Annotated in this window: 47 protein-coding genes and 2 pseudogenes (1 of these 49 running past the window's edge); 26 read left to right on the top strand and 23 right to left on the bottom strand. The window is 53.4% G+C overall.

The window, feature by feature from the left end; genetic code table 11:
- The 9 genes from AC5JPW_RS17465 to pth all read right to left on the bottom strand — a co-directional run.
- Positions 1–854 (bottom strand): hypothetical protein (locus AC5JPW_RS17465; protein WP_494242396.1); only part of this gene is annotated, 854 nt, incomplete at its 3' end.
- Entirely contained in the window at positions 851–988 is a 138-nt protein-coding gene (locus tag AC5JPW_RS17470; protein ID WP_494242397.1) for a hypothetical protein, read from the bottom strand. The genes AC5JPW_RS17470 and AC5JPW_RS17465, both read right to left, overlap by 4 nt.
- Entirely contained in the window at positions 969–2,123 is a 1,155-nt protein-coding gene (locus AC5JPW_RS17475) for a hypothetical protein (RefSeq protein WP_494242398.1), read from the bottom strand. The genes AC5JPW_RS17470 and AC5JPW_RS17475 overlap by 20 nt, the downstream gene beginning before the upstream one ends.
- On the bottom strand, positions 2,044–2,421 hold the full coding sequence (locus tag AC5JPW_RS17480; RefSeq protein ID WP_494242399.1) for a P-loop NTPase family protein: 378 nt from the start codon (positions 2,419–2,421) through the stop codon (positions 2,044–2,046). The genes AC5JPW_RS17475 and AC5JPW_RS17480 overlap by 80 nt, the downstream gene beginning before the upstream one ends.
- A 343-nt stretch (positions 2,422–2,764) precedes the next feature.
- Positions 2,765–3,094: a dynamin family protein gene (locus AC5JPW_RS17485; RefSeq protein ID WP_494242400.1), complete on the bottom strand. Its 330-nt coding sequence runs from the start codon at positions 3,092–3,094 to the stop codon at positions 2,765–2,767.
- A gap of 13 nt (positions 3,095–3,107) precedes the next feature.
- The gene (locus AC5JPW_RS17490) at positions 3,108–4,793 is read right to left on the bottom strand and encodes a dynamin family protein (protein ID WP_494242401.1); all 1,686 of its coding nucleotides are present in this window, start codon (positions 4,791–4,793) and stop codon (positions 3,108–3,110) included.
- 682 nt (positions 4,794–5,475) lie between these two features.
- The gene (locus AC5JPW_RS17495; protein WP_494242402.1) at positions 5,476–6,669 is read right to left on the bottom strand and encodes a tyrosine-type recombinase/integrase; all 1,194 of its coding nucleotides are present in this window, start codon (positions 6,667–6,669) and stop codon (positions 5,476–5,478) included.
- Positions 6,670–6,873: 204 nt separating this feature from the next.
- A complete protein-coding gene (ychF, locus tag AC5JPW_RS17500; RefSeq protein WP_494242403.1) occupies positions 6,874–7,968 on the bottom strand; it encodes a redox-regulated ATPase YchF in 1,095 nt (364 codons plus the stop codon).
- Positions 7,969–8,093: 125 nt separating this feature from the next.
- Positions 8,094–8,678 (bottom strand): aminoacyl-tRNA hydrolase, encoded by a 585-nt coding sequence (gene pth, locus AC5JPW_RS17505; RefSeq protein ID WP_494242404.1) that lies wholly within the window; start codon positions 8,676–8,678, stop codon positions 8,094–8,096.
- A gap of 275 nt (positions 8,679–8,953) precedes the next feature.
- Here pth and ychH point away from each other — a divergent pair, with 275 nt between their 5' ends.
- Together ychH and AC5JPW_RS17515 are read left to right on the top strand one after the other, a co-directional pair.
- Positions 8,954–9,229, top strand: a complete 276-nt coding sequence (gene ychH, locus AC5JPW_RS17510; protein WP_458047036.1) for a stress-induced protein YchH — start codon at positions 8,954–8,956, stop codon at positions 9,227–9,229.
- 117 nt (positions 9,230–9,346) lie between these two features.
- On the top strand, positions 9,347–10,396 hold the full coding sequence (locus AC5JPW_RS17515) for a MerR family transcriptional regulator (protein ID WP_494242405.1): 1,050 nt from the start codon (positions 9,347–9,349) through the stop codon (positions 10,394–10,396).
- Here AC5JPW_RS17515 and dauA read toward each other — a convergent pair.
- From dauA to lolB, 4 genes are all read right to left on the bottom strand, one after another.
- Complete coding sequence (gene dauA / locus AC5JPW_RS17520; protein WP_494242406.1) at positions 10,391–12,070, bottom strand: C4-dicarboxylic acid transporter DauA; 1,680 nt, start codon at positions 12,068–12,070, stop codon at positions 10,391–10,393. The two genes, AC5JPW_RS17515 and dauA, sit on opposite strands and share 6 nt — an antisense overlap.
- A 122-nt stretch (positions 12,071–12,192) precedes the next feature.
- Positions 12,193–13,140: a ribose-phosphate diphosphokinase gene (gene prs, locus AC5JPW_RS17525; RefSeq protein ID WP_437890785.1), complete on the bottom strand. Its 948-nt coding sequence runs from the start codon at positions 13,138–13,140 to the stop codon at positions 12,193–12,195.
- 140 nt (positions 13,141–13,280) lie between these two features.
- Entirely contained in the window at positions 13,281–14,135 is an 855-nt protein-coding gene (gene ispE / locus AC5JPW_RS17530) for a 4-(cytidine 5'-diphospho)-2-C-methyl-D-erythritol kinase (RefSeq protein WP_494242407.1), read from the bottom strand.
- Complete coding sequence (gene lolB / locus AC5JPW_RS17535; RefSeq protein ID WP_494242408.1) at positions 14,135–14,758, bottom strand: lipoprotein insertase outer membrane protein LolB; 624 nt, start codon at positions 14,756–14,758, stop codon at positions 14,135–14,137. Before lolB ends, ispE begins: the two co-directional genes overlap by 1 nt.
- A 201-nt stretch (positions 14,759–14,959) precedes the next feature.
- On the opposite strand from lolB, the gene hemA reads away from it, so the two are divergent.
- From hemA to kdsA, 6 genes are read left to right on the top strand one after another with little or no spacing between them, the layout of a single operon-like run.
- The gene (gene hemA / locus AC5JPW_RS17540; RefSeq protein WP_494242409.1) at positions 14,960–16,216 is read left to right on the top strand and encodes a glutamyl-tRNA reductase; all 1,257 of its coding nucleotides are present in this window, start codon (positions 14,960–14,962) and stop codon (positions 16,214–16,216) included.
- Positions 16,217–16,252: 36 nt separating this feature from the next.
- Positions 16,253–17,335 carry a peptide chain release factor 1 gene (prfA, locus tag AC5JPW_RS17545; RefSeq protein WP_494242410.1) on the top strand — a complete coding sequence of 361 codons (1,083 nt, stop codon included), beginning with the start codon at positions 16,253–16,255 and terminating at the stop codon, positions 17,333–17,335.
- Positions 17,335–18,174 (top strand): peptide chain release factor N(5)-glutamine methyltransferase, encoded by an 840-nt coding sequence (gene prmC / locus AC5JPW_RS17550; protein ID WP_494242411.1) that lies wholly within the window; start codon positions 17,335–17,337, stop codon positions 18,172–18,174. Before prfA ends, prmC begins: the two co-directional genes overlap by 1 nt.
- Positions 18,175–18,181: 7 nt before the next feature.
- On the top strand, positions 18,182–18,574 hold the full coding sequence (gene sirB2, locus AC5JPW_RS17555; RefSeq protein ID WP_494242412.1) for an invasion regulator SirB2: 393 nt from the start codon (positions 18,182–18,184) through the stop codon (positions 18,572–18,574).
- A gap of 3 nt (positions 18,575–18,577) precedes the next feature.
- Positions 18,578–19,387, top strand: coding sequence for an invasion regulator SirB1 (gene sirB1, locus AC5JPW_RS17560; protein WP_494242413.1), 810 nt, complete (start codon positions 18,578–18,580; stop codon positions 19,385–19,387).
- A gap of 36 nt (positions 19,388–19,423) precedes the next feature.
- A complete protein-coding gene (kdsA, locus tag AC5JPW_RS17565; RefSeq protein ID WP_494242414.1) occupies positions 19,424–20,278 on the top strand; it encodes a 3-deoxy-8-phosphooctulonate synthase in 855 nt (284 codons plus the stop codon).
- 75 nt (positions 20,279–20,353) lie between these two features.
- Here the strand turns inward: kdsA and chaA are convergent, their stop codons facing one another.
- Positions 20,354–21,454 carry a sodium-potassium/proton antiporter ChaA gene (gene chaA, locus AC5JPW_RS17570; protein ID WP_494242415.1) on the bottom strand — a complete coding sequence of 367 codons (1,101 nt, stop codon included), beginning with the start codon at positions 21,452–21,454 and terminating at the stop codon, positions 20,354–20,356.
- A 270-nt stretch (positions 21,455–21,724) separates the two neighbouring features.
- On the opposite strand from chaA, the gene chaB reads away from it, so the two are divergent.
- Both chaB and AC5JPW_RS17580 read left to right on the top strand, forming a co-directional pair.
- Positions 21,725–21,955, top strand: coding sequence for a putative cation transport regulator ChaB (gene chaB, locus AC5JPW_RS17575; protein WP_494242416.1), 231 nt, complete (start codon positions 21,725–21,727; stop codon positions 21,953–21,955).
- Positions 21,956–22,133: 178 nt separating this feature from the next.
- On the top strand, positions 22,134–22,829 hold the full coding sequence (locus AC5JPW_RS17580) for a gamma-glutamylcyclotransferase (protein WP_494242417.1): 696 nt from the start codon (positions 22,134–22,136) through the stop codon (positions 22,827–22,829).
- A 7-nt stretch (positions 22,830–22,836) separates the two neighbouring features.
- Here AC5JPW_RS17580 and AC5JPW_RS17585 read toward each other — a convergent pair whose 3' ends face one another.
- The 3 genes and pseudogenes from AC5JPW_RS17585 to ychN all read right to left on the bottom strand — a co-directional run bounded on the left by AC5JPW_RS17585 (position 22,837) and on the right by ychN (position 25,547).
- Positions 22,837–23,082, bottom strand: coding sequence for a hypothetical protein (locus AC5JPW_RS17585; protein ID WP_494242418.1), 246 nt, complete (start codon positions 23,080–23,082; stop codon positions 22,837–22,839).
- A 213-nt stretch (positions 23,083–23,295) separates the two neighbouring features.
- Positions 23,296–25,086 (bottom strand): annotated as a pseudogene (locus tag AC5JPW_RS17590) (methyl-accepting chemotaxis protein).
- 107 nt (positions 25,087–25,193) lie between these two features.
- Positions 25,194–25,547, bottom strand: a complete 354-nt coding sequence (gene ychN / locus AC5JPW_RS17595) for a DsrE/F sulfur relay family protein YchN (protein ID WP_494242419.1) — start codon at positions 25,545–25,547, stop codon at positions 25,194–25,196.
- Between the two features lie 66 nt (positions 25,548–25,613).
- Here ychN and nasR point away from each other — a divergent pair, with 66 nt between their 5' ends.
- The 6 genes and pseudogenes from nasR (at position 25,614) to AC5JPW_RS17625 (ending at position 36,628) form a co-directional block, all read left to right on the top strand.
- On the top strand, positions 25,614–26,792 hold the full coding sequence (nasR, locus tag AC5JPW_RS17600; protein WP_494242420.1) for a nitrate regulatory protein NasR: 1,179 nt from the start codon (positions 25,614–25,616) through the stop codon (positions 26,790–26,792).
- 231 nt (positions 26,793–27,023) lie between these two features.
- Positions 27,024–28,283, top strand: coding sequence for a CmpA/NrtA family ABC transporter substrate-binding protein (locus AC5JPW_RS17605; protein ID WP_494242421.1), 1,260 nt, complete (start codon positions 27,024–27,026; stop codon positions 28,281–28,283).
- A gap of 1 nt (position 28,284) precedes the next feature.
- Positions 28,285–29,166 carry a nitrate ABC transporter permease gene (ntrB, locus tag AC5JPW_RS17610; RefSeq protein ID WP_494242422.1) on the top strand — a complete coding sequence of 294 codons (882 nt, stop codon included), beginning with the start codon at positions 28,285–28,287 and terminating at the stop codon, positions 29,164–29,166.
- Positions 29,167–29,174: 8 nt separating this feature from the next.
- Positions 29,175–29,963 carry an ABC transporter ATP-binding protein gene (locus AC5JPW_RS17615; RefSeq protein WP_494242488.1) on the top strand — a complete coding sequence of 263 codons (789 nt, stop codon included), beginning with the start codon at positions 29,175–29,177 and terminating at the stop codon, positions 29,961–29,963.
- A 9-nt stretch (positions 29,964–29,972) separates the two neighbouring features.
- Positions 29,973–34,052: pseudogene (nirB, locus tag AC5JPW_RS17620) on the top strand (nitrite reductase large subunit NirB).
- Positions 34,049–36,628, top strand: a complete 2,580-nt coding sequence (locus AC5JPW_RS17625) for a nitrate reductase (RefSeq protein ID WP_494242423.1) — start codon at positions 34,049–34,051, stop codon at positions 36,626–36,628. Before nirB ends, AC5JPW_RS17625 begins: the two are co-directional and overlap by 4 nt.
- Here the strand turns inward: AC5JPW_RS17625 and AC5JPW_RS17630 are convergent.
- A complete protein-coding gene (locus AC5JPW_RS17630; protein WP_494242424.1) occupies positions 36,605–37,156 on the bottom strand; it encodes a YbhB/YbcL family Raf kinase inhibitor-like protein in 552 nt (183 codons plus the stop codon). The two genes, AC5JPW_RS17625 and AC5JPW_RS17630, sit on opposite strands and share 24 nt — an antisense overlap.
- A 161-nt stretch (positions 37,157–37,317) precedes the next feature.
- Here AC5JPW_RS17630 and AC5JPW_RS17635 point away from each other — a divergent pair, with 161 nt between their 5' ends.
- On the top strand, positions 37,318–38,718 hold the full coding sequence (locus tag AC5JPW_RS17635) for a YchO/YchP family invasin (RefSeq protein ID WP_494242425.1): 1,401 nt from the start codon (positions 37,318–37,320) through the stop codon (positions 38,716–38,718).
- 290 nt (positions 38,719–39,008) lie between these two features.
- Here the strand turns inward: AC5JPW_RS17635 and narL are convergent, their stop codons facing one another.
- Together narL and narX are read right to left on the bottom strand one after the other, a co-directional pair.
- Positions 39,009–39,659, bottom strand: coding sequence for a two-component system response regulator NarL (gene narL, locus AC5JPW_RS17640; RefSeq protein ID WP_458047058.1), 651 nt, complete (start codon positions 39,657–39,659; stop codon positions 39,009–39,011).
- On the bottom strand, positions 39,652–41,448 hold the full coding sequence (gene narX / locus AC5JPW_RS17645; protein ID WP_494242426.1) for a nitrate/nitrite two-component system sensor histidine kinase NarX: 1,797 nt from the start codon (positions 41,446–41,448) through the stop codon (positions 39,652–39,654). Before narX ends, narL begins: the two co-directional genes overlap by 8 nt.
- Before the next feature lie 305 nt (positions 41,449–41,753).
- Between narX and AC5JPW_RS17650 the strand changes: the two genes are divergently transcribed.
- From AC5JPW_RS17650 to AC5JPW_RS17675, 6 genes are all read left to right on the top strand, one after another.
- A complete protein-coding gene (locus tag AC5JPW_RS17650; RefSeq protein ID WP_494242427.1) occupies positions 41,754–43,148 on the top strand; it encodes a NarK family nitrate/nitrite MFS transporter in 1,395 nt (464 codons plus the stop codon).
- A 380-nt stretch (positions 43,149–43,528) separates the two neighbouring features.
- Entirely contained in the window at positions 43,529–47,272 is a 3,744-nt protein-coding gene (locus AC5JPW_RS17655; RefSeq protein WP_494242428.1) for a nitrate reductase subunit alpha, read from the top strand.
- Positions 47,269–48,807 (top strand): nitrate reductase subunit beta, encoded by a 1,539-nt coding sequence (narH, locus tag AC5JPW_RS17660; protein ID WP_494242429.1) that lies wholly within the window; start codon positions 47,269–47,271, stop codon positions 48,805–48,807. Before AC5JPW_RS17655 ends, narH begins: the two co-directional genes overlap by 4 nt.
- Positions 48,804–49,514 (top strand): nitrate reductase molybdenum cofactor assembly chaperone, encoded by a 711-nt coding sequence (narJ, locus tag AC5JPW_RS17665; RefSeq protein WP_494242430.1) that lies wholly within the window; start codon positions 48,804–48,806, stop codon positions 49,512–49,514. The genes narH and narJ overlap by 4 nt, the downstream gene beginning before the upstream one ends.
- Entirely contained in the window at positions 49,514–50,191 is a 678-nt protein-coding gene (gene narI, locus AC5JPW_RS17670; protein WP_494242489.1) for a respiratory nitrate reductase subunit gamma, read from the top strand. The genes narJ and narI overlap by 1 nt, the downstream gene beginning before the upstream one ends.
- 269 nt (positions 50,192–50,460) lie before the next feature.
- On the top strand, positions 50,461–51,786 hold the full coding sequence (locus AC5JPW_RS17675; RefSeq protein ID WP_494242431.1) for an MFS transporter: 1,326 nt from the start codon (positions 50,461–50,463) through the stop codon (positions 51,784–51,786).
- A 252-nt stretch (positions 51,787–52,038) separates the two neighbouring features.
- On the opposite strand, the gene AC5JPW_RS17680 is transcribed toward AC5JPW_RS17675, so the two are convergent.
- Complete coding sequence (locus AC5JPW_RS17680; protein WP_494242432.1) at positions 52,039–52,524, bottom strand: GNAT family N-acetyltransferase; 486 nt, start codon at positions 52,522–52,524, stop codon at positions 52,039–52,041.
- Positions 52,525–52,784: 260 nt separating this feature from the next.
- Positions 52,785–53,030 (bottom strand): DinI-like family protein, encoded by a 246-nt coding sequence (locus AC5JPW_RS17685; RefSeq protein WP_494242433.1) that lies wholly within the window; start codon positions 53,028–53,030, stop codon positions 52,785–52,787.
- A 512-nt stretch (positions 53,031–53,542) separates the two neighbouring features.
- On the opposite strand from AC5JPW_RS17685, the gene AC5JPW_RS17690 reads away from it, so the two are divergent.
- From AC5JPW_RS17690 to AC5JPW_RS17700, 3 genes are all read left to right on the top strand, one after another.
- Entirely contained in the window at positions 53,543–53,818 is a 276-nt protein-coding gene (locus tag AC5JPW_RS17690) for a metal/formaldehyde-sensitive transcriptional repressor (RefSeq protein ID WP_494242434.1), read from the top strand.
- Between the two features lie 31 nt (positions 53,819–53,849).
- Positions 53,850–54,968: an S-(hydroxymethyl)glutathione dehydrogenase/class III alcohol dehydrogenase gene (locus tag AC5JPW_RS17695; protein WP_494242435.1), complete on the top strand. Its 1,119-nt coding sequence runs from the start codon at positions 53,850–53,852 to the stop codon at positions 54,966–54,968.
- Between the two features lie 148 nt (positions 54,969–55,116).
- Positions 55,117–56,814, top strand: a complete 1,698-nt coding sequence (locus tag AC5JPW_RS17700; protein ID WP_494242436.1) for a methyl-accepting chemotaxis protein — start codon at positions 55,117–55,119, stop codon at positions 56,812–56,814.
- Positions 56,815–56,877: 63 nt separating this feature from the next.
- Here AC5JPW_RS17700 and AC5JPW_RS17705 read toward each other — a convergent pair whose 3' ends face one another.
- On the bottom strand, positions 56,878–57,671 hold the end of the coding sequence (locus tag AC5JPW_RS17705) for a membrane-bound PQQ-dependent dehydrogenase, glucose/quinate/shikimate family (protein WP_494242437.1). The gene runs 1,588 nt beyond the window's last position; only the last 794 of its 2,382 coding nucleotides appear in the window; the start codon falls outside the window, past its right edge — the gene reads right to left on this strand; its stop codon occupies positions 56,878–56,880.

Here is a 57,671-nt window from a genome sequence, read left to right on the forward strand (position 1 = left end):
AGTACGGGGCGCAAACCACAAAGCTTGGGATCACCGTTACGGGGTTCATTCCGGTCGCTCAGCCTGATGCTGCTGTCTTTAATAAAGCTGTTTATAAACTCCGATTTCCCGCTGCTGAACCCCCCAGCCACCCCGATGAGGGTTTTGCCAGACGCCGGTGGGAAGGTATCGGCCTGTACGAGTTCGCTGGCGATTTTTTGCAGCGCCAGCAAGGCTCCCGCTTCATTGGCAAGCGATGACTCTTCTGCGGCGAATTCGGCGTAATTGTTGTTGAGCAGGTTGCGGAACGTATCAAGGCCAGGATTTTTGGCGGGGCTTGCCGCTAGAATGGATTGCACCAATGTGAAGCGTTCGTTCAGCGTCAGGTTATCCTGATGGAGCTGGGTATAATCCTGCTGTAGCTGCTGATGGGTGGTGTCCAGTTCGTGTTTTAACTCTTGCAAAACCTGAATATTGGCGCGGTTTTTTGAAAGCATTGCTTCCACTTCGATAACGCTTTCATTCAGCGAAGCAACCTGCTCTGTTAACTGCATATTGCGGCTGACATGCTCAATGCGCTGCGCCTCAAGGTCATCTATTTTGGCGGTTAAAAAGTGCTTTTGTGCGTCCTGTGCCAGCTGATGACGTTGCGTCAGGTCGGAAATCTGCTCGCTGTGCTCCGTTTCCAGTAATGTCAGCCTTTCTTGGTGGCCGAGTGTCAGGTCTGATATCTGCTCATTCACCTGCGCTTCAAAATCACTCAGCATCTGCGAAATGGCCGACGCCAGCGGTTTGCGCTTAAAGCACCAAAAATGGCTGAGGGTCTGAAGGTCGGTATAGATCGTCTGATTGATCTGAAGAGATTCTGTCATCATGCTTTCTCCTGCAATTGTGCGGAGAAACGCCTGAGGCGATCAATGGTCTGCGTACCGTTTTCGACCTGGTTGGTGATTTGCAGAATTTTTAAATCCAGTTCACTGACGAAAACATCAGATATTGGTATCGACATCGACTTTTTCGCCTTCTCGAAAAAAACGCTCAATACTTCCGTAAACCTCGACACGCGTAAATCTGGGCGAAAAATCATTGGCAAAATCGATATACTCTTCGGCAGGTGCACCTTTTAATTTCCCTCGCGGTTGTAATTCTGGGGGTATCGCAATTTCAGGGGAGAAAGAGGCCGGTTCGAGTTTTGAGAGAACAGTAAGCACCGTGTCTGCGATCATATTAGGGTCACATTCACCTTCCAGTGTTTTATCAACAAGCGGCGTGATTTCCGCACTGATTTTTTTATCTAAATCACTGGTTTGTTTTTGGTATGAATGCATTAATTTTTTGGCAAAATCATTCGTCACGCCTTGTAGCGCAGCATAGATCTGAGCGGTAAACACCACTTTACTGGTGCGGGTGATCGTTTCCGTACCACCGCCCCACAGCTTACGAGCCAGCCAGTTTCCTGCGCCAGATTTATCACGGGTCTCCTGCGTGGTTTCGCTGGATGTTTGCTCGTCGATTGAATTATTGGCCTGCGTAAAGAGTTTATCTGCCTCGTTATTTAATCCGGTAGTGATCCCGTGATAATACTGTTCTAAACAATTTCTGTAAGTGATATTGAGTTTTTTATCCAGCACGTTACGTTTTAACTGTAATTGTTTACGCTGTTTTGTCAGCGCGTCAAGGTCAGTGCTGTTGATGAGCGTAATACGCTGCTGAATTTGGTTTTGCAGTTCTGCCATAAACGCGTTAAACGTCTGTTCTTTACGTGTCAATAATGCCTGCATTTTCTGCGCGATAATTTCATCTTTTTTCCGCCGTACCGCATCAAGTCTTTTAAGGATATTGTCGGTGTTCGCCAGCGCTGCCAGGCTGTTACGTGTTAATTCATTATTATCGGCGCTGAAAAAATCAGCGTAATCATGCGTAAGATTATCCCAGGTGGTTTTTTCATTAGCATCCCAGCAAGCGGGATCCTCAAGCCGTTGTGAAAGCCCATGCGCGACTCCTGAGCAATGCATCAAATGCTGCTCGGGCGAGCGAATAATAGCATTAAAGACGGTGCCGATTTCAGGGTAGCTGCGCTTGAGGCTGCTCAGAGTGGTGGATGCCCGGCTGAGCGAGTAATTTTTTAATATTATCGAGTGCATCGCTGATTCGTGGGCGTTTTTCACTGCCGTAAAGTTGCGTGTCGACCTGGCTTGCCAGCAGCACCAGCTCCTGAACTCCCTCCTTAGCCGTAATTCTCCCCATCAGTTCCAGATCGTTTTCATTTAAAAACTGGCCGGTGGGGCTGATAATAAAGACCACGTCACAGGTTTTTAGCAGGTCAACCGTACGCGCTTCGCGGGACTGGACGGGGTCGTTCATCCCCGGTGTATCGATAACGCGAATATCCTTAAGCGAATCAAGCGGCATGGCAATATGCACTACTTTGGTAAAAGGCATATATTTTCCGCTTGCGCCTACATAATTGAGTAATTCTGCGGAGAGGGCTTCCCGGCTTTCTGGCTCAATAGCCCCGACATGTTGTAGATCACTATGGCTTAGTCCTGACTGCTGCATGCGTTCAGATTGATCAAAGGCAGCGCACAAGTCTGGCAGAGTATTCTGGATCTCAGCAAGAGCCTGTTTGTGAATGAGACTGACTATTTTCTCTTCGTCAAGTGGTTGCGATGTCGTCGCTCTTGCAGCAAAGTCTTCGTATTTCCGATCTTTTATTCTTTTCAGCTCATAGCGGTAGGTGTTCGCATTGAGTTCGATCTGCTTAATATCTTCCGGGGTAAAGAACTCAATGGTTGCGCTGAAATGTTTCGCCCCAGGATAGCGTTGTCAGTGCTGCTGTCATGGGGGTTGCCGCTTTCGGCAGAGTATTTTCCCCGTCGAAAAACAGGGCGTTCAATAGCGATGATTTTCCAGCCTTAACGCGTCCAACGACACCAATGTTCAGCTGGCGACCTTCTTTATTCAGATTCGTATACGCGGCTTCCAGTGACGTGGCGGTATCAAGAAGGTGCTTATTCTTTAGCTGCTGAATTTCCTGTCTCGCAAAAAGGTCATGTATATCAGGATACAGGGCTTCGAGGCTGCGTGCTTTAGAGATCAGAGAGTGATAGTCCATATTCTTGCCCTGTTTAACGGTATAAATAGGTTGTTGCTAACGCTTTTATTTCGACCAACAGCGCTTGGAGAGTTTCCAGTTGCTGGTTAATCACGTCCTGCTGCTGGGCCTGTTCGTGTTGATACCCTGCAATCAGTGTTTTTTGCTGGTTAATCTGGACTTCAAATTCGTTGCTGACATTGTTCAACAGAATGGTTAACTGCTCGTCTACAATGGTGGGTAGCGCCTTTCTCATCTCACTTTTTATGCCAGGGAAGACTGTGTTTAACAGATTAGCGCGTGCGCGCTCCTGGGCACTGGACGCAGAGAACAGTCGAAGAATATCGGGTAAAAAGACAATAACTAGTTCCAGTACCGGGTTAAGTAAATTTGTCGTTACGGCCAGAACGGTGGAGAGCAGGCGGTAATATTTTCCTGCATTTTCTTTCGCGGCAAAATTACTGCTCATGTTTTCCAGGAAACTGCTGACTGCTTTTAGTTTTCCTTCTGTTTTTTCAGCAATATTTGTCACCCAGTTTGGATCCAGTGTGACCATCATGGCGCTATTTTTCGCCAGGCTCAGCGACAGTTCATCGATCAACTCAGACGAGATTTGATCCATTTCACGTTTTATTTTTTCGGTTAAATTGCCACGAATGATATCGGATATCTCACGCTCCAGTGTGGGAGAGGCATTTTGCGTCGTAGAGATATGGGCAAGTCGGTCAACCTGATTAGTGAGATCATGTTCGATGGCGTTAATACAACGTGTCACGAGCGGGGCGGAGAAGCGATAATTCATTTCGCGCTCTGTTTTATCGCGCTGTGCAATCAACTCCGCTAATGCACCTTCAAGGGCGAGCAGGGCATCGGCATTACTGTTTTCGCTGTTTTTAACGATATTGCTGGCGAAATTAATCTGATTGATCAAATCGAAATTTTGATCCTTCAGACGGTCAATAAACAGATTATGGAAGAGACGCTCAGGATCAACCGCACCCAGTAAGTCGCTCAGTGCGTTCGCAGACTGGTTACCCAATGCAATAATCTGTTTTTCTGCCCCGAAGTAAAGCTGGAGCTGTTCATCGATATACGTCGATATTTCCTGTACCTGTTCCGGCGCGCGCAAATTGGTCTTGCTGAGAATAAATGAGAAATCACTTTCGTAGGTCTTAATATTATCGAGATTACGCAGCATAGACTGGGTGACGGTTCCATCTTCCACGCTTGTCACCACAATAAAATGCACCCCGCGCGGCAGATAATAAGACAGCGCTTTGTTATGGTTTTCTAATGACGAGCCATAGCCGGGCATATCCACTAGGATCAGGGGCGCAATGGCCTCCAGCGCCGGGCTATTGATATAAAGGCGTAAATGGGAATACTCAGCGGATTTTTTATTCACCTGCGGGAGGTCTTCGGGTGCCAGACGATCTTCGCTGCCGTCGTGACGGATAGCCTGCAACCACGACTCTTTGGCAAAATGTAGCTCTGTTGCCAGTTCTGTCTCCGGGGCAATACCCACAGGTAACACCGGCGCACCCATAAACATATTGAGAAGTGAGCTTTTCCCTGCACTAAACGCGCCAATAACCGGGAGAAGAAGTTGGGTATTTTCAACCTGAGCAAGTAAATTGCGATCCCAGGAAATCTGTGACTCTTGCAGAAGCGTGCCGAGCTTTTGCAAATATTCTGCAAATTGCTGCTGATTCTTTAGCATTACTGTCTTGTCCCTTACAGTTAATTCATCTGGAAATGGGTTTATCTTGTCAAATAATCAAGGTAATAACATGGGCAACGGCAATCAGTGTCCAGGCAGCAGGCGGTGAATCCACTCTTGAGTAAAGCTTAAAGGCTTCACTATCAGGTTCTCATTTTTACAGTGTGGACATGCATCAAAAAAATCGATGCCACGAATGAGTGCATCACTGCAAGGCGCAGTGACTTTATGCCATCTGCATTCAGGGCACTCAAATCTTTGTGGCGCTGGTCTTACGGGCATTCTAGCTCCTTATTTCACTGTTTCGGAGGAAAACGTGGTGCTCCTGTAAGGCGAGCCTCATGGCTTCGCCGTTCCGATAGTATTCATGACCGGCATACCATTTTATACTCTGTGACCTGCTCCCGTATATTAATTTCTGCAGGAATTTATGGATATTGCCCTTAGCAGACGTTTGTTAGGCTTAAATGCTGTACACAGAAAGCTTTTTTGAAGGGTTTGAAGTGGGAAAAATGCCTGCATGGCTTGTAAGAATCGAGCTATGCGCGATGAACAAAAATTCCGAAAGCTATAAGCATCTGGTATTCACTACCTACATATACAATAGGTTGAATTGTAGGTTTCAATGAAATATCACTAAATATCTATGTTAATCAATCATAAAACATCAATGCATCATCGTTTATGAAACATCAGCACTGCTGTCAGTGCTGCCTACCCATCCATCAAGTTTATCCGCCCATTCCTGCATCATCACTTTCCGCTCATCAAGGTAAGTGGCATGGTTGTACGTGCGGCGGACATTGTTGGTATCAGCGTGCGCGAGCTGAGCTTCAATAGCATCAGGTCGATAGCCCATCTCGTTTAAACGGGTACTTCCTGTTGTTCTGGTTGCATGTGGGCTATAAGTACCGCTCCAGCCGAGGCTTTTAAGTAGCTGGCGCAGAGAGTGCGATGTCATTGGACCTAGCGGATTATCCCTCCCCGGAAAAAGGTGCTGCCGATGCCCGGTTAAGCCCTGTAGTGTTCTGAGCATTTTGACGGCTTGAAAGGGTAGGGGAATAACGTGTTCTCTTCGGGCTTTCATTCGCGCTGCCGGAATGGTCCACAGGGCGTTATCGAGATCGAATTCTGTCCATTCTGCTTCGGTGGCTTCTGCAGGTCGCGCCAATGTCCACCACATCAGCCACATGCAATAGTTAACCTGGTACGAGCCACGACTATTGTCAAAACAGCTTAATAACTTCCCGATTTGCTGAGGATTCAGTGCCTGTTTGTGCTGTGTCTTGTTTGCCGGAAGGGCCTTGCGCACAGGCCATACAGGATCGCTATCTGCTCTAAGCGTCGCGACTGCCAACTCGAAAATTGATGAAACGGTGCGACGGGCTTCTGCGGCAACTGTCGGTGCTCCTCGTTTGGCAGTTTCTTGAAGAATTTTAAGGATATGGTGTGGGGAGATCTCTCTGACTGGGAGCTTACCTATTGCGGGAAAAACAACACGTTCAAGCATATCTAGTCGGCGTGTTTTGGTAATTTCGGCCCAGTCTTTCATCTGCAACCACTCTTTGGCAATCAGCTCAAAGGTGTTAGATGCGTCATTGACCTTGCGGATCTTATCTAACTGACGAGCCTGCGTCGGGCTAACTCCTTCTGCGACTTGCTTACGCGCTTGCTCGCATTTCTCGCGAGCTTCGGCAAGTTTGACCGTCGGATACTCACCCAGCGCAAACATGCTGGATTTACCGTTGAGTTTAAACCGATAGCGCCATGCCTTTTTGCCATTGGGTTTCACTTCGAGGTAGAGACCGTTGAAGTCATTGAGACGATAGAGTTTTTCTTTCGGCTTGGCTGTGCGGCATTGTGTATCAGTGAGCATAGTGGGCCCTTGTCTATTTCTTATACCGTTATTGTACTCACCTAAAATGATAATGGAAACGGATTGTACTCATCTGTGTACTCATTTTAGACTGTGCTTTCGTGAGACAATATAAAATGAAAAATCCACGCAATTGCGTGGATTTCAGAGGGTTTTGTGAGTTTCATGAGATGTTATGTCACCTCATGAGACAACAAAGCTTACTTAGACGTTGAACAGGAAGTTCATCACGTCGCCATCTTTTACGATGTACTCTTTGCCTTCTGCACGCATTTTTCCGGCTTCTTTCGCGCCTTGCTCACCTTTGTAGGTAATGAAGTCTTCATAGGCGATGGTCTGCGCGCGGATAAAGCCTTTTTCGAAGTCGGTGTGGATTTTACCGGCAGCCTGCGGTGCAGTTGCACCGACAGGGATGGTCCAGGCACGCACTTCTTTCACGCCAGCGGTGAAGTAGGTTTGCAGGCTCAGCAATTCGTAACCGGCGCGGATCACACGGTTCAGGCCCGGCTCTTCGATACCCAGCTCAGCCATGAACTCTTCACGGTCAGCATCGTCCAGTTCAGCGATATCAGATTCAACAGCGGCACACACGGCAACCACCACGGAACCTTCAGCTTCAGCGATTTCGCGGACTTTATCGAGGTATGGGTTGTTCTCAAAACCGTCTTCGTTGACGTTAGCGATATACATGGTCGGCTTGAGCGTCAGGAAGCTCAGGTATTTGATCGCCGCTTTGTCTTCTTCGGTCAGATTTTTCAGGGCACGCAGCATGCCCGCGTTTTCCAGCTGTGGCAGACATTTTTCCAGTGCAGCTTGTTCAGCTTTTGCGTCTTTATCGCCGCCTTTTGCTTTTTTCTGCACGCGGTGCAGGGCGCGCTCGCAGGTGTCCAGGTCGGACAACGCCAGTTCGGTGTTAATCACTTCGATGTCGTCAGCCGGATCGACTTTGTTATTCACATGGATGATGTTGTCGTTTTCAAAGCAACGAACAACGTGACCAATGGCTTCGGTTTCACGGATGTTGGTCAGGAACTGGTTGCCCAAACCTTCGCCTTTGGAAGCACCCTTAACCAGGCCTGCGATATCCACGAATTCCATGGTGGTTGGCAGAATACGCTGCGGCTTGACGATTTCAGCCAGTTTGTCCAGACGCGGATCGGGCATCGGTACGACACCGGTGTTCGGCTCAATGGTACAGAACGGGAAGTTTGCCGCTTCAATACCGGCTTTGGTGAGCGCGTTGAACAGGGTGGATTTACCTACGTTGGGCAGACCAACGATACCGCATTTGAATCCCATGATGTGATTACCTTAAGTTCTGAATAATCAATCTGTTATATAAAACAGATTGCATAAAAATGGATAACTTTGCCTATTATACACGTAACCGCTGTATCGCGCGGCAAAAATGCCACGCCAGGGGGTTATTGTGCCTTGAAGGCATGCAGGCGGTTTGTCGCTTTGGTCAGACCGTCTTTGAACCATAACTCGGTACAGCGCACCGCTTCGTCCACCGCTTCGTCAATCAGCTTCTGTTCGGAAACCGGCGGTTTACCCAGCACAAAACCGACAACTTTGCTTTTATCGCCCGGATGACCAATTCCGACGCGTAAACGATGGAAATTCGGGTTATTGCCCAGTTTGCTGATAATGTCTTTTAACCCGTTGTGACCGCCGTGCCCACCGCCAAGTTTGAATTTCGCCACACCGGGGGGGAGATCCAGTTCGTCATGTGCCACCAGAATTTCGTCTGGATTGATGCGATAAAACGTTGCCATCGCCGCGACAGACTTGCCGCTGAGGTTCATGAATGTGGTCGGGACCAGCAGTCGGACATCTTCGCCTGCAAGGTTAATGCGGGAAGAATAACCAAAAAACTTTGGCTCTTCGCGTAATGGTGCACGCAAGCGATCCGCCAGTAAGTCCACATACCAGGCACCTGCATTATGGCGCGTGGCAGCGTACTCCGCCCCCGGGTTTGCCAACCCGACAATCAGTTTAATCGTCACTTTTTATTCCTGACCAGGTCAATAACTGGCGCGTAGTTTACGTCGTGAGACGCCTGAAAACAAAGTTCTCAAGGCGAAACGGGAGAAGTGATAATGATTGCTCACATGAATCATTAGAATTTCATGTAGTTCAGAGGCTTATTTGTAAACTTTTGTTGCCTCAATATGAGTAATTGTGATCCTAACCGCAATCAGTAAAACGACCACTGTCTATACTTTACCCAACAATTGATTGGGGTTATTCCCGTTCAACCCATCGTTCCGGAGGTGACACTATGAAACGCAAAAACGCTTCGTTGCTCGGTAATGTACTGATGGTGCTGGGGCTTGTGGTAATGGTTGTGGGCGTGGGCTACTCCATTTTAAACCAACTTCCCCAACTTAACTTGCCGCAATATTTCGCGCACGGTGCCATATTGAGCATCTTCGTGGGGGCGGTACTCTGGCTTGCTGGCGCGCGCGTCAGTGGCCATGAACAGGTTTGCGACAAGTACTGGTGGGTGCGCCATTATGACAAGCGCTGTCGCCGTGACGGACACGGGCACCAGTAATATCTGACTAAAGCGAAAAGCGGTTTCCACTGGAAACCGTTTTTTTTGGCTTTTTTGTTGACCCTTACGTAACGTTAGGCCTGAAAGTCTGCATCAAGGGGAAGATAAGGAGCCATTATGTTAATTCAGGCTGGTGAGCTGGCGCGTCGCGCAGGCATCACCGTTCGCACATTGCATCATTACGAAACGATCGGACTGCTTATTCCTTCCACCCGAAGTGCTGCCGGCTATCGCTTATACAGTCTCGCTAACGTAAAACGCCTGCATATGATTCAGGTGCTGACGAAGGCGGGGATGGCACTGGCAGCAATCACGGACTATCTGGCCCGGGAAACCCGCCCGCTGGACGCCCTGCTCAATGACCAAATTACCTTACTCGATATGCAGATGCGCAAGATTCAGACACTGCGCGAGCAATTGGTCGCGTTGCGTAATGGGCTGTCCCGTGGTGAGGAACCGGATCTGGAGTCCTGGCTACAGACGCTGGAGTTAATGAAAATGTACGATCGCTGGTTTAGTGCTCAGGAGTTGCAGGAATTGCCGTTCGCCACTTACGATGAACAACGTAACAAGATCTGGCAGGACATGGTCGACGAGGCCCATCACCTCATGCAGAAAAAATGTCCGGTTAATGATCCCCGGGCGATGGATCTGGCAACAAGGTGGATGACGCGGCTGGAAGAAGACACCGCGGGCAGGCCGGATTTTCTCACCCGGTTGAACGAGATGCATCTGGTGGAGCCGCAAATGCGTGAACAGACGGGGATTGATGAGTCGGTCATTCACTACATCACCCACGGTTTTGCGGAAAGCAAGTTTGCTATCTGGCAGCGTTATTTGTCGGAGCAGGAGATGGCCTTCACCCGGGCGCATTATTTTGATCGAATGATGGAGTGGCCACCGCTGGTTGCGCGCTTGCATGAAGCATCCCGTCACGCTCTGGACCCCAACTCGGATGAGGGGCAGGCACTGGCGCAAAACTGGCTGACATTGTTCCAGTCGTACGCCGGTACTTCGCCGCAAACGCAGCAGAAATTCCGTCTCGCTATGCAGGAAGAGCCCCACCTGATGAAAGGCACATGGATGACGCCTGACGTGCTGCACTGGCTGCAGGGGGCGATTGAAGTGATGATGCGGAAGGTTTATTCCGCATCATCAGGATCATAAGTCAGCTAAAGCTGCGTCACGGTTTGGCCAGAAGGACAGGCGCCCAGGTATGGGCTGAATACCCGCCCGCGCCATCGTGCGAAGTGGTTGAAATTCCAGATTACTGACGCGCAGTTCAGTGCCTTCCGGCAGACGTTTCACGAAACGCTGGAAGGCATCAAGCCCGCCCGCATCCAGCAGCGGAACTGCATCCCATTTCAGTACTACGATGCGTTTCCCTTCAATACGCGATTCGAGATCGGTAAACAGGCCGTCGGCTGCCGCGAAGAACAGCGGCCCAATGACGCGCAGGACCAGCACATCTGCTGCAACCTCAACATTGACCGGAGCCAGACGCGTCATTTGCGCAATACGGCGCATAAACAGCAGCGAAGCCAGCACGATCCCAACACTGATGGCGATAACCATATCGAACAGTACCGTCAGCGACATGCACATCAGCATGACGATAATGTCGTCTTTTGGCCCGCGACGCAGCAAATTCACGACTTTGTGCGCTTCGCTCATATTCCACGCCACCATCAGCAGCAGGGCTGCCATCGCAGAGAGCGGTAGCCATGAAAGCAGCGGCGCCAGCACCAGCAGGGCCATAATGACCAGCACCGAATGGATAATTGCTGAGACTGGTGATGTTGCGCCAGCCCGTACGTTGGCCGCGGAACGGGCAATGGCTGCCGTGGCGGTAATGCCGCCGAAGAAGGGGGCGACGATGTTACCCAACCCCTGACCAATCAGTTCGCTGTTGGCTTTGTGCCGCGTGCTGGTCATACCGTCGAGCACCACAGCACACAGCAGAGATTCAATCGCGCCCAACATCGCCATTGAAAAGGCGGCAGGTAAGAGTGCCTGTAAAGACGCCCAGCTCAGCGTGAAGGTGGAATTGGGTAAATTCCACGGTAAAACCAACTGCGGTAACAACTGCGGGATGCCATTGCCTTGTGTGCCATCCGCAAGTACATAGTGGAATTGTGAACCGATGGTGGCGACATGGCCTCCTGCAAGATTAACGATCCCCATTACGGCGCAGCCTGCCAGCAGCGCGGGCAAATGACCAGGTAGACGCAGGCGTAAACGCGGCCAGAGAATGAGCGTGCCGAGGGTCACGATGCCAATGGCGGCATCGCCGGGGTTAAATGTCGGGAGAGCCATGCCCAGCGCACCGACCTTTTGTAGATAGTGTTCGGGCATATGGGCAACCTGTAGCCCTAAAAAGTCCTTGATCTGCATGGTCCCGATAGTAATACCGATACCGGACGTGAAACCGAGGGTCACGGAAACAGGGATATATTCAATCAACCGGCCAAACCGGGCCAGACCAAACAAAATAAGGAACACGCCGGACATCAGCGTTGCGACTAACAACCCGCCCAGCCCAAACTGCTGGGAAACAGGGTAGAGGATCACCACGAAAGCGGCCGTCGGTCCGGAAACGCTGTAACGCGAGCCGCCGGACAGCGCAATCACAATCCCAGCGACCGCAGCAGTATAAAGTCCATATTGCGGAGCCACACCGCTGCCAATGGCCAGTGCCATCGCCAATGGAATGGCAATAATGCCGACGGTCACACCGGCAATCAAATCACGCGTAAAGCGGGCGATGCTGTATTTTTCTTTCCAGCAGGCCTCAATCACGGCGCTAAAGGGCATGATATGTGAGGAAAAAAGTTTATTCATAGTGATGTTCTTCCCTGAGTAAACATCAGTTAGACAAAACAGACACTTGGCTTAAATAAATCATACAAATAAATTGCAGCAATAAAAAAACCCGCCGCAGCGGGTTTCTGTGCCGATTTCTATCAATGTTCGAACATTGCAGAAATAGATTCTTCGTTGCTGATGCGACGAATCGCTTCGGCCAGCATGCCAGACAGTGTCAGCGTGCGGACTTTTTCCAGAGCTTTGATTTCAGGCGTCAGCGGAATGGTATCGCAGACGATGAATTCATCAATCACGGAATTTTTGATGTTCTGAATCGCGTTGCCGGAGAAGATCGGGTGAGTGGCGTAAGCAAATACGCGTTTTGCACCACGTTCTTTCAGCGCTTCAGCAGCTTTACACAGCGTACCGCCGGTATCGATCATGTCATCAACCATCACGCAGTCACGGTCAGCAACATCACCGATGATATGCATCACCTGAGAGACGTTAGCACGTGGACGACGTTTGTCGATGATAGCCATATCGGTATCATTGAGCAGTTTAGCAATTGCGCGAGCACGAACGACACCACCGATATCCGGAGAAACCACGATTGGGTTGTCGAGATTCTTCTGCAGCATATCTTCGAGCAGGATAGGGCTGCCGAATACGTTGTCTACCGGAACATCAAAGAAGCCCTGAATCTGTTCAGCATGCAGGTCAACGGTGAGGACGCGGTCAACGCCAACGCTGGAGAGGAAATCAGCAACAACTTTTGCAGTGATGGGTACACGAGCAGAACGCACACGGCGATCCTGACGAGCATAACCAAAGTAAGGGATAACAGCGGTGATACGGCCTGCGGAAGCACGGCGCAGGGCATCAACCATGACAACCAATTCCATCAGGTTATCGTTAGTTGGAGCACAAGTGGACTGGATGATGAAAATATCACCACCGCGTACATTTTCATTGATTTGTACGCTGACTTCGCCGTCGCTAAAGCGACCTACAGCGGCGTCGCCGAGAGAAGTGTACAGGCGGTTGGCAATACGTTGTGCTAGTTCCGGGGTGGCGTTACCAGCAAAAAGCTTCATATCAGGCACGAGAAGAACCTCAGGCATGCGTCCATTGGTGAATAGAATATGCCAAAAACTGTGCGGGCCAGGCAACATTCTATTCAGGCGGTGTATTAAAGAGCGCGATGCAACGTCTGGAACGAGGTGACGTTGTCACCGAAACTCAGCTACCCGGCAAGCTTTCTGGCAAGTGGCGAGAGATTAACGCCCTGCGCCACAAAACCCTGTTGTCCTGCCGGGACTTGCTCTAGCACCTGACGAGCATCAAACTCTGTGTCAAATTCAGCAAAAACACAGGCCCCTGTGCCAGTCAGGCGCGACGGCGCGTATTCTAGCAGCCAGAGGAGCGCCTCATCAACCTTACGAAAACGTTTTCTTGCGATAACCTCGCAATCGTTGCTGAATTCACATTTTAGCAACGTTTCAATTGACCTTACGGGTGTATTTCTCGGCAGTTCCGGGTCTTTAAAAATCTCCGGAGTCGAAATATGCACGCCAGGGTGTACCACCAGGTACCATTTTTCAGCGGGGTAAACCGGTGTCAGTTTTTCGCCTATCCCTTCAGCAAACGCTGCATGACCACGTACAAAGACTGGGACATCTGCACCCAGTTTCAAGCCGAGTGCGGCCAGTTCGTCTTCACTTAGGCCACATTGCCAGAGATGGTTGAGTGCCACGAGTGTGGTAGCAGCGTTAGAAGAACCGCCTCCCAGTCCACCACCCATCGGTAACCGTTTATCGATGCCAATGTCGGCACCGCTGCCATCGGGTAAGCGTCCTGTTTCCCCGGCGCGCGCCATCAACAAGCGGGCGGCACGCACAATGAGGTTATCTTCATCCGCCACACCGTCGACCGGATTCAACAGCCGAATGGTGCCATCAGTACGGGGCTCGATGTGAAGTGTGTCGCCATAGTCAAGGAACTGAAACAGCGTTTGCAGGTTGTGATAACCGTCTGAACGCTGACCGGTAATGTACAAAAAAAGATTAAGCTTTGCCGGAGAGGGCCAATGGGTCATCATTATTTGGCGATCCAGTTGTCCATTTTGAGCTTAATACGTTGTCCGCCATCGCTGAGTTCCAGATTCGAAGGGAGCGCAGGTTGTGTTTTTGTGTCATAACCACTGTACACCACTTTCCAGTTTTTACCGTTCTGGCTGTAGTTCACTTCGCTCAGGCGATATTGCGCATCGAGTTTGTAGTCCGTCGCATCGCCGGGCAGGCCAACAATCCACTGACGCAGGCTGTTGAGCGGGATAGGCATCCCGGTCAGCTTGCCTATCATCTCTTCAGCATCGTCGGCTTTGTAATGCTGGCCTTTGTTATCCACCAGTTCAACGGCACCTGGTGCAGCATTCAGTTCAAGTTCAGTGCTGCCTAACGGGTTGGTCAGCAACAGACGATAGCGATCCTGACCGGTTTGCTGCCAGAAGAAGCGGGCGTAGACTTTTTGCTGTTCAGAGATAAACGCAAAGGCACCGCGCGTCTGGAACTGTTGTAACGCACGCACCTCTTGTTGATGCTGACGCCACTGCGGAGAGTCCGGGCTTTGCCCCGGTCCTTTTGGCGCATTTAAGGTACATGCAGTGAGAACAAGGCTTGCCAGCGGCAGGAGGCGAAGAAGACGGGAGGTCGGCAAAGTCATAATGATGACAAGTCCTTAAGATAGATTACGGTCAATGTGCTTAATGCTAGCGCCGGGCATGGAGAGCGTCTACGTTCAAGTTGTCTTAAATCATTAAATTACCAATTACTCCAAAAGGGGGCACTCTCTTTTATTGACCCCACTCATCCTGTATGATGCGCACAGTCTAACCTTATCAACGTTGGTACTACTCCCGCGCTCATGACCCTTTTAGCACTAGGCATTAACCACAAAACGGCCCCCGTTTCGTTGCGAGAACGCATTACGTTTTCGCCGGATACGCTTGATCAGGCTCTGGAAAGCCTGCTGGCGCAGCCAATGGTGCAGGGTGGGGTGGTGCTGTCGACGTGCAACCGTACTGAGCTTTATCTGAGCGTAGAAGAGCGGGACAACCTTCATGAATCTCTTGTTCGCTGGCTGTGTGATTACCACCAGATCAGTGAAGAAGAGTTACGCAGCAGTCTCTACTGGCACCAGGATAACGACGCCGTCAGCCATTTAATGCGTGTGGCGAGTGGGCTGGATTCTCTGGTGCTCGGTGAACCGCAAATTCTGGGGCAGGTGAAGAAAGCCTTTGCCGACTCGAATCGCGGTCACCTGAACGTCAGTGAACTTGAGCGTATGTTCCAGAAATCTTTTTCCGTCGCCAAACGCGTGCGCACGGAGACAGATATCGGCGCCAGCGCGGTTTCGGTTGCTTTTGCGGCCTGTACACTGGCCCGACAAATCTTCGAATCCCTCTCTTCTGTTACCGTTTTGCTGGTGGGGGCGGGCGAAACTATCGAGCTTGTGGCTCGCCATTTGCGTGAACACAAAGTACAGAAGATGATTATTGCCAACCGGACCCGCGAACGTGCGCAGGTTCTGGCTAACGAAGTGGGTGCGGAAGTCATCTCGTTAAGTGATATCGATTCCCGCCTGAAAGATGCTGATATTGTGATCAGTTCGACTGCCAGCCCGTTGCCAATCATCGGCAAAGGCATGGTGGAACGCGCTATGAAAGCACGCCGTAACCAACCCGTACTGCTGGTGGATATCGCGGTCCCACGCGATGTTGAACCGGAAGTGGGCAAGGTGGCAAACGCCTATCTCTACAGCGTTGACGATCTGCAAAGTATTATTCAACACAACCTTGCGCAGCGAAAAGCGGCAGCCGTTCAGGCCGAAACCATCGTTGCACAGGAAACCAGTGAATTTATGGCCTGGCTGCGCGCACAAAGTGCCAGCGAGACCATCCGCGATTACCGTAGCCAGTCTGAGCTCGTGCGTGATGAACTTACCACGAAAGCGCTGGCAGCCCTTGAACAGGGCGGTGATGCGCAGGCCATCATGCAGGATCTGGCCTGGAAACTGACCAATCGCCTGATCCACGCACCAACCAAATCTCTTCAGCAGGCTGCCCGTGACGGGGACGATGAACGCCTGCATATTCTGCGCAACAGCCTCGGGCTGGAGTAGCACAACAATCTCTTATAACAAGGTGCATTTACGCCTATGAAGCCTTCTATCGTTGCCAAACTGGAAGCCCTACACGAGCGTCATGAAGAAGTTCAGGCGCTGTTGGGTGACGCGCAAACTATCGCCGATCAGGAGCGATTCCGCGCCTTATCCCGTGAATACGCGCAATTAAGCGACGTCTCCCGCTGCTTTACTGACTGGCAACAGATTCAGGACGATATCGAAACCGCGCAGATGATGCTTGACGATCCGGAAATGCGCGAAATGGCGCAGGAAGAGCTGCGCGAAGCGAAAGAAAAAAGCGAGCAACTTGAACAGCATCTGCAGATCCTCTTGCTCCCCAAAGATCCCGATGATGAGCGCAGTGCGTTTGTGGAAGTCCGCGCCGGTACCGGCGGTGACGAAGCGGCACTTTTTGCCGGTGACCTGTTCCGCATGTACAGCCGTTATGCTGAATCTCGCCGCTGGCGAGTAGAAATCATGAGCGCCAACGAAGGTGAACATGGTGGCTATAAAGAAGTGATTGCCAAAATCAGTGGTGATGGTGTCTATGGTCGCCTGAAATTCGAATCCGGTGGCCATCGCGTGCAGCGTGTACCAGCAACCGAATCTCAGGGGCGCATCCATACGTCTGCCTGCACCGTGGCGGTGATGCCTGAGCTGCCGGAAGCTGAACTGCCGGACATTAACCCGGCGGATCTGCGTATAGATACCTTCCGCTCTTCAGGCGCGGGCGGTCAGCACGTTAACACCACTGACTCTGCTATCCGTATTACCCACTTGCCAACCGGCATCGTGGTGGAGTGTCAGGACGAACGCTCTCAGCACAAAAACAAAGCCAAGGCGTTGTCTGTGTTGGGTGCACGTATTCATGCCGCAGAAATGGCGAAACGCCAGCAGGCTGAAGCGTCAACCCGCCGTAACCTGTTGGGCAGTGGCGACCGTTCCGACCGTAACCGCACCTATAACTTTCCGCAGGGACGTGTGACCGATCACCGCATTAACCTGACCATCTACCGTCTTGACGAAGTGATGGAAGGTAAACTGGATGCACTGATCGAGCCTATTGTTCAGGAATACCAGGCAGATCAGCTGGCAGCGCTTGCCGGACAGGACTAATGGATTTTCAGCACTGGCTTCATGACGCGATAAATCGCTTGTCACAAAGCGAAAGCCCGCGTCGTGACGCTGAGATCCTGCTGGGGTTTGTGACGGGGCGTGCACGCACCTTCATTCTTGCATTTGGTGAAACGCCACTCAGCGTCGATGAACAGCAACAGCTTGAGCATTTGCTTGCACGCCGTGAACGCGGCGAGCCGGTGGCCCATCTTGTGGGTGTGCGGGAATTCTGGTCGCTGCCATTGTTTGTCTCGGCGGCCACGCTAATCCCACGCCCTGATACCGAATGCCTGGTTGAACAGGCGCTCAGTCGTCTGCCTGAAAATCCGGCACGCATTCTCGATCTCGGTACAGGCACCGGCGCCATTGCGCTGGCGCTGGCGAGTGAAAGAGCGGACTGCCAGGTTACGGCGGTGGATGTCATTCCTGACGCGGTAGCGCTGGCGACACGCAACGCACAGCATCTGGGCATCAACAATGTGACGGTGCTTGCCAGCCACTGGTTCAGTGCGCTGGAGGGGGAAACGTTTGACATGATTGTCAGCAATCCACCATACATTGACGAGCAGGACCCACACCTTGCCATGGGAGACGTGCGTTTCGAGCCGCGTTCTGCACTGGTAGCGGCAAAAGAAGGGCTTGCAGACATTGCGTGGATAATCGCACAATCGAAGCGCTTTTTACGCCCCGGCGGCTGGCTACTGATTGAACATGGCTGGCGGCAGGGTGACGCTGTCCGCGCACTCTTTTGCGCTGACGGTTATGAGCAGGTGGAAACCTGCCGGGACTATGGCGACAACGATCGTTTATCTCTCGCTCGCCTGCCGTTACAGGAGTAACCGCACAATGGGCACATATAACGTTTTGATTAATGTACATTTGACGTCGGTTGCCTTGACCATTAGCCTGTTTGTCCTGCGCTACTGGTGGCAGTTCACGCAAAACCCTCGTGCTAATGCACGTTGGACACGCGTGGTACCCCACGTCATTGACTCTGTCTTACTGCTTAGCGGCGTGGGCTTAATCATTGTGACACGTTATATGCCATTTACTGTGAATGGGACATGGCTGACGGAGAAGCTGTTTGGCGTTATCATCTACATCGTTTTGGGTTTCATTGCGCTTGGGCGAGGTCGTCCGCGCAGCCAGCAAACAGGCTTTATCACGTTTTTGCTGGGGCTGGTGGTGCTGTACATCATCATAAAACTCGCCGCCACAAAGATACCGATACTGGGGTAAGACATGCGGTCGTTAGCCGATTTCGAATTTAACAAAGCGCCATTATGTGATGGGATGATCCTGATTTCTGAAGGGGTTCGTGATGACTTTCCGTCGCAGTTTGTCCATGACGAACTGGAACGACTGTTGAGTCTGGCGCGTGAGGAGATCTCAGAGCTTGAGCCGCAGGATGGGCAGCTGGAAAAACTGCTCGAGCTGTTTTATGGCGAATGGGGCTTTAAAGATACCCGCGGCGTGTATCGCTTGTCGGACGCGTTGTGGCTGGACAAAGTGCTTAAAAACCGTCAGGGCAGTGCCGTCTCCCTGGGGGCGATTTTATTATGGATTGCCGGGCATCTGGATATTCCATTGATGCCGGTCATTTTCCCGACCCAACTGATCCTTCGTGCGGAGTGGATGGACGGCGAAATGTGGCTTATCAATCCGTTTAACGGCGATACGCTCGACGAGCATACGCTGGAAGTGTGGCTGAAAGGCAATATCAGCCCGGTGGCAGAGCTGTTTAACGAAGATCTCGACGAAGCGGACAACGCGGAAGTTATTCGCAAGCTGTTGGACACGCTCAAATCTGCGCTGATGGAAGAGCAGCAGATGGAACTGGCTTTACGGACCAGCGAAGCACTTCTGCAGTTTAATCCGGAAGATCCGTATGAGATCCGCGACCGGGGATTGATTTATGCGCAACTCGAGTGCGATCACGTTGCGTTGAATGACCTGAGTTACTTTGTTGAGCAGTGTCCTGAGGACCCGATCAGCGAAATGATTCGTGCGCAAATCAATACCATTTCGCACAAACAAATTACACTGCATTAAACCAGAATTTATCGACTCACTCTGTAAGGGAATTATATGACCCAAAAAGTGGTTAGCATTGGCGATATCAAGGTTGCCAACGATCTGCCGTTTGTTCTGTTCGGCGGTATGAACGTGCTGGAATCTCGCGATCTGGCGATGCGCATCTGCGAACACTACGTGACCGTGACCCAGAAGCTGGGCATTCCTTACGTGTTCAAAGCCTCTTTTGATAAAGCCAACCGTTCCTCGATCAAATCTTATCGAGGTCCAGGCCTGGAAGAAGGGATGAAGATTTTCCAGGAGCTGAAACAGGCGTTTGGCGTGAAAATCATCACCGACGTCCATGAAGCCAGCCAGGCACAGCCGGTGGCCGATGTCGTGGATGTGATTCAGCTGCCTGCCTTCCTCGCACGTCAGACCGATCTGGTTGAAGCGATGGCGAAGACCGGTGCTGTCATTAACGTGAAGAAACCGCAGTTTGTGAGCCCGGGCCAGATGGGTAACATCGTTGATAAATTCGCTGAAGGCGGCAACGACAAAGTTATTCTGTGCGACCGCGGTAGCAACTTCGGTTACGACAACCTGGTGGTCGACATGCTGGGCTTCAGCGTGATGAAAAACGTCTCCGGTAATTCCCCGGTTATCTTCGACGTCACCCATGCCCTGCAGTGCCGCGACCCGTTTGGTGCTGCATCGGGTGGCCGTCGTGCCCAGGTAGCAGAGCTGGCTCGTGCTGGCATGGCAACCGGTCTTGCTGGTCTGTTTATCGAAGCCCACCCGGATCCAGCCAACGCCAAATGCGATGGCCCGTCCGCACTGCCGCTGGATAAACTGGAGCCGTTCCTGAAACAGATCAAAGCAATTGACGATCTGGTTAAGAACTTCGACGAGCTGGATACCAGCAACTAAGTTCGCATGATGATAAAAAACCCGCTTAGCTAAGCGGGTTTTTTATTACGTACCTGTCAGGTTATGGCAAGGGTGTCAGGCAAAAATCGTCATCAGATACGCGGCAAACAGTGCCAGATGCGCCGCACCGTTCAGCACGTTGGTTTTCCCCGTAGAGAACGAAATCTGGCACAACACCAGCGCCGTCAGCATCACCACCAGTTCTGGTTTACCCAGACCAAAGACCAGCTCGTTCCCCGTCATCCAGGCAATTAACGTCACCACCGGCACGGTCAGTGAGATGGTGGCCAGCACCGACCCGAAGAAGAGGTTCATCGCACGCTGTACCTGGTTGTTGAGGACAGCTTTCAATGCCCCCAGGCCTTCCGGGGAGAGGATCAGCAGTGCCACCAGGAAGCCAGTAAAGGCCACCGGGGCGTCCATTTCGGTGAGGAGATGTTCCAGCGGGTTGGCGTTCATTTTGGTGACGGCAATAACCGCAACCAGATGCACCAGTAACCAGACCGTGTGCCACACGCTGCTGTGTGCCGAGGGTTTACCGTGGTGTGGGTCATCATCGTCGCCGTCATCTTCATGCTCATAGACAAACAGGCTCTGGTGCGTTTTGGTTTGAATAAGCAGAAACACGCCGTACATCGCGGCTGAAATCAACGCAACCAACAGCGCTTGACCAGTGGTGAAGTTGCCCCCAGGCAAGGCAACCGGGAAGACCAGCACAATCACCGCCAGCGGGAAGAGGGCGATAAGATACTGTTTGATACCGAATAGGTTAACGTACTGAGTGGCAAATTTACGTCCGCCCAGCAGAAGTGAAAAGCCTACCAGTCCGCCGGTCACGATCATAATGATGGAATAGAGCGTGTCGCGCATCAGCGTTGGTGCTGCATCACCGGTCGCCATTAATGCTGAAATCAGACTCACTTCCAGGATAACGACGGAAAGGCTCAAAATCAGGGAACCGAAAGGTTCACCCAGGCGATGTGCCAGCACGTCGGCATGACGAACGACACTAAATGCGCTGGATAAAATGCCCACCAACGCAAGGATATTTATCCCAATAACCACTGACAGCGACTGGCTGTTACCCCAAAAAACCAGCACCGCCAGTGCCAGCGCCGGGAAAATCAGGCTGGTCTCCTTATGGCGGGTCTTAACCGCCTCATGTGTTGTTGTCATTTTTATCTCCATCCAGAGCAGGTGTTTGTAATTATAGAAAGAAAAATCAGCAGCTAAAATAGCAGACAAAAGCACCTTGCAAGGCATTTTTTACTTTTATTTACTACATGAGTTGATTCTTAATTGAATAATCTATTAGTGGATGTTATTGGAAAAAATCATTTAATTTACATGGTGATATTATTTTTAATATCACAATAATTCGTCGTTTTGTGGCGAAGAGAGCGTATAGCGTCCAGACTTACCTTTCAATCCAAAAAGGAGCGAATCATGCCGTATAAAAGCAAATCTGAACTCCCCGATAGCGTGCAGCATGTGCTTCCAGCGCATGCTCAGGACATCTACAAAGAAGCCTTTAACAGTGCGTGGCAGCAATATAAGGATAAAGAGGATCGCCGTGATGATGCTTCGCGCGAAGAAACCGCACACCGTGTGGCCTGGGCGGCAGTAAAACATGATTATGAAAAGGGTGATGACGATAAATGGCACAAAAAGAAATAATTACGTGAATATCACGAGCGCTTTTTATTTTCTCCGCATAAGTATTAACTCAACCTTGTTATAACGCCGCCTCGTGTCCACTTGAAAACGGTCCGTGAATTGCATATCGTCATTGAAAAGCGCCATGAAGGCAGCAGTATAGTCGTCGCACGGAAGCCTGCAGTGGCGGAGGTAGAAAGTGATAACACGTGATTTTTTGATGAAGGCTGACTGTAAAACAGCATTCGGGGATATTGAAGCCTCGCTGTTATGGTCAGCGGAACAGCGAGCTGCGTCCCTGGCTGCTACGCTTGCCTGTCGGCCTGATGACGGCCCGGTGTGGATTTTCGGTTACGGCTCTCTGATGTGGAACCCGGCGTTAGAATTTATCGAATCCTGTACGGGGACACTGGTGGGATGGCATCGTGCCTTCTGTTTGCGCCTGACCGCAGGCCGCGGGACAGCCTGTCATCCTGGGCGCATGCTTGCACTGAAAGAGGGCGGACGCACGACGGGCGTCGCTTATCGTTTACCGGATATGGATCTCAATGAAGAGCTAATGCTGCTCTGGAAACGTGAGATGATCACGGGGTGCTACCTGCCGAGCTGGCGCAAGCTGGAACTTGATGACGGCCGTACGGTTAATGCGCTGGTGTTTATCATGGACCCTCGCCATCCGCTTTATGAATCAGACACGCGTGCGCAGGTAATTGCGCCTTTAATCGCCTCAGCGACCGGCCCTCTGGGCACGAATGCGCAGTATCTTTTCTCCCTTGAGCAGGAACTTATCAAACTGGGTATGCAGGACGACTGCCTGAATGAACTGGTGGGGCGGGTGCGGGTGCTGCTGGAGGGAGAAAAACCAGGCCCGGAACTGAAGCCTGGTTTTGCCTGATAAGGCGTTATGCCGGAACGTAGCTGATTGAGTGCTCCAGCGTTTGGCTGTGGCTGTCGATCAGCACATTCCAGATACCGCTGTAAGGCACCGCCAGATACGCGCTGGCGCGATTCTGGACGCTCAGAACATCGCGTTGAGCGGCGGAGGTATTACTCTTCTCGCTCATCAGATGAATATGACAATTTTCAGAACAACGTACGACTACCGTATCCCCACCAAATAACTTCAAACTTGCTTTTACCAACGCCATTTTCAAACCCCGTCGTTATAAACAACGCACTCCCTGCGGGAAAGTCCCGTGCGTGATGTCGTTCACAAATCACTCATGGCATAACACCAAACGAGAGAGGGTCAGATGCTGATTTTGATCAACTAATGTCGTAACGATTAAACAAAAATGACAATATTCGGCGGGGAAATGCGTCGGCGCATTAAATCGTGGAAAAAATGCGCCGACAGAAGATTAAATGCGGAAATGTCCTGCGGTTTCAGCGAGCTCACCCGCTTGAGACTGCAATGCTCCTGCGGCAGCGGCAGACTGAATCACCAGTTCGGCATTCTGCTGCACCATGCGGTCGAGGTCGATAACCGCATGATTAATTTCCTGAATACCTTTCATCTGCTCGTTGGTCGCCACGGTGATTTCACGCATGATGACTGACACGCTGTCGATGCTGGAGACGATATCACCCATGCTTTCACCAGCCAGACGGACAAAGCGAGAGCCGGTTGCCACACTTTCTGTTGTCGATTCAATCAGCGTTTTAATCTCTTTCGCTGCCTGCGCACTGCGGCTGGCAAGGTTACGCACTTCACCGGCCACCACCGCGAAGCCACGACCCTGTTCACCCGCTCGAGCTGCTTCTACCGAGCCGCGTTCAGTGCCAGAATATTGGTCTGGAAAGCGATACCGTCGATGACGCTGGTAATGTCCCCAATCCTTGGCTGAGGCTACTTCGATGGTTTGCATCGTGCTGATGGCCTGCGAAACGACCTTGACCGCCGCGAGACGCAGCTTCAGAGGCGGTATGTGCCTGCGTATTCGCTTGTGCTGCCGAGTCCGTTGACTGGGCAACGGAAGCGGTGATTTGCTCGACAGCACTGGCGGTTTCACGCAGGCTGGAAGCGGCCTGTTCGGTACGCCCTGAAAGATCGTGGTTTCCGGCGGCAATTTCCTGCGCTGCCTGTTTCACGGAGGTACTGGAATCACGCAGTTTCACCATCACTACTGACAGCTTATCGCTGAAGGCGTTAAAGGCATGGGCAATTTGCGCCACCTCGTCATTGCCCTGTTCGGGCAGACGCTGGGAGAGATCGTCCGTCCCGCTGCTGATGGCGTTCATTGCATCACGGATGGTAACCAGACGCTGCAGCATTGTGGCGACAATCCAGTGCATTAACGCGCCGGCGAGCAGTACCAGGACAATCAGCGAAATGGCGGATGCCTTAAGCTGAGCACGCAGACCGGTGGTCGAGTCTGCGCTGTCAAGGGCAACAAGCAACTGCCAGTTAGTCCCCTTCACTTTGGTGGCGAGAAACTCTTTATCGGTCATCGGCAAGCGTCCCGTGAACCGATTTACCCGAAAGCAAATCGTTTAGTGATACGCCAGCCAATGGCATCGGTAAAAGGCTTCAGCGTCAGTTTACCATCGTTAGCCGCAATGATCGTGCCGTCGCTGTCGAGCAGTAAACCGCTGCTGTTGGGCGTCGGATTAATGCCGTGCACGTTAGCCACCACGCTGTCCATCGAGACATCGCCCGAAACGACCGCTTTGACGGTGCCATTCTCTTTTACAGGGACAGAGAAGGTGACAACCAGTTTGCCGCTGCCGGCATCCACATAAGGTGCGGTCACAATCGGCGCGTCGGCCTTGAGAGCCTGCTGATACCACGGACGAATGGTGGGGTCATAATCTGCAGGAACGCCGTCCGGATTAGAGAATTTTGCTGTCTTCGTCGCATAGCCAGCGTAGACGTTAATGAACCCCCCTGCCTGTGCCACCTGAGTGAAAACCGGAACAGGGTCATCAGTTAAGGCTACTTTTTGCAATGAAGAGATGGCCGTTATTTTGCTGTTCACCCAGTCGGTAATGGCGAGACTGTGACTGCCGCTGGTGCTGGAGAGAATATCTTGCTGGGCGTCCTGATTATGCTGGCTGGTGACCTGGTAATTAATGACTGTGTTAAGAAGCAGCGCAATGGCGAGACAGCCCGCCGTCGCTGCAATGATGCGAGCGCGAATGGATCTAAACATATTTATAGTACCTGCTGTGTTGTCTGTTATCCCTATCGGCAACTCAGCAGGCAAACTTGATGCCGGGCGGGCATCCATAAGAAAAAAATATTAAAGCATCGGGGTGATTAGAAGGTCAGGACTTTATCCGCAGCCAACGTCCACTGCGCCAGTTCCACGAGGGTTCCAATTTCCACACCATCAATCAATGGCAGGGTGGTGATGCCTCGACCATCCGTACAGGTTTTACATAATTTCACCGGTACGCCTTGTGCAGTAAGGATCTCCAGCATCTGTTGAATGTTATACCCCTCGGCAGGTTTCTGGCCACGCAGACCGGCAGTGACTGCGTCAGACATCAGGAACAGGCGCAGTTGCAGGTCACTCTCTTGCTCGCGCAGGGCGATAGCCAGGCGCAAACTGTTAAATAATGATTCGCTGCCGTAGGCGGCGCCATTAGCGACAATCACAATCTTTTGCATCTTCACTCCTTCGAGGGGGCACAGTTATTGCAACTCACCGTTAAGAGAATGAAACGGAGAGTCAGCATGAATGAACGGACCGACGCCAGAGACTGGTTTCGCTACGCGCGTCAAATCCAGAAAAATCAACTTCGTCAGCTGGCCCAGTTGGGTGTGCTGGCCGGGAAAATCAGTCATCTGACCCACATGCTACAGTGCGAGCGGGGGGCGTCAAATATCTGGCTCTGCTCCCGGGGGCGGCTTTACGGTCTGGAGTGCCGCGCCAGTAGTGCACTGGCAGACGAGCAAATAGCTGCGTTGATGCCCGTATTGGAGGGACTTAAGCCCCTGACCAGCAGCACATTATGCCACCGAATTGCTGCTGCTGTTGCGGGGCTGGAACAACTTCCTGCACTGCGAGTGCAAATAAAAGAGGGGAATATTGACGCTGAACAGGCGATGTCGCAGTTCAGTCGCACCATCGGTTATCTGCTCAACATTATCCCCCAGCTTAATGACAGCATCGACGATCCCACCATTGCTGCCAGACTGGTAGCGCTCTACAGCTTTATGCAGGGCAAAGAGCTGGTGGGCCAGGAACGTGCGCTGGGTGCGATGGGTTTTACCCACGGGCAGTTTAATGAGGGGCAGCGTCAGGCGCTGGTGGACCGCATTGACGGCCAGCAGCCCTGTTTCGATACCTTTCTTTCTCTCTCTGATCCCACCCTAACGGCGCTGTTCAGCAAAGAGTGTGGGGCGGGGCTGGAGATTGAACAGATGCGTCGCCTGGCCTGTACCCGTACACCACCGACAGATAAAGGTGATAATGCGTTACGCTGGTTTGCCCTGCAAACTCAGCGCCTGGAATTTCTACGCACGCTCGAAGAAACGCTCATCAATGCGCTTAACCGGGAAACCGATCGCCTGCTCAGTGAGGATGACGAGGTCATTGCACTGCATACGCAGCAGGCCCCCGTTGATGCGACACGTCTCTACCAGGATAAAACCCTGTTGCCACTGGTGCGTCAGCAGGCTCAGGAAATTGAACAACTCAGTCAGCAACTGGCCTCTCTGAAAGACACTCTCGAAGAACGTAAGGTCATCGATAAAGCCAAAAATGTACTGATGAACCACCAGAATATGAGCGAAGAACAGGCCTGGCAGTGCCTGCGCAAAATGGCGATGGACAAAAACCAGCGGATGGTCGAAATCGCCCGTGCACTGCTTACCGTCAGGGCCTTATGGGGTGTAACTCCAAAGGAGTAGTTGCACGGTCTATGGGCATTTGCTGCACAACGACCGTGCGACAGCAGGAACAAACAGGCGTAAAAGCAGCCAAATATGCAGGAATAATTCTGGCACATACGTTGCATTACCCATAAAGAGATTCAGACAACAGAAGCGGGTAACCAACGGCGGTTAATCAGCTTCGCGGATAAAGGCGTCCGTTGGTGCAAAAGCACCAACGGGCGCTTTTTTTTTGCTTTGGGAGTGCATATGGGTGATTCAACCGTTTCATTGACACGACGACGTTTTCTGCAGGCCGGGGCAGCACTGGGAGGGGCTATGCTGCTGCCAGGGCTGATGCAGTCCGCCTGGGCTGCGGGTTCAGATAAACCGGAACAGACGACGGTACGGGTTGGCTTTATTCCGCTGACCGACTGTGCACCGCTGGTTATCGCGGCACTGAAAGGCTTCGACAAAAAATACGGCATTACGCTGGTGCCGACCAAAGAGGCCAGCTGGGCCGCCGTTCGCGACAAACTGGTCTCCGGCGAACTGGATGCGGCACACATTCTTTACGGCTTGCTGTATGGGCTGGAGTTAGGGATTGCGGGTAAACCGCAGTCGATGGCAAACCTGATGACGCTGAACCAGAACGGACAGGGGATCACGCTCGCAAGCGATCTACAGGAAAAAGGCGTGACCAGCGTGGAGAGCCTGAAAACCCTGGTTGGGCAAAGCGAACCAGGTACTTATACCTTCGCCCATACCTTCCCGACGGGTACCCACGCCATGTGGCTCTATTACTGGCTGGCGAGCGGAGGCATCAATCCCTTCACCGATATTCGCACTGTGGTCGTTCCGCCTCCGCAAATGGTGATGAATATGCGCATCGGCAACATGGTCGGCTTTTGCGTCGGCGAACCCTGGAATGCCCGTGCCATTAACGACCGTATCGGTTTTACGGCGGCCACCAGTCAATCCATCTGGCCGGACCATCCGGAGAAGATCCTCGGTACCCGTAGCGCATGGGTGGAACAGAACCCGAACACCGCCCGTGCATTGGTGTGTGCGGTAATGGAAGCCGCACGCTGGATAGACGCGTCGCCGGACAACCGCCGGGAGACCGCCCGCATTCTCTCCCGCCGTGCCTGGCTCAACACTAAAGAACAGTACCTCACCGGGCGCATGCTGGGGGAGTACGACAACGGTGCGGGCCAACGCTGGCAGGATGCCCATGCTATCCGTTTCTTCAATGAGGGGCAGGTGAGTTACCCCTGGCTTTCCGACGGCATGTGGTTCTTAACCCAGTTCCGCCGCTGGGGATTACTGAAATCCACTCCGGACTACACGGCGATTGCCAGTCGCATCAACCGTACAGATGTATGGAAAGAGGCGGCGACCGCCCTCGGTGGCATATCGATACCGAACAACAGCCTGCGCACAAGCACGCTGATGGACGGCACGCGCTGGACCGGTGAATCGCCGGAGCAGTATGCAACAGGTTTTGCTATTCAACGCACAGGGGTCTGAGATGAAACACGCACATAAAATTCAGCACGTCGACACGACGCCTGCCACTGCCGAGGTGTTGGTGATGCCAGCCGTGCAGGTTCGCCGCACCGCACCTGCATGGTCGAGAAAGGCCCGCGCCGTCGCGGAACGTATTTTTCCTGGCCTGTTAGGTCTGGGACTGCTGCTGGTGGCCTGGCAATTGGCTGCCATTAACAGCAAAGGATTCCCCACGCCGCTCAGTACTCTGGACTCGGCCATGACGCTGTTCGCCGACCCGTTCTACCGCGACGGGCCGAATGACATGGGCATTGGCTGGAACGTACTGGCCTCACTGCAGCGTGTGGGTATCGGCTTTGGTCTGGCAGCACTGGTGGGCATTCCGCTGGGCTTTCTGATTGGCCGCTTTGTCTTTTTCGCCCGCATGTTTAACCCACTGATCGCACTGTTGCGCCCGGTTAGCCCCCTGGCCTGGCTGCCTATCGGCCTGTTGCTGTTCCAGAAAGCCGAACCGGCCTCAAGCTGGACCATTTTTATCTGCTCCATCTGGCCTATGGTGATTAACACCGCCGAAGGGGTTAGACGCATTCCGGAGGATTACCTGAACGTGGCCCGCGTGCTGCAACTCTCCGAGTGGACCGTGATGCGCCGCATTCTCTTTCCGGCGGTTTTACCTGCGGTACTGACCGGTGTGCGTCTGTCGATTGGCATTGCCTGGTTGGTGATCGTTGCCGCCGAAATGCTGACCGGAGGACTGGGTATCGGTTTCTGGATCTGGAACGAGTGGAACAACCTCAACGTAGAAAACATTCTAATTGCCATCGTCATTATCGGTGTTGTTGGCCTGCTGCTGGAGCAGGGGCTGATGCTGGTGGCGCGACGCTTTAGCTGGCAGGAGAAATAATCATGAGCATGAAACCCTTAATTCAGGTCCAGGCGGTCAGCCAGCGTTTCTCGACGGCCGGTGGTGATTTTGTGGCGCTGCAAAACGTCTCCTTCGACATTCATGAAGGGGAAACCGTGAGCCTCATTGGTCATTCTGGCTGCGGTAAATCGACCTTACTTAACCTCATTGCCGGGATCACGCTGCCTACCGAAGGCGGGTTGCTGTGTGATAACCGGGAAATCGCCGGGCCAGGCCCAGAGCGTGCAGTGGTATTCCAGAACCACTCCCTGCTGCCGTGGCTCACCTGTTTCGACAACGTCGCATTGGCCGTAGACCAGGTGTTTCGTCGCACCATGAACAAAGCTGAGCGCCGGGAGTGGATTGAGCATAACCTGGAGCGCGTACAGATGGGCCATGCGCTGCATAAACGGCCTGGTGAAATTTCTGGCGGTATGAAACAGCGCGTGGGCATTGCCCGTGCGTTGGCAATGAAACCCAAAGTCTTGCTGATGGATGAACCCTTCGGTGCGCTGGATGCCCTGACACGCGCCCATTTGCAGGACACGGTGATGCACATTCAGCAGTCGCTCAATACCACCATCGTGTTGATCACCCATGATGTGGACGAAGCTGTTCTGCTTTCTGACCGGGTGCTGATGATGACCAACGGTCCGGCGGCGACGGTCGGGGAAATTGTTGATGTCAATCTGCCGCGTCCGCGCAACCGGGTGCAACTGGCGGATGACAGTCGTTACCATCACCTGCGCCAGCAGATCCTGCAGTTCCTCTATGAAAAGCAGCCGAAAGCGGCTTAAGGCGCAATGATGACGACGCGACTGGTCATTATCGGCAACGGCATGGCGGCAACCCGCCTTGTTGAGACACTCACGGCGTCCAGCAACAGTCGCTTCGCTATTACTGTAGTCGGCGATGAACCAGTGCACGCCTACAACCGCATTCAGCTTTCCCCAGTACTTAGCGGAGAGAAGACCTTCACTGACACCGTGCTGCACACGGATCAGTGGTACGCAGATCGCAACGTCACGGTGTTGCGCGGGGAGCGTGTCAGCGACGTGGATCTGACCGCTCGCCAGCTCAGAACGGACAGGAATCTGCTGGAGTGGGATGAGCTGGTGTTTGCCACGGGTTCAGTGCCTTTTGTTCCTCCCGTGCCGGGTTACGATTTACCGCACGTTAAAACGTTCCGCACCCTCGATGACGTTGACGCAATTCTGGCGGGAAAGGGGCCTGTCGTCGTGCTTGGCGGAGGGGTGCTCGGTGTTGAGGTCGCTGCTGCCCTGCGTCGAAGAGGTGACAATGTCACGTTGATCAATCGCGCTGAATGGTTGATGGAACAGCAGCTTGATGCGCAGGCGGGTGCGCTGCTGGCGGGGCATCTGCAGGCTCGCGGTATTGAATGCGCGCTTTGCGCTGGCATCAGTGAAATCAATCCATCCAGCGTCACGTCTGACCACCGGGCAGGTTGTTGCGGCCAGCCGCGTCGTGATGGCAACCGGGGTGCGCCCGGCGGTAGCACTTGCCGAGACGTAGCGGCCTTCACTGTGAGCGCGGCATCGTGGTGGACGGGCAGTTGCGCACATCGTCGGGGGGCGTAAGTGCTATCGGCGAATGCTGTGAAATCAACGGACAGACCTGGGGGCTGGTTGCCCCCTGTCTGCAACAGGCGAACGTCCTGGCAGCGCGCCTGCTGGGTGCAGGCACAACGTGGACTTTGCCTGGCAGGACAGCGGGACGCGCCTCAAGGTAACCGGTATCGACCTGTTTAGCGCTGGCCGGGTCGCCGCGACACCTGAGGATGACGCCTGGACCACGTTTGACCCGTTGAGCGGTCACTATCGCCGCTTACTGGTACGAAACGGACAACTTGGAAGGCGTGCTGCTGATGGGCGATTGCGCCAGCGCCGCCGCGCTCACCGAACGACTCAACACGCCAGAGACGCCGCAGGCGGACTGGCTTATTCGACAACTTTTCAGCGCAGCCAACGGCTGCAGGAATTCCAATGATGACAAAACCTACGCTGGTTGTGGTCGGACATGGCATGGTCGGCCACCATTTTCTTGAGCAATGTGTCAGCCGTGATCTTCATCGTGAATATCACATTGTGGTGTTTGGTGCAGAGCAGTATGCCGCCTACGACCGTGTGCACCTGTCCGAGTATTTTGCCGGGCGCAGCGCAGATTCGCTCTCGATGGTGCAGGGCGATTTCTTTGCTGAACACGGCATTGAACTGCATCTCTCCCGCCAGGTGGTGGAGATAGACCGCGACCTGCAGAGTGGTGCGCGACGCCAAAGGCCATGAAACCCACTGGGATAAACTGGTGCTGGCAACCGGCTCGTACCCATTTGTGCCGCCGGTGCCAGGGCACGACAGCGAAGGCTGCTTTGTCTACCGCACGCTGGACGATCTGGATGAGATTGCCACGCCGGGCCAAAAATGCGACACGCGGAGTGGTGATCGGCGGCGGTCTGCTGGGGCTGGAGGCGGCGAATGCGCTGAAACAACTGGGCCTGGAAACCCACGTGGTGGAGTTTGCCCCGGCGCTGATGGCGGTGCAACTGGATGAACAGGGCGGTGCGATGCTGCGCCAGAAAATCACCGCACTGGGCGTGCAGGTTCACACCAGTAAATCGACACGTGACATTGTCACGTCAGCCTGAACGGGCTGACGCTGAACTTTGCCGACGGCGAGAGCCTGACCACCGACATGGTGGTCTTCTCGGCGGGCATTCGCCCGCAGGATGCGCTGGCGCGTAGCAGTGGTCTACAGTTGGGCGAGCGTGGCGGTATTCAGATTGACGACCAGTGCCGCACCTCGGACGAACAACATCTATGCCATCGGTGAATGTGCGGTATGGGAAGGCAAAGTCTATGGCCTGGTCGCACCGGGTTACCAGATGGCGCGTGTCGTGGCGGGCAGTCTCGGTGATGAAGCGCTGAAATTCAGCGGTGCAGACATGAGCACCAAGCTCAAGCTGCTGGGCGTAGATGTGGCGTCGTTTCGGTGATGCCCACGGACGCACACCGGGTTGCCTGAGCTACCAGTGGACCGACGGCCCGGCACAAATCTACAAAAAAATCGTGGTAAGCGAGGACGGCAAACGGCTGCTCGGCGGCGTGCTGGTGGGCGATGCCAGTGAATATGCCACTTTGCTGCAAATGATGCTTAACGACATGGCGCTGCCCGCCCAGCCGGAGAGCCTGATCCTGCCTGCACTGGCGGGCGGCGCGCCGAAAGCGCTGGGCGTTGCGGCGTTACCGGAGAGCGCCCAGTTGTGCTCCTGCCATAACGTCACCAAAGGTGATATCTGTGCGGCGGTGAGCGGCGGGGCGACCGATATGGGGGCCATCAAAAGCTGCACCAAAGCGGCAACCGGCTGTGGTGGCTGTAGCGCTCTGGTGAAACAGGTGATGGAGTACCAACTGGCGCAGCAGGGCGTCGAAGTCAAAAAAGATATCTGCGAACACTTCCCGTATTCACGCCAGGAACTGCACCATCTGATACGCGTTAACCACATTCGCACCTTTGCCCAGTTGCTCAATCGCTACGGCAGTGGTCACGGCTGTGAGGTCTGCAAACCGCTGGTCGGCTCTATTCTGGCCTCCTGCTGGAATGAGTATCTGCTCAAACCTGCACACCTGCCGTTGCAGGACACCAATGACCGTTACTTCGCTAACATCCAGAAGGACGGGACCTATTCCATTGTGCCGCGTATGCCTGCTGGCGAAGTAACGCCGGATGGACTGATTGCCATTGGGCAGATCGCCAAACGCTACCAGTTGTACAGCAAAGTGACCGGCGGACAGCGTATTGACCTGTTTGGTGCGCGACTCGAAGAGTTGCCTGCTATATGGTCTGAACTGGTGGCGGCCGGTTTTGAGACCGGGCACGCGTACGGGAAGTCGCTACGCACGGTGAAATCCTGCGTCGGTTCGACCTGGTGTCGTTACGGCGTACAGGACTCCACCGGACTGGCGGTCACCCTGGAGCACCGTTACAAAGGGCTACGCGCACCACACAAAATCAAAATGGCAGTGTCGGGCTGTACGCGCGAGTGCGCCGAAGCGCAGGGGAAAGACGTGGGGGTGATTGCCACCGATAAAGGCTGGAACCTCTACGTTTGCGGTAACGGCGGGATGAAACCTCGCCATGCCGACTTATTTGCCAGCGACCTCGATGAAGCGACGCTGATTCGCACCGTCGACCGTTTTTTGATGTTTTACATCCGCACTGCTGACCGCCTGCAGCGTACCAGCACCTGGCTCGATAACCTTGAAGGCGGGATCGACTATCTGCGTGAGGTGATCCTCAACGACAGTCTGGATATTGGCCTCGAACTGGAAGAGGAGATGGCGCGAGTCGTGGACAGCTACCAGTGCGAATGGCAGACCACCCTCAACGATCCGGATCGTGTCGCACTTTTCCGCTCTTATGTGAACAGCGATAAGCCTGATGAAGCCGTCTGGCGTGAAACCGTGCGTGAACAACCCCAGCTCGCCGCCGCGCCAGTATGGGATGAGGGAGCCGTCTCAACCCGCCCGTGGCAGGCAATTTGTACGCTTGAGGAGATCCCTGAGCAAGCGGGCATAGGTGCACGTCTGGGTGAGCGGCAAATTGCCTTATTCCGCTTCGGTGAGTCGGTTTATGCGCTGGATAACCATGAACCGGGGAGCCAGGCTTGGGTGCTCTCGCGCGGCCTGCTCGGTGACAGTAATGGTGAACCGATGGTTATCTCGCCGCTCTATAAGCAGCGTATTCGCCTGCGTGACGGCTGCAGCATAGAGAGCGGAGAACCTGCCGTTCGCGCCTGGCCGGTGAAGATTGAAGGCGGCAAAGTTTGGGTCGGAAATCAGGCGTTATTAGTGCGTGCGGAGGCCTCATGAGTGAAACCCGGACCACCTGTCCTTACTGCGGCGTAGGCTGCGGCGTGCTGGCGCAGGTCAGCGAAACGGGCGTCAGCGTGAAAGGTGATACGCAGCACCCCGCCAGTCTGGGGCGGCTGTGCGTGAAGGGCTCCGCGCTCGGTGAAACGACCGGCATTCGCGACAGACTGCTGCACCCCGAACTCGACAACCGACAGGTGAACTGGGATGAGGCGCTGGCAGCAGCAGGTGATCGGCTAAGGGCAATTATTGCGCAGCATGGTCCGCAGGCAGTGGCTTTTTATGCCTCGGGTCAACTGCTGACAGAAGACTACTACGCGGCCAATAAACTGATGAAAGGATTCATTGGTGCGGCCAATATCGACACCAATTCACGGCTGTGTATGTCCTCCGCCGTGACGGGCTACAAGCGGGCGTTCGGTGAGGATGTGGTGCCGTGCAGCTACGAGGACGCGGAAAACACGGACTTACTGATTCTGGTGGGATCCAATGCGGCCTGGACCCATCCTGTACTTTATCAACGTATTGTTCAGGCGAAGCGGGATAACCCTGCGATGAAAGTCGTCGTCATCGATCCCCGCGTCACCGCCACCTGTGATATTGCCGACCTGCATCTGCCACTGGCACCGGGGAGCGATGCGGGGCTGTTTGTCGGGTTGCTCAATGCCATTGCAAGCAGTGCAAACCTCAACGCAGATTTTGATGATGCCGGTGAGGCGCTGGCGGTTGCCGCAGAATGGACAACGGCAAAAGTGGCGGCATTTTGCGACTTGCCACCTGAAACTATAAGCACCTTTTTCGATCTCTTCCTGACCGCGCCTCGGGCTATCACGCTCTACACGATGGGCATTAATCAATCCGCCAGCGGCAGCGATAAATGTAATGCCATTATCAATGTGCATCTGGCGAGCGGGAAGTTTGCCCGCACGGGCTGCGGCCCGTTTTCGCTGACCGGACAGCCGAATGCCATGGGGGGGCGTGAGGTGGGTGGGCTGGCAAACCAACTGGCGGCGCACATGAACTTCGAGCCGGACGATCTGGCGCGGCTGGCGCGTTTCTGGGGAACCGAACGGCTGGCACAAACGCCGGGGTTGATGGCAGTGGATCTGTTTGACGCCATCGGGCGCGGTGAGGTGAAAGCCGTGTGGATCATGGGTACAAATCCGGCGGTCTCCCTGCCGGACAGCCATGCGGTTTGCACGGCACTGGCGAAATGCCCACTGGTGATTGTTTCGGAAGTGGCGGCTGATACCGACACCAGTCGCTATGCGCATATCCGCTTTCCGGCGCTCTCCTGGGGAGAAAAAAATGGCACAGTGACCAATTCTGAGCGGCGCATCTCCCGCCAGCGGGCATTTTTGCCCCCGCCAGGCCAGGCAAAAGCGGACTGGTGGATTATTGCCCGCGTGGCGACAGCGCTCGGGCACGGTAAGGCGTTTAACTGGCTGCATGCCCATGAGGTGTTCTCGGAGCACGCAGCGTTGTCGGGCTATGAAAATAACGGAACACGCGCATTTGATATCAGCCCGCTGGCGACGCTCAGCCGTGAACAGTGGGATGCGCTTGAGCCGGTGCAATGGCCGATGACGACGCTTAATTTCGACAAAGGCTGGCGCACGACGGGCAGGCTACGGATGGTGCCTGTCACCCCCATTTCAACCATGGCGAACGTCAGCACACTCTATCCGCTGTTGCTCAACACCGGGCGTATTCGCGACCAGTGGCACACCATGACCCGTACCGGTACTGTGGAAAAACTGATGCAGCATATCCCGGAACCCTTTGTTGAGATCGCCCCTTTCGATGCAGAGCGCTATGCTATTTCTGACGGCGGACTGGTGCGCATTATCTCCCCACGCGGCGTCATGGTGGCGCGGGCAAAGGTCCATAGCGGGCAACGCATCGGGGTGCTCTTTTCCCCGATGCACTGGAACCACTGCTTTGCTCGCCAGGGGAAGGTCAATGCGCTGGTCGATAGCATCTGCTGTCCGCACTCCGGGCAGCCCGAAAGTAAACAAACGGCGGTACGGATTGCTCGCTGGCAACCGGCCTGGCAGGGTGAACTCTATTGCCGGGAAGCGTTACCGCCGTCTGCTGCCTTCCACTGGATACGCAAAGCTGCTGGAGAGCTAACGCACCTGACGCTGGCCGGAGACAGCGATATCGCCCCCTGGCTTATCGAACATTGCCGGGTACGAAACTGGCAGATGCAGCAACTGCGGGCCGGCACGGTGTTTACGTTGCTCGCCTGGCAGGGGGAAACGCTGATGCTGGGATTCTGGGCCAGCGCACATCTGCCCGCGGTGTCGCATCAGACCATTACCGCCGCCTTCGCCACGCCGCCGCAAACGCCGAAGATGCGTCATGCTCTGCTGGCAGGCAAAGCCGCCGCCGATGCACCCGATCCGGGGCGCACTGTCTGTAGCTGTTTTAGCGTGGGGGAAAATGCTATTCGCGCCGCCATTGCCGGGGGCTGCGACAGTACCGCTGCGCTGGGTAAAAAGTTGCGCTGCGGTACCAACTGCGGTTCATGTCTACCGGAGCTAAAAGCCTTACTGACCGAAACGGCCAATTAAGCCCGCAGCGGCCAGCGTGTGGCCTCTCAGGCGATCGAAAAGCTGCTCGCGGGTGAGACCTTCCGGTAAATCAGGGTTCAGGCTGGTGGCAATCAGCGTGAAGGTGTAATGGTGTGCGCCGCTGCCCGGTGGTGGGCAGGGGCCGTGCCAGCGAAAATTACCTGGCGTGTTTTTGCCTCCGGTAAAGTTTTTCCCGTCGCGGAGATCGTTTTCACCAAAACCCGTCGTCGCCTGTGGAATGTTATAGGCCACCAGGTGCGTTACCCCGAGTCCGGTAGCGCCTTCCGGGTCGTGAACCACGAGGGCGAAGCTTTTTGTTTCAGCGGGCGCATTGCTCCACACCAGAGCGGGAGAGATATTGTCACCGGTACAGTTGGGGTTATTTTTGGCGTTACCGGCAAATTTTTTCTCCATCAACGCGTTGTCGCCAAAGGCGGGGGACTGTAGCTGGAAGGTGGTATTGGCGCTGGCTGCGGCACCATAGAACATGACGGCACTGCATAACGCCCACTTCAGTGTCTGCTTCATCCTGCATCCTCACGGGTTTTGATGCATTAACTGTAGCGGGAACGAGGCGCGAGGATTAAGGATTTTCCTGAAATTTTCCCGCAGGCTGAAATTCCTCGCGTAAAACGCTACTCTGTGAACTGGCTCGCAATAAATACCCGGAGTTCCTCTTCAGAACAGTGATGCGTCGTTTTTTCTCTTCTCCGATTCCCTTTTTGTTGTTCTTGCCGCTGGCAGGAAGTGCTGCCACTGTCTCGCAGAGCTACGTGCAGAAGGCGCAAAACCCCTTTGATACCAACGGCGATAACCTGCCCGACCTGGGGATGGCCCCCGAGTCTCAGGCCGGAGAAAAGCACCTTGCGGAGATGGCCAAAGCGTTTGGTGAGGCGAGCATGACCGACAATGGGCTCACCACCGGCGAGCAGGCACGGTTATTTGCGCTGGGGCAGGCGCGGGATGTGCTCAGTGACGAAGTGAATCAGCAGGTGGAGACGCTGTTATCTCCCTGGGGTAAAGCGACGGTCGATTTTAAAGTGGATGACGATGGCGGGTTTATCGGCAGTCACGGCGACTGGTTTGTGCCTTTGCAGGATACCGACCGCTATTTAAGCTGGAGCCAGCTTGGGCTTACGCAGCAGGATGCCGGGCTGGTGGGTAACGTCGGGCTGGGTCAGCGCTGGAATGCAGGCACCTGGCGTATTGGTTACAACACTTTTTATGACAATCTCATCGACGAAAATATTGCCCGCACCGGGCTGGGTGCCGAAGTATGGGGCGAATCGCTGCAATTTTCTGCTAACTACTACCAACCGCTAAGCAACTGGGACTATCGCACAGCCACGCTGCAACAGCGCATGGCGCGTGGCTATGACATTACTGCCCAGGCCAGTCTGCCGTTCTGGCAAAAACTCAACACCAGCCTGAGCGTTGAGCAGTATTTTGGCGATAACGTCGATCTTTTTGATACCGGCACGGGCTACCACAATCCGGTGGCGGTCAAAGTCGGGTTGAGCTACACCCCGGTTCCGTTGGTGACGGTGTCAGCGCATCATAAGCAGGGTGAGAGCGGGGTCAGTCAAAACGATCTTGGTCTTAAGCTCAACTACCAGTTTGGGGTGCCATTATGGAAGCAGCTTTCAGCCGGGGAACTCACCCAGAGCGGCTCTCTGCGTGGCAGTCGATATGATAATCCGGTACGCAACACAGCGCCGGTGTTTGAGTACCGTCAGCGCAAAACCCTCTCTGTCTATCTCGCCACGCCGCCTTGGGATTTACAGCCGGGTGAAACGGTGGCGTTAAAACTGCAGATCAACAGTACGCATGGCCTGCGTGAACTGCGCTGGCAAGGGGATACCCAGGCACTGAGCTTAACGCCGCCTGCGAACCCGCGCAGTGACGACGGTTGGACGGTGATCATGCCGCGCTGGAACAGCAGCGAAGGGGCGCAGAATCAGTGGCGTCTGTCGGTGATTGCTGAAGATGAGAAGGGGCAAAAGGTGGCATCCAATGAAATCGTGCTCTCGCTGACTGCGCCTATTACTTCACCGCTGGATGCGGTTCCCCCGACGTTTTCACAGTGGTAATCGTCTTCTCCCTCGCCCCTTGCGAGAGGGTTGGGGTGAGGGGATGCAGGCAGCACTGAAGTTTGTTCCGTTCACCTCCCGACCCTCAGCCTGCGGTCGGTTTGACTCGCCGTCCTGGCTCGACAAACCTCTGTCCACCCTCCCTTGCACGTTCACGAGTGGAGAGGCTTCATGGGAGCATTGCTCGTAAGGTGAACGGAACAATCCTCAGGCATTACATATACCCCTTCACCATCATGCCGGATGACGGCTGTCGCCTTATCCGGCCTACAACACTCAGAAAGCGGCTATCAGAAAATACGATCCTGATGCACCCACACTGCCGCTTCAACGCGTGATTTCAGGCGCATTTTTTTCAGCATATGTTTCACGTGCACTTTCACCGTACTTTCGGTGATGTCCAGGCGGCGGGCAATCATCTTATTCGGCAGGCCCTGCGCGATCAGCTTCAGAATGTCACGCTCACGCGGTGTTAACTGGCTTACGTCGCGGTCAGAAGCGGAGCGGTTAGCGCGCAGACTTGCCGCGAGTACCGGGGTCAATGCTTCACTCAGCACCATCTCACCGGCTGCCGCCTGTTGCAGCGACTTCAACAAATCTTCCGGCTCCATATCTTTGAGCAGATAACCATCAGCACCGCGCTTAAGTGCGGTTACCACATCTTCTTCGTGGTTCGAGACACTAAACACAACGACGCGACCGGAAAGCGATTTCTCACGCAGCTTATCGAGGGTTTCCAGTCCGTTCATACCGGGCATATTCAGATCGAGTAAAATCAGATCCGGATCGAGCGCTTCTGCCAGCTCAATACCTTGTTCACCGTTGCTGGCTTCACCAACTACCGTAATTTCTGGCGACATGCTGATCAGTTGCTTCACGCCGGTGCGTAACATCGGATGGTCGTCAATCAGAAGAATGGTAGCGGGTTCCTGGTTAGTCATAGTTATCTCCATGCACAGGTGAGAGAAGATTTTCGGGAATAAACGTGACAACAACGTCAGTACCGCCGGACTCTCTCCGCCGCACCTGACAATCCCCACGTAAGCTTTGCGCGCGGTCGCGCATTATAATTAATCCGTAATGGTTAGTTCGCTCGGCGTTTTCAGGCACACCGCAGCCGTTATCACTGACTCGCAATACTACCCGTTTTTCCTGCTGTGTCACTGCGACCGTGACCTCAGTGGCCCCCGAATGCTTCAGCGAATTGCTTAACGCTTCTCGGGCAATTTGCAGCAGGTGAATCGCCTGATGCGAAGGCACCAGACGCGGCGGAAGCTGGTAATCCAGTTTGACCGGGAAACCAAACCGTGCGCTGTACTCCTGACTACTGGATTCCAGTGCCGGGCGTAAACCGGGTTCTGTTAATTGTAAGCGGAAGGTGGTCAAAAGCTCGCGTAATTGCGCCCACGAGGTGTTGAGTTCGGTGCGGATCTGGCCAAGTAATTGTTGGCTGTTCTCCGGCAGATTTTGCCCCTGCATTTGCAGGCAACTGACCTGCATCTTCATACAGGAGAGCGACTGGGCTATCGAATCATGCAGTTCGCGGGCGATAGTCGCACGTTCTTCCATGACCATTAATTGCTGCTGGCGCTCCTGGTGGCGGTCGAGGGCCAGCGTGGCGGTAAGCTGCTCAACCAGGGTATCAACCAGTTGCTGTTGATCGTGGCTCAAGTGCTTACCCGATGGTAATTGCGCCAGCAATAAACCGTATTGGGTCCGGGTATCCGCCAGTCGCCATTTTAGCGTAGTCCCGCCCGTTGACGGTGTAAGTACACCTCGCGGGCATAAATGGCAGCCCTTATCATCACAGCTGGCGTTGGACTGGCAGGTGAACTCCTGATGGTTGTCCTCATCTTCCATATCGTAGACGCGCAGCTCGATGTCATGCAGCAGGGTGAGATTCTGCAATCCGTTGAGCACCGGTGAGAGTCTCTCACAGAGTGGAATACGCGAATGCAGGCGATGATTGGCCTGCCAGAGGAAGGAGAGGATCTCGTTTTTTTGTTCAAGCCCGGCAGTTTTTTCTTTTACCCGCTGTTCGAGTACCGAATAGCTCTCGGCCAGTTCGGCAGACATGTTGTTCAGCGCAGTGCCCAGCGTGGCCATCTCATTGCGGCCGCTAATGTTCGCTCGCTGGAGAAAATCGCGCTGACTCACGGCTCGCGCCATGCTAAGTAGCTGCTGCCAGGGCCATAGCAGGCGGGCACGCAGCCAGATAATGGTGAAGAGCAAAATCAGCCCGAGCAGAATGGCCATCACCCTATGCAGAATCACCACGTGTGAGACACGCAGTTCAGTACTGTGATCAAAGGCAGTGACCAGAAGATCAATACGGTTAACGTAGGTCGCTATTTCTGCGGAAACCTCTCTGGCTTCATTCGCCTGTTGCAGAGCGGGGGCTACTTCATTACGCCAGTAATTTTGTAAGGCATGAAGCTGGACTTCCTGACCATCACGGGCTGCGGCAGCCGCCAGTTCCGGACTGAATGCCGTCTCTTCCATTTCACGTAACAGCGGTTTGTCTTCTTCATGCAAGGGAATGGCGGCCAGCAAGCGATAGCTTTGCATGCGTAATGAGCCGGCTTTGTTAATTGCGTGCGCACTGCCCTGAACGCCTTGTACCAGCCAGCCAGAAATGCCCATACCTGCTACGCCAATAATGGTGGAAAGCAGCATGGTCAGCGCAACCTGATTAACCAGGGTAAGTGGTGTTAAGAGGCGTTTTAGCATAACGGGCGAGGCTCCTGCCTGCGGCAACGAAGAGGACGACATTGTCCGCCATCCCCAGGGGTATACCCATACCCCAAAGGGATTACCCCTTTATCGTCACGCATTCCAGCATCAGGAGTGTGGTTTTCATCGAACGGGTCAGTACCGTGAAAAACCACACTTTTTTTACTTATTCTCTCTACTCATAAATGAGCATGATGATTTTATGAGCAATGAATCGACAACTTTTCCTTTGATTTATATCAACTTAACTTGCGCTGTAAAAACTAAGGTGGCAGGCGTCGAATCAATAATCAGAGGTGTCTATGAGCCACTCTTCTACCCCGCAAAGGGCATCCGGTCGAGTTATTACCGACTGGCGTCCTGAGGATCCGGTGTTCTGGCAACAGCAGGGCAGCGGCGTTGCCAGCCGCAATCTGTGGATATCTGTTCCGTGCTTGCTGCTGGCGTTTTGTGTGTGGATGTTGTTTAGTGCCGTTGCCGTAAACCTGAATAAAGTGGGCTTCAGTTTTACAACGGATCAGCTCTTTATGCTGACGGCGTTGCCATCGGTGTCCGGCGCATTGCTGCGCGTGCCTTACTCCTTCATGGTCCCCGTGTTTGGCGGGCGCCGCTGGACAGCGTTCAGTACCGGTATTTTGATTATTCCTTGTGTCTGGCTGGGGTTCGCCGTTGAAGACACTTCTACGCCGTTCAGCACCTTTATCACCATCGCGCTGCTGTGCGGTTTTGCGGGTGCGAACTTTGCCTCCAGTATGGCGAACATCAGCTTTTTCTTCCCCAAAGAGAAGCAGGGGGGCGCACTGGGTCTTAACGGTGGCTTAGGCAACCTTGGCGTCAGTGTGATGCAGTTATTTGCACCATTGGCGATTTCGTTTTCCATCTTTGCCTTCTTTGGGGCAACCGGTGTTTCACAACCGGATGGTAGCCTGATCTACCTGGCGAACGCCGCGTGGGTGTGGGTGCCGTTCCTGGCCGTGTTTACTCTTGCAGCCTGGTTTGGCATGAATGAACTGGCAACATCGAAAGCATCACTGCGTGCGCAGTTGCCGGTGCTCAAGCGCAAGCATATGTGGATCATGAGCTTCCTCTATCTGGCAACGTTTGGCTCGTTTATCGGTTTTTCCGCCGGTTTTGCCATGCTATCGAAAACCCAGTTCCCGGATGTCGTCATTATGCATTACGCCTTCTTCGGTCCACTGATTGGTGCACTGGCGCGCTCTGCGGGTGGGGCAATATCCGATCGGTTGGGCGGGACGCGTGTGACGTTAGTTAACTTTGTGCTGATGGCTATCTTTAGCGCGTTGCTGTTCCTGACCTTGCCTTCCAACGGCGTTGGCGGCAATTTCATCGCCTTCTTTGGTGTGTTCATGATGCTGTTCCTGACCGCCGGGCTGGGTAGTGGTTCTACTTTCCAGATGATCTCGGTGAACTTCCGTAAAATGACGCTGGAGCGGGTGAAAAACTCGGGTGGAAGTGAAGCTACGGCGCTGCGTGAAGCGGCAACTGAAACCGCAGCTGCACTGGGCTTCATCTCTGCCATTGGTGCCGTTGGGGGCTTCTTTATTCCCAAAGCATTCGGGACATCACTGGCGCTGACCGGTTCACCGGCAGGGGCAATGAAAGTGTTCCTCGTCTTCTACGTCGCCTGTGTGGTTATCACCTGGCTGGTGTATGGCCGTAATTCCAATAATAAATAAGTAACTGTTGATTATCCTTGCGCGGTGTAATGCCGCGCTTTTTTTAAACATGATTTAGTTACAACATACTAATGATTTGAAGACTGTCACGAAACTCCGTGCGCGCTTCGGTCTTCAGGGTGTCCTACCCCTTAATACCTCCTCAGCAGGTTTTTACCCTTTTCAATTACATGGATTTAAAATAATCCCTTATTTATTAAATAATTAACCAATTTAAAATTATCCTACTTTGGGAGTAGATCGTTTTTTTACCTCCTTAATCAAGCCTGCTCAGCTTGATCGCCATCAATTCTTACCACCTTTCATAACGTTACTTTCGCAGCCATTGCAGCAATGTCGATTTATCAGAGAGCCGTCAGGCTCCTAACAGGAGAGACCCGATGAGTAAATTCCTGGACAGGTTTCGCTACTTCAAACAGAAGGGTGAAACTTTTGCCGATGGGCATGGCCAGCTTCTCGAAACAAACCGGGATTGGGAGGATGGATACCGCCAGCGCTGGCAGCATGACAAGATTGTCCGTTCTACCCATGGGGTGAACTGTACTGGCTCATGCAGCTGGAAAATCTATGTGAAAAACGGTCTGGTCACCTGGGAAACCCAGCAGACTGACTACCCGCGTACTCGCCCGGATATGCCTAACCACGAACCGCGTGGTTGTCCACGTGGTGCAAGCTATTCCTGGTATCTTTACAGCGCTAACCGCCTGAAATATCCATTGATGCGTAAACGCCTGATGAAAATGTGGCGTGAAGCAAAAGTACAGCATCCTGATCCGGTGAATGCCTGGGCGTCCATCATAGAAGACGCTGATAAGGCCAAAAGCTTTAAGCAGGCGCGGGGCCGCGGTGGTTTCGTCCGTTCAAGCTGGCAGGAAGTGAATGAGCTGATTGCTGCATCCAACGTCTACACCGTCAAAACATACGGCCCGGACCGTGTGGCTGGCTTCTCGCCGATTCCGGCGATGTCGATGGTCTCTTATGCCTCCGGCGCTCGCTATCTTTCTCTGCTCGGCGGCACCTGCCTGAGCTTCTACGACTGGTATTGTGACCTGCCGCCAGCGTCTCCGCAGACCTGGGGCGAGCAGACCGACGTGCCGGAATCGGCTGACTGGTACAACTCCAGCTACATCATCGCCTGGGGGTCTAACGTTCCGCAGACGCGTACGCCGGATGCACACTTCTTCACCGAAGTTCGCTACAAAGGCACCAAAACCGTTGCCGTCACCCCTGACTATGCCGAAATCGCCAAACTCTGCGACCTGTGGCTGGCGCCGAAACAGGGTACGGATGCCGCAATGGCGCTGGCGATGGGCCACGTTATGCTGCGTGAATTCCACCTGGATAACCCGAGCCAGTACTTCACCGACTATGTGCGTCGTTATACCGACATGCCAATGCTGGTGATGCTGGAAGAGCGTGACGGTTACTATGCTGCGGGCCGAATGTTACGTGCTTCGGATCTGGTTGATTCACTCGGTCAGGAAAACAATCCTGAGTGGAAAACCGTTGCCTGTACCGATAAAGGTGAGATGGTCGCGCCGAACGGCTCTATCGGTTTCCGTTGGGGTGAGAAGGGCAAATGGAACCTTGAACAGCGTGATGGTACATCTGGCGCTGAAACCGAGCTGCAACTGAGTCTGCTCGGCCATCAGGACGATATCGCTAACGTCGGCTTCCCGTACTTTGGCGGCGAGAGCACCGAACACTTCAGTAAAGTTGAGCTGGAAAATATCCTGCTGCACAAACTGCCGGTGAAACGCCTGCAATTGGCTGACGGCAGCAGCGTGCTGGTGACAACCGTTTATGACCTGACCATGGCTAACTACGGCCTGGAGCGTGGTCTTGGCGATGAAAACTGCGCCACAAGCTACAACGACATCAAAGCTTACACCCCAGCCTGGGCTGAAAAAATCACTGGCGTATCTGCTGCTAATATCACGCGTATTGCGCGCGAATTTGCTGACAACGCCGACAAAACGCACGGCCGCTCGATGATCATCATCGGTGCCGGGATGAACCACTGGTATCACCTCGATATGAACTATCGTGGGATCATCAATATGCTGGTGTTCTGTGGTTGTATCGGGCAGAGCGGTGGCGGCTGGGCACACTATGTGGGCCAGGAAAAACTGCGTCCGCAGACCGGTTGGCAACCGCTGGCGTTTGCCCTCGACTGGCAGCGTCCTGCACGCCACATGAACAGCACCTCATACTTTTATAACCACTCCAGTCAGTGGCGTTATGAAACCGTTACGGCACAAGAGTTCCTGTCACCGCTGGCGGATCAATCTCGTTACACCGGTCACCTGCTGGACTTCAACGTACGCGCCGAGCGTATGGGCTGGTTGCCGTCTGCGCCGCAACTGGGGACTAACCCACTGCGCATTGCAGAAGAAGCTAAAAAAGCAGGGATGAGCGCGGTGGATTATACCGTCAAATCCCTGAAAGACGGCTCCATGCATTTTGCGGCAGAACAGCCGGAAAACGGTAAAAACCACCCACGTAACCTCTTTATCTGGCGTTCTAACCTGTTGGGCTCCTCCGGTAAAGGCCACGAGTACATGCTGAAATATCTTCTCGGTACCGAACACGGTATCCAGGGTAAAGATCTCGGCAAACAGGGCGGCGTGAAACCTGAAGAGGTGGAGTGGAAAGATAATGGGCTTGACGGAAAACTGGATCTGGTTGTGACACTGGACTTCCGTTTGTCCAGCACTTGCCTCTATTCCGATATCGTATTGCCGACCGCGACCTGGTACGAAAAAGACGACATGAATACCTCGGATATGCATCCGTTTATTCATCCGCTGTCTGCCGCCGTTGACCCGGCATGGGAATCGAAAAGCGACTGGGAAATCTATAAAGCCATCGCCAAAAAATTCTCTGAAGTGTGCGTGGGCCACCTTGGCAAAGAGACTGACCTTGTCACCCTGCCGATTCAGCACGACTCTGCCGCCGAGCTGGCGCAGCCGTTTGATGTGAAAGACTGGAAAAAAGGTGAATGCGACCTGATCCCGGGCAAAACCGCGCCGCACCTGATTATGGTTGAGCGTGATTACCCGGCGACTTACGAGCGCTTTACCTCTATTGGCCCGCTGATGGAGAAGATCGGTAACGGCGGAAAAGGCATCGCCTGGAATACCCAGAGCGAAATGGACCTGCTGCGTAAGCTCAATTACACCAAGGCTGACGGCCCGGCGAAAGGCCAGCCGATGCTTAACACGGCAATTGATGCGGCAGAAATGATCCTGACTCTCGCACCGGAAACTAACGGTCATGTTGCCGTAAAAGCCTGGGCTGCGCTGAGTGAGTTCACAGGTCGTGATCACACGCACCTTGCGAATAACAAAGAAGAGGAAAAAATCCGCTTCCGTGATATCCAGGCGCAGCCGCGCAAAATCATCTCCAGCCCGACCTGGTCCGGTCTGGAAGATGAGCATGTCTCTTACAACGCCGGTTACACCAACGTTCATGAGCTGATTCCGTGGCGCACCCTCTCTGGTCGTCAGCAGTTGTATCAGGATCACCAGTGGATGCGTGATTTCGGTGAAAGCCTGCTGGTTTACCGTCCGCCAATCGACACCCGTTCGGTGAAAGAGGTGATGGGCGAGAAATCCAACGGCAACCCGGAAAAAGCGCTCAACTTCCTGACGCCGCACCAGAAATGGGGGATTCACTCTACCTACAGCGACAACCTGCTGATGCTGACCTTAGGTCGTGGCGGTCCAGTTGTCTGGATGAGTGACGTGGATGCCAAAGATCTGGGTATTGAAGATAACGACTGGATCGAAGTGTTCAACAGCAACGGTGCACTGACTGCTCGTGCAGTGGTCAGCCAGCGTGTACCTGCAGGGATGACCATGATGTACCACGCCCAGGAACGTATCGTGAACCTGCCGGGTTCAGAGATCACCCAGCAGCGCGGCGGTATCCATAACTCGGTGACCCGTATCACGCCGAAACCGACCCACATGATCGGCGGCTATGCGCACCTTGCCTATGGCTTTAACTACTACGGAACGGTGGGTTCAAACCGTGATGAGTTTGTGGTGGTGCGTAAGATGAAAAACATTAACTGGCTGGACGGCGAAGGCAATGACCAGGTACAGGAGAGCGTAAAATGAAAATTCGTTCACAAGTCGGCATGGTGCTGAATCTCGATAAATGCATCGGCTGTCATACCTGTTCAGTCACCTGTAAAAACGTCTGGACCAGCCGTGAAGGGGTGGAGTACGCGTGGTTTAACAACGTGGAGACCAAACCGGGCACGGGCTTCCCGACTGACTGGGAAAACCAGGAAAAATGGAAGGGCGGTTGGATCCGTAAAATTAACGGCAAGCTGCAGCCGCGCATGGGCAACCGTGCCTGGCTGCTGGGCAAAATCTTCGCTAACCCGCATATGCCGGAAATCGACGACTACTACGAGCCGTTTGATTTTGACTACCAGGCATTGCATAACGCACCGGCTGACAGTAAACACCAGCCGATTGCCCGTCCGCGTTCGGTGATCACCGGGCAGCGTATGGACAAAATCAAATACGGTCCGAACTGGGAAGATGATCTGGGCGGTGAGTTTGAGAAGCTGTCGAAAGACAAAAACTTCGAAAACATGCAGAAGGCGATGTACGGCCAGTTTGAAAACACCTTCATGATGTACCTGCCGCGCCTGTGCGAACACTGCCTTAACCCGGCCTGTGTGGCGACCTGTCCGAGCGGTGCGATTTACAAACGTGAGGAAGACGGCATTGTGCTGATCGATCAGGATAAATGCCGCGGCTGGCGCATGTGCATCACCGGCTGCCCGTACAAAAAAATCTACTTCAACTGGAAGAGCGGCAAATCAGAGAAGTGCATCTTCTGTTACCCGCGTATCGAAGCCGGTCAGCCGACCATTTGTTCCGAAACCTGCGTGGGCCGTATCCGCTACCTCGGCGTGCTGCTGTATGATGCGGATGCCATCGAAACTGCGGCGAGCACCGAGAATGAAAAAGATCTGTACCAGCGTCAACTGGATGTCTTCCTTGACCCGAACGATCCTAAAGTGATCGAACAGGCGATCAAAGACGGTATCCCGCTAAGCGTGATTGATGCAGCCCAGCAGTCGCCGGTTTACAAAATGGCGATGGACTGGAAGCTGGCACTACCGCTGCACCCGGAATACCGCACGCTGCCAATGGTCTGGTATGTGCCACCGCTGTCACCGATTCAGTCTGCCGCGGATGCGGGCGAGCTGGGCAGCAACGGCATTCTGCCTGACGTTGACAGTCTGCGTATCCCGGTTCAGTACCTGGCAAACCTGCTGACTGCTGGCGACACCGCTCCGGTACTGCTGGCGCTGAAACGCATGCTGGCAATGCGCCACTACAAACGCACCGAAACTGTGGACGGCAAAATTGATACCCGTGCACTGGAAGAAGTGGGCTTAACCGAAGCACAGGCCCAGGAGATGTACCGTTACCTGGCGATTGCTAACTACGAAGATCGTTTCGTGGTCCCGAGCAGTCACCGCGAACTGGCCCGCGACGCCTTCCCGGAGAAGAGCGGTTGTGGTTTTACCTTCGGCGATGGTTGCCACGGTTCGGACACCAAATTCAACCTGTTCAACAGTCGCCGCATTGATGCGGTGGATGTTACAGTGAAAACGGAGCCGCGCCCATGATTGAACTGGTGATTGTTTCCCGTCTTCTGGAATACCCGGATGCTGCCTTATGGCAGCACCAACAGGAGTTCTTCGAAGCCCTGGCCTCGGCTGAGCATCTGCCCAAAAAGCAACTTTCAAAGATGACCGTGTTCTTACGCGATCTGTTGAATCAGGACCCGCTGGATGCTCAGTCAAGCTACAGCGAACTGTTTGACCGGGGTCGCGCCACGTCGCTGCTGCTGTTTGAACATGTACATGGTGAATCTCGCGATCGTGGTCAGGCAATGGTCGATTTGTTAGGCCAGTATGAGCAGCACGGTCTTGAGCTGGACAGCCGCGAGCTGCCCGATCACCTGCCGCTGTATCTGGAATATCTGGCGCAGCTGCCTGTTGCCGAGGCTATCGGCGGTTTGCAGGACATCGCGCCCATTCTGGCGTTGCTCAATGCCCGTTTACAACAGCGTGAGAGCCACTATTCGGTGCTGTTTGAGGCCCTGATGGTGCTGTCGAACACGGTCATTGATAACCAGAAAGTGGCCGACAAGATAGCAGACGAAGCACGCGATGACACCCCGCAGGCACTGGATGCGGTGTGGGAAGAAGAGCAGGTGAAATTCTTCGCTGAGCAGGGGTGCGGTGAGTCTGAAATTACCAACCACCAGCGTCGTTTTGCCGGAGTCGTCGCCCCGCAATATCTGAATATCACAACCGGAGGACAGCAATGATGCACTTCCTGAATACGTTCTTCTTCGATATTTATCCGTATATCGCGGGTACAGTGTTCCTGGTGGGCAGTTGGCTGCGCTACGACTACGGTCAGTATAGCTGGCGTGCAGGCTCCAGCCAGATGCTGGACCGCAAAGGCATGACCTTATGGTCGAACCTTTTCCACCTCGGTATTTTGGGTATTTTTGCCGGTCATGCGCTGGGTATGCTGACGCCGCACTGGATGTATGAGTCTTTTCTGCCAATTGAAATTAAGCAGAAAATGGCAATGCTCGGCGGCGGTGCCAGTGGCGTGATGTGCCTGGTCGGTGGCGTGATGTTGCTCAAACGTCGCCTGTTTAACCCACGCATTCGTGCAACCTCAACGCCCGCTGATATCCTGATTATGTCGCTGCTGATGCTGCAATGTGCGCTGGGTCTGCTGACCATTCCGTTCTCTGCTCAGCATATGGACGGGAGCGAGATGATGAAACTGGTGGGCTGGGCGCAGTCAGTCGTGACATTCCACGTTGGTGCATCGGATTATCTCGACGGCGTCGCGTTTATCTATCGTGTGCACCTGGTGTTGGGTATGACATTGTTTGTCCTCTTCCCGTTCTCCCGCCTGGTGCATATCTGGAGCGCGCCGGTAGAGTACCTGACACGCAAATACCAGATTGTTCGCGCCCGCCGCTAATTCTGCGTTTTTGTGATAAGACCCTGCTTCGGCAGGGTTTTTTTATGTCTTTGTAAAAAGAGTTCTCTTATATTTCGTTCTTTTGCTGAAGAAAGCATTCGGGTTTGCGGCTACACTGCGACGAAACTTTGTTCTGCCTGAAAATGTGACCGCCATGAATAAATTACGGCGAAAGCAGGGTGGTTATCACATTTTAGGCGTTAGCTGCTGTGCGAAATTCGCACTGACAGTATATCTATTATAGAAACACTGTCATTAATGGAGGGGCTATGTCACAGCCTGCACAGCAATCTCTCGAACGGACGGTTCACTCTGAAGGGGTCACTGCGTCGCGTAAATTACGTAAGGTTTTACTCGCTACGGGGGTGGGCCATTTTGTTGAATGGTTTGACTTTGGCCTGTACGGCACGCTCGCTGCTATTATCGGGATGCAATTCTTCCATGCCGAGAACCCCAGCGTCGCGCTGCTCTCCTCATTCGCGGTATTTGGCGCAGGCTTCGTTATGCGCCCGCTCGGCGGACTCTATTTTGGGTCGCTGGGCGATAGAAAAGGGCGGCAAAAAGTTCTGGCGACGGTGATCTTACTGACCTCCGGGGCGACCTTTGTAATGGGGTTGCTGCCGACTTATCATCAAATCGGCATTACAGCGACGGTACTGTTGGTGATCACCCGCCTGGTACAAGGTTTCGCCGCCGGTGGCGAGAGCTCCGGTGCAACCACCTATCTCGCAGAATATGCGCCTAATCACAAACGCGGATATTTCACCTGCTGGATCGATAACTTCGGTTTTATGGCCTTTGTAGCAGGGTCGGGGCTGGTATTTTTGCTTACCGCCACGCTCGGTGAAAGCACGATGAACGACTGGGGCTGGCGCATTCCGTTCCTGATTGCCGGCCCACTCGGTTGGGTTGGGCTTTATCTGCGAAAACACCTGGAAGATTCACCGGAGTTTCTGGCGGCACAGCAGCAAGGGAAAACCGATGCCACGCCACTGCGTTCAGCGGTCACCCGCGCCTGGGCGGCATTACTGTTCTGTGTGGGATTTGTGGTGATCAAGGCTGTTGGTCACTGGACGCTGCAAACCTTTATGCCGGGCTATCTTTCAACCGAACTGCACTATAGCAAACTGGATTCGTACGCCATCACCACGATTGGCCTGTTTTCGGTGGCGGTACTGGTGCCGTTTATGGGTTTCTTGTCTGATAAATTTGGCCGTAAACCACTCATGCTGGCAGGGTGTGCGGGCTTTATTCTGCTGAGTTACCCGGCAATGATGCTGATGGCGCAGGGCGATATGCTCTCTGCCGTACTGGCGATGGTGATGCTGGGCGCTTTTATTGCCGCGTTTGACGGGGCATGCAGTGCAGCTATGGCGGAGCTGTTTCCCACCAGCGTGCGCTACGGTGGATTGTCCATCGCCTATAACTTCGCTGTCGCGTTCTTCGGTGGGATTACGCCGTGGTTCTCCGTCTGGCTCATCACCTCGACGGGGGACAAATTCTCCCCGGCATATTACGTCATGGGAGCCGCATTGATCACTTTCCTGACCGTATTGCGCGCGCGTGAAACGGCCGGGCAGCCTCTTAAACGCTGATATTTTGCCCGGTAGTGCTGAGTCTGCCGGGTATTTTTAAGGTCGATAAGTGATCAAAAAGTGATCTCCTGATCGGTTTCATCGATCGATATATTATTTTTATTTGATTAATCCTTTCAATAGTATAGGATTTCCTCGTGTTCTGCTTAATTCGCCAACACCAGGCAGCAGAGCACGTTACCCTGGCGAGACTGTGCGTGGTCTTTCAGGTGGCTCAAGGATGACGTAACTATTCTTGCCGGGGTAACACCCTCAATCGGCACTTTTCCCGAGTACCTTATTCATATTAAACCCCGTGACCCGAAATCCACTGGCTTCATAAACGTGCCGGGCATGTTCATTGTCTCCCGCCACGCGAAGATGAATTTGTGTGAATCCGTCCTTCATTAGCCTTTCCTCAAGCGCGACCAATGCTTTACGCCCCAGGCCCTTATTACGGAACAGCGGGAAGAGATAAAACTCATTAATAAACACGGAATGCTGCAGGGTATTGGCTTTGTACCACAGGTAACCAATATGTAATTCGAGATTATCTTCAACATGCGTAATACACAGCAGCGTTTGCCCCGGCGTGTTTTCTGCCAGTGGAAAGCTGTTCTCTATTTCCTGCTCAGCCTGAAGGCGCGCATCGGCCTCAGTGAGCTGATAGTTCGTGACAATTTCAGCGGCATAATCTGGCACGAAATAGTCCACAAACCCTTCAAAGGTGGCAGAGGAGACGGGGGTAAAAGCGATCATACGACGTCCTGCGTAGGTTTTTTTTATTGTGGCATAGAACGTCTTGCGTGTTTGATGAACATTAAGGTGTTTGCTTACTTTAATGTGAAAAAAAGTGGGATGAATTTAGAAAACCTGGCTATCACCAGGGAGAATGGCTTTTAAAATAATGCAAAAGGTGAAGTGTCATAATAATGACCATTGCGATCATCATGACTGTTCTCCGTACTGATAGAGATATATGGGCGTACGAAATTGTCAGATACGTACGCCCATTCACATTACTCATCCATCGCCAGCCACATATCAGCTTCTTCAAACATCTCCTGTACCGCGCGGCTAATCTGTTCTTTCTCATGCTTGCTGGCATCGGTATTGATTGACGCCAGCGTCACCATCGGTTTCACACGCACGTCCGCGTCAGGAAAGATGCGCCCGATGCGTTTGCTCAATTCGGCTAAAATTAACTCTCTTGCCCCTGGCAAACCTTCAAAATTACGTTTGTCGTAAACGAGTTCCACGAACATTGTTGTCTCCTGACAATCACTTATGCAGGCGTATTTATACTGTAAATAATTACAGTGTCAATCTGAATACTGTAACGAACAGACGCTTATCGACATGTTTGGGACTGCGCAGGAGATAGCGGGGGAGCGTTAACGGGGCCTGGAAAATTCTTTCTTAATTTCATACACCGCCAGCGGGATGCTGACAATAAGCGCAGTGGTGACGATCGCCAGTACTGTAAGGAGCATATAATTCATGGCATTCAACCCGTTGCAACGTTCCACAAAGAGAAGGGTTATGAGGCCTAACCCTGATTTGTTACATCGATCAAAAGTGTGGAATTGATCGTTACTGACAACAAGTATAAGACAACATCCCCATGACACCCGCGTTACGTGCACATTACGCCGGGATGACGCAGCCCTGGTGTAGTGCTTTCTGACCTCAAAACCCTGCTGATGAGACCGCAAGGTTTTACAAGGTTATAGAAATACTGTTACCATACCCCCCTATAGTATCAAGGGGAGCAAAAATGCCACATTCACCTGAAGATAAAAAACGTATTCTTACCCGCGTTCGTCGCATTCGTGGGCAGGTCGATGCGCTGGAAAGGGCGCTGGAAAATGGCGAGCCTTGCATCGCTATTTTGCAGCAGATCGCCGCCGTTCGTGGCGCGTCTAACGGTCTGATGGGGGAGATGGTCGAAATTCACCTAAAAGATGAACTGGTCGCGGGCGAGACGACGCCCGATCAGCGTGCACTACGCATGGCAGAAGTCGGTCATCTTTTGCGCTCTTATCTAAAATAAAACTAACGTACACATAAAAAGGAAACGTCTGATGAAATCACGTGCTGCAGTGGCTTTCGGGCCGGGCCAACCGCTCAAGATTGTTGAGATCGATGTCGCACCACCGAAGAAAGGCGAAGTCCTGGTTCGCATCACCCATACCGGTGTGTGCCATACCGATGCCTTTACGCTGTCCGGTGATGACCCGGAAGGTGTATTCCCGGCAGTGCTCGGCCACGAAGGCGGCGGAGTGGTGGTTGAAGTTGGCGAAGGCGTCACCAGTCTGAGTGTTGGCGATCATGTTATCCCGCTGTACACCGCAGAATGTCGTGAATGCAAGTTCTGTAAATCCGGTAAAACCAACCTCTGCCAGGCCGTTCGCGCTACCCAGGGTAAAGGTCTGATGCCGGACGGCACCACCCGTTTCTCTTACAATGGCGAACCTATTTACCACTACATGGGCACCAGCACCTTTAGTGAATACACAGTGGTTGCGGAAATTTCGCTGGCGAAAGTAAACCCGCAAGCACCGCTGGATAAAGTCTGCCTGCTGGGCTGCGGCGTGACCACCGGTATTGGTGCGGTTCACAACACCGCCAAAGTGAAAGAGGGTGACACGGTTGCCGTGTTCGGACTCGGTGGTATCGGTCTGGCCGTTATCCAGGGCGCGGTACAGGCAAAAGCGGGCCGTATTATCGCTGTCGACACCAACCCGGAGAAATTCAAACTGGCGGGTGAGATGGGCGCGACCGATTTCGTGAATCCGAAAGATTACGAAAAACCGGTTCAGGACGTGATTGTCGAACTGACCGACGGTGGTGTGGACTTTAGCTTCGAGTGCATCGGTAACGTGAACGTGATGCGTGCTGCGCTTGAGTGCTGCCACAAAGGTTGGGGTGAGAGTGTGATCATTGGCGTAGCAGGTGCAGGTCAAGAGATCAAAACCCGTCCGTTCCAACTGGTCACTGGTCGCGTATGGCGTGGTTCTGCTTTCGGCGGCGTAAAAGGCCGCACCCAGTTGCCAGGCATGGTGGAAGATGCGATGGCGGGCAAAATCGACCTTGACCCGTTCATTACACACCGTTTACCCCTTGATCAGATCAACGAAGCATTTGACCTGATGCACGAAGGAAAATCTATTCGAACCGTTATCCACTTCGGCGATAACTGATTCAACCGCCAGCGGTTTTACCGCTGGCGTATCAATGTTCCAATCTGTGACCTGCCTGACGTTTTTCCCTGTAACAAAACTCCCACAATTGCCGATACCGATCTTACAGGCGTGTTTTACGCTTCTTACTACAAGAGAGTCGATAGCCATGGATAAAACAGCAGCGATGCTCAGGACGCAAGGCATTGGATTTATGCACAATATTCGGTTGGTTCCCCTGTTTGCAGCAATTTTAAGCGGTATTTTATTGTTGTTTGCGTTGAGTTCAGGGTTGGCTGGGTACTTTCTAATCCAGGCGGATACGGATCAGCAGGATCTGACGCAGGAAATGCAAGTTCGTATGGGATTGTCTAACAGTTCCAACAACTTGCGCATTGCACGTATTAGTTTGATCCATGCCGGCGCGGCTAGCCGTATTGCCGAAATGGAAGAGATGAAAAAGAACATCGCTGATGCAGAAAAACGCATCGATCAGTCAAAGCAGGGTTTTAAAGATTATATGGACCGTGCAGTGAAAACGCCGGAAGACACGGCGCTGGATGCTGAACTGACCACCCGCTTTAATGCGTACATCGACGGCATGCAACCAATGCTCAAATATGCCAAAAACGGCATGTTTGAAGCCATTATCAACCATGAAAACGAACAGTCTCGCGTTCAGGATGCCTCCTATAACGAAGTCCTGCTGAAAGCGATCAAGATTCGTACCGACCGTGCAAACCAACTGAGTTCTGATGCTCATGCGCGTACACAGCTTGGTTTAATCTTTATGGTGATTGCATTTGCTGTCGCTCTGGTGCTCACGCTCATTACCTTTATGGTCTTGCGCCGTGTGGTCATCAATCCGTTGCAGCGTGCCGCGCAGCGTATTGAGAAAATTGCCGCAGGGGATTTGACCGTTGCTGAAGAGCCCGCAGGCCGTAGTGAAATCGGTCGCCTGACGCAGGACCTGCAGGTTATGCAGCAGTCTCTGGTGAAAACCGTTTCTACCGTGCGCGACGGTGCTGATGAAATTTATCGTGGCACCAGTGAGATTTCTGCGGGTAACACAGATCTCTCTTCTCGTACTGAACAGCAGGCTGCCGCGATTGAGCAGACTGCCGCCAGCATGGAACAACTGACCGCGACCGTGAAACAGAATGCCGACAATGCACACCATGCGAGCAGCCTGGCCCGCGATGCGTCCGGTAAGGCTGTGAAAGGTGGCGAGATTGTTGACGGTGTGGTTCAGACAATGAACAACATCTCCACCAGCTCGAAGAAAATCTCTGAAATCACCGCAGTTATTAATAGCATTGCCTTCCAGACCAATATTCTGGCACTGAACGCCGCGGTGGAAGCAGCACGTGCGGGTGAGCAGGGCCGTGGTTTTGCTGTCGTGGCGAGTGAAGTGCGTAACCTGGCGAGCCGTAGTGGCCAGGCAGCGAAAGAGATTGAAGCGCTGATCAGCGAGTCTGTTAACCTGATTGGTAAAGGATCTAATGAAGTGGTCGCAGCAGGTGAAACCATGGATGAGATCGTGACCGCCGTTAAACGCGTCACCGATATCATGCTGGAAATCGCGGCCGCGTCTGATGAGCAGAGTAAAGGCATCACTCAGGTCAGCCAGGCTATTACTGAGATGGACAATGTGACACAGCAGAACGCCTCGCTGGTTGAAGAAGCTACCGCTGCGGCCAGTTCGCTGGAAGAGCAGGCGGCACGCCTCACCGAAGCGGTAGGCACATTCCGCGTCAATGCCTCCAGCGCGCAGCGTATCGAGCGTTCACCTTCAGCCCCAACCAAAACCTTTACGCCACAGCGCCCGGCAACGGCAGGCGGCGGTGATAATTGGGAAACGTTCTGATTCGTCACACATGACCAACAAAAAAGGGCCTTTCGGCCCTTTTTCTTCATTTGTAACTATCCGTCACTTCTTATCCGGTAATGCATACGCAATCACGTAATCACCACGGTCTGGGGACTGACGTGCGCCACCTGCGTTGATGATAATGTACTGCTTGCCGGTTTTCGGTGACACATAGGTCATCGGGCCAGACTGGCTGCCGACTGGCAGACGGTCTTTCCAGATTTCTTTACCGGTGGCGGTATCAAACGCGCGCAGGTAGAAATCCTGGGTGCCGGCGAAGAACAACAGACCAGATTGGGTGGAAAGTGATGCGCCGAGTGTCGGCATACCAATCGGAATCGGCATGTGCATACGAATGCCCATTGGACCGGTGTCTTGCACGGTACCCACCGGCACCTGCCAGACCATTTTCCCACTAGTCAGATCGATAGCAGACATCGTTCCGAACGGCGGTTTCTGGCATGGAATGCCCATCGGCGACAGGAAACGCTCGCGCATGGCACCAAACGGTGTGCCATCCATTGGGACGATACCCATCTCGATACCACTGGCGTTTTTGGCCACGTTGGCACGCGGAACCATATAGTTCGCCAGACCCAGACGCATGTCGTTCACAAACATCAGGTTATTGGTTGGATCAACGGAGACGCTTCCCCAGTTCATACCGCCCAGCGAGCCCGGGAACTGCAATGCACGGTCAAGACCCGGAGGCGTATACACGCCCTGGTGACGCATCCCTTTAAAGGCGATACGGCAAACCAGCAGGTCGATTGGCGTCGCGCCCCACATATCCGACTCTTTCAGCGTTTCGTTGCCGATCATCGGCATGCCAACGGAGTAAGGCTGGGTAGGGG

Source organism: Phytobacter sp., assembly GCF_059074235.1.

Bases quoted from the DNA above. Each gene is read 5' to 3' on its own strand.
- AC5JPW_RS17470 (WP_494242397.1), bottom strand. From the start codon at position 988: ATGTCGATACCAATATCTGATGTTTTCGTCAGTGAACTGGATTTAAAA.
- AC5JPW_RS17475 (WP_494242398.1), bottom strand. From the start codon at position 2,123: ATGCACTCGATAATATTAAAAAATTACTCGCTCAGCCGGGCATCCACC.
- AC5JPW_RS17480 (WP_494242399.1), bottom strand. From the start codon at position 2,421: ATGCCTTTTACCAAAGTAGTGCATATTGCCATGCCGCTTGATTCGCTT.
- AC5JPW_RS17485 (WP_494242400.1), bottom strand. From the start codon at position 3,094: ATGGACTATCACTCTCTGATCTCTAAAGCACGCAGCCTCGAAGCCCTG.
- AC5JPW_RS17490 (WP_494242401.1), bottom strand. From the start codon at position 4,793: ATGCTAAAGAATCAGCAGCAATTTGCAGAATATTTGCAAAAGCTCGGC.
- AC5JPW_RS17495 (WP_494242402.1), bottom strand. From the start codon at position 6,669: ATGCTCACTGATACACAATGCCGCACAGCCAAGCCGAAAGAAAAACTC.
- ychF (WP_494242403.1), bottom strand. From the start codon at position 7,968: ATGGGATTCAAATGCGGTATCGTTGGTCTGCCCAACGTAGGTAAATCC.
- ychH (WP_458047036.1), top strand. From the start codon at position 8,954: ATGAAACGCAAAAACGCTTCGTTGCTCGGTAATGTACTGATGGTGCTG.
- AC5JPW_RS17515 (WP_494242405.1), top strand. From the start codon at position 9,347: ATGTTAATTCAGGCTGGTGAGCTGGCGCGTCGCGCAGGCATCACCGTT.
- dauA (WP_494242406.1), bottom strand. From the start codon at position 12,070: ATGAATAAACTTTTTTCCTCACATATCATGCCCTTTAGCGCCGTGATT.
- ispE (WP_494242407.1), bottom strand. From the start codon at position 14,135: ATGATGACCCATTGGCCCTCTCCGGCAAAGCTTAATCTTTTTTTGTAC.
- lolB (WP_494242408.1), bottom strand. From the start codon at position 14,758: ATGACTTTGCCGACCTCCCGTCTTCTTCGCCTCCTGCCGCTGGCAAGC.
- hemA (WP_494242409.1), top strand. From the start codon at position 14,960: ATGACCCTTTTAGCACTAGGCATTAACCACAAAACGGCCCCCGTTTCG.
- prfA (WP_494242410.1), top strand. From the start codon at position 16,253: ATGAAGCCTTCTATCGTTGCCAAACTGGAAGCCCTACACGAGCGTCAT.
- prmC (WP_494242411.1), top strand. From the start codon at position 17,335: ATGGATTTTCAGCACTGGCTTCATGACGCGATAAATCGCTTGTCACAA.
- sirB2 (WP_494242412.1), top strand. From the start codon at position 18,182: ATGGGCACATATAACGTTTTGATTAATGTACATTTGACGTCGGTTGCC.
- sirB1 (WP_494242413.1), top strand. From the start codon at position 18,578: ATGCGGTCGTTAGCCGATTTCGAATTTAACAAAGCGCCATTATGTGAT.
- kdsA (WP_494242414.1), top strand. From the start codon at position 19,424: ATGACCCAAAAAGTGGTTAGCATTGGCGATATCAAGGTTGCCAACGAT.
- chaA (WP_494242415.1), bottom strand. From the start codon at position 21,454: ATGACAACAACACATGAGGCGGTTAAGACCCGCCATAAGGAGACCAGC.
- chaB (WP_494242416.1), top strand. From the start codon at position 21,725: ATGCCGTATAAAAGCAAATCTGAACTCCCCGATAGCGTGCAGCATGTG.
- AC5JPW_RS17585 (WP_494242418.1), bottom strand. From the start codon at position 23,082: ATGGCGTTGGTAAAAGCAAGTTTGAAGTTATTTGGTGGGGATACGGTA.
- ychN (WP_494242419.1), bottom strand. From the start codon at position 25,547: ATGCAAAAGATTGTGATTGTCGCTAATGGCGCCGCCTACGGCAGCGAA.
- nasR (WP_494242420.1), top strand. From the start codon at position 25,614: ATGAATGAACGGACCGACGCCAGAGACTGGTTTCGCTACGCGCGTCAA.
- AC5JPW_RS17605 (WP_494242421.1), top strand. From the start codon at position 27,024: ATGGGTGATTCAACCGTTTCATTGACACGACGACGTTTTCTGCAGGCC.
- ntrB (WP_494242422.1), top strand. From the start codon at position 28,285: ATGAAACACGCACATAAAATTCAGCACGTCGACACGACGCCTGCCACT.
- AC5JPW_RS17615 (WP_494242488.1), top strand. From the start codon at position 29,175: ATGAAACCCTTAATTCAGGTCCAGGCGGTCAGCCAGCGTTTCTCGACG.
- AC5JPW_RS17625 (WP_494242423.1), top strand. From the start codon at position 34,049: ATGAGTGAAACCCGGACCACCTGTCCTTACTGCGGCGTAGGCTGCGGC.
- AC5JPW_RS17630 (WP_494242424.1), bottom strand. From the start codon at position 37,156: ATGAAGCAGACACTGAAGTGGGCGTTATGCAGTGCCGTCATGTTCTAT.
- AC5JPW_RS17635 (WP_494242425.1), top strand. From the start codon at position 37,318: ATGCGTCGTTTTTTCTCTTCTCCGATTCCCTTTTTGTTGTTCTTGCCG.
- narL (WP_458047058.1), bottom strand. From the start codon at position 39,659: ATGACTAACCAGGAACCCGCTACCATTCTTCTGATTGACGACCATCCG.
- narX (WP_494242426.1), bottom strand. From the start codon at position 41,448: ATGCTAAAACGCCTCTTAACACCACTTACCCTGGTTAATCAGGTTGCG.
- AC5JPW_RS17650 (WP_494242427.1), top strand. From the start codon at position 41,754: ATGAGCCACTCTTCTACCCCGCAAAGGGCATCCGGTCGAGTTATTACC.
- AC5JPW_RS17655 (WP_494242428.1), top strand. From the start codon at position 43,529: ATGAGTAAATTCCTGGACAGGTTTCGCTACTTCAAACAGAAGGGTGAA.
- narH (WP_494242429.1), top strand. From the start codon at position 47,269: ATGAAAATTCGTTCACAAGTCGGCATGGTGCTGAATCTCGATAAATGC.
- narJ (WP_494242430.1), top strand. From the start codon at position 48,804: ATGATTGAACTGGTGATTGTTTCCCGTCTTCTGGAATACCCGGATGCT.
- narI (WP_494242489.1), top strand. From the start codon at position 49,514: ATGCACTTCCTGAATACGTTCTTCTTCGATATTTATCCGTATATCGCG.
- AC5JPW_RS17675 (WP_494242431.1), top strand. From the start codon at position 50,461: ATGTCACAGCCTGCACAGCAATCTCTCGAACGGACGGTTCACTCTGAA.
- AC5JPW_RS17680 (WP_494242432.1), bottom strand. From the start codon at position 52,524: ATGATCGCTTTTACCCCCGTCTCCTCTGCCACCTTTGAAGGGTTTGTG.
- AC5JPW_RS17685 (WP_494242433.1), bottom strand. From the start codon at position 53,030: ATGTTCGTGGAACTCGTTTACGACAAACGTAATTTTGAAGGTTTGCCA.
- AC5JPW_RS17690 (WP_494242434.1), top strand. From the start codon at position 53,543: ATGCCACATTCACCTGAAGATAAAAAACGTATTCTTACCCGCGTTCGT.
- AC5JPW_RS17695 (WP_494242435.1), top strand. From the start codon at position 53,850: ATGAAATCACGTGCTGCAGTGGCTTTCGGGCCGGGCCAACCGCTCAAG.
- AC5JPW_RS17700 (WP_494242436.1), top strand. From the start codon at position 55,117: ATGGATAAAACAGCAGCGATGCTCAGGACGCAAGGCATTGGATTTATG.